The sequence below is a fragment of the Xanthobacter sp. AM11 genome (assembly GCF_047444035.1).
Classification (GTDB): Bacteria; Pseudomonadota; Alphaproteobacteria; order Rhizobiales; family Xanthobacteraceae; genus Xanthobacter.
Window position 1 is genome coordinate 4444014 of sequence record NZ_JBLAOA010000001.1, and the last position, 56773, is coordinate 4500786.

Sequence of the window (56773 nt, forward strand, 5' to 3'; positions counted from 1 at the left end):
TCGCGGTGAAGCCGGAGGAGCGCTCGAAACTGTGGCAGGCCCGGCACGATGCCTATTGGTCGGTGCTGCCGCTGCGACCCGGCGCCAAGGCGGTGGCCACCGACGTGTGCGTGCCCATTTCCCGCCTTGCCGACTGCGTGATGGAAACCAAGCGCGACATCGAGGACATGGGCCTCATCGCCCCCATCGTCGGCCATGTGGGAGACGGAAACTTCCATACCACCCTGATGGTGGACGTGGACGACCCGGAGGACCTCGCCAAGGCCAAGCATTACATGAAGCGCCTCGTGGAGCGGGCGCTGGCCATGGGCGGCACCTGCACCGGCGAGCACGGCATCGGCCAGGGCAAGATGAAATACATGGCCCCCGAGCATGGCGAGGCAACGCTGGACGCCATGCGCGCCATCAAGCAGGCGCTGGACCCGAAAAACATCCTCAATCCGGGAAAGATCGTCGCGATCTGATCGCAATCTCTCCCCATAGGAAGGGATGCCCCCCATATGGGGGGAGCGGTTTGCGGCCGGGTGGGGCAAAGCCGGCCCGGCGCCATGTGGGCAGCGTGTCCGCTGGTTTGAGAGAAGCGGTGGGGAGACGGGCTTGCAGGGCATACTCATCAGCCTCGCCACAGCGGTGATCCTGGCCATCGGCGGGGCCTTCGCCGCCCCGTTCGTGGTGGACTGGAACGCCTGGCGCGGCACCTTCGAGACGGAGATGGGCCGGACCCTGGGCCTGCCCGTGGTCATCCGCGGCCCCATCGACGCCGAGATCCTGCCCGCACCGCGCATCCGCCTGCGCGACGTAACGCTGGGCGACGTGGTGTCCACCGGCGGCACGGTGCGCGAACTGAAGGCCGAGCTTTCCCTCGGCGCCCTGCTGCGGGGCGAGGTGGAGGCCACCGGCGTCACCCTCGACCGTCCGCAGATCCGCCTGGTGCTGGACAGCGCCGGCCGCCTTGCCCTGCCCACCGGCACCGGCCGGGCGGCCGACCTTTCCATCGCCCGCTTCGAGGTGAAGGACGGCGCCATCGACCTCCTGGACCGCGCCTCCGACCACACCTTCTCCTTCACAGACCTGGACCTGAAGGGCGAGGCGCGCTCCCTGTCCGGCCCCTTCCGCCTCGACGGCGAGGTGGAAACCGCCGGCGCCCGCTTTGCCCTGCGCTCCACCCTGGGCAAGATCGGCAGCGACGGCGCAGGCCGCCTGCGCATCGTGCTGGACGGGCGCACCCGCCCCTTCGGCCTCGACCTCGACGGAACCCTCAATGTGGCCGAGGCGAAGCCGCGCTTCGACGGCCGCGCCGCCCTGGCCCGCCACGGCGGCGAGGGGCTTGATGCGTGGCGGCTGTCCGGCACCCTGAAGGCGAGCCCGGACGCGGTGCTGGCGGAAAACCTCGACCTTGCCATCGGCGGCTCGGCCACCCCGGCCCAGCTGTCGGGCTCCGCCCGCCTTTCCCTCGGCCGCGCCATCGGCCTCGATGCGGTGCTGAACGCGCGCAGCCTCGATTTCGACGCCCTGCGCGGCGACCCGGGCAAAGGGGATGCCGACGCCAGCGCCGGCCCCGCCGAGGCCCTGGCGCGCTTTCTCGCGGCGGTGGGGCGGCTGCCGGTGCCGGACATCGCCTCCCGCATCGGTCTGGCCAGCGATCAGCTGATGCTCGGCGGCACCCTGTTGCGCGATGTGCGGGCCGACATCTCCGGCTCCAGCGCCGGCTGGCGGCTGGACAATGCGGAGGCGCAACTGCCGGGCAAGGCATCTCTGCGGCTGTCCGGCGTGCCCACCCGCGCCGCCAAGCAGACCGATGCCAGGCCGACCGATGCCAGGCCGACCGATGCCAGGCCGGCGGACGCAAAAGCCGGCGATGCCCGCACCAGCGACCCCAAGGCAGCCCGCCCGGGCGCCCCGGCGGACGGCTTCGACGGCGCGCTCACTTTCACCGCGGACGACCCCGCCGCCTTCCTGCGCTGGGCTGCGCCTTCGGCGGCACGCGAATATGTGGCGGCGGCCAAGGGCCCGGTTCGCATCACCGGCCGCATCTCCGCCGCGCCCGGCCGCGTTGCGGTGGACGGACTCGACGCCGCCTTCGGCGCCAGCCGCATGAAGGGCACGGCCTCTGTCGGGCTGCCCGCCGGCGCGGCACCGAAGCTGAACGTGCGCCTCTCCCTGGACGGCTTCGACCTCGATCCGCTGGTGGCGGCCATGCAGCAGGCGGCGGCGACGGCCGGCGGCGGGGCGGATGGGATCTTCCTCATCGACGGCCGCAACCTCACGGTGGCTGGGCTGCCCCTGCGGGCGCTCACGCTGGATGCCACCGCAACCGGCGGCAACTGGCGCCTGGCGCGGATGCTTGCGGACGACCTCGGCGGCATCCGCCTGGAAGGCGCGGGACGCATGGAGAATTTCTCCACCACGCCCCGCGGCGAGTTCAATTTCGCCATCTCCGGCCCCCGCGCCGACGGGCTGGTGCCGGTGGCCCGGCTGGTGGCCGGGGACCGGACCGCCGAGGTGCTGACGCGCCTCCTGCCCATCGCCGCCCCGGTCAAGCTCTCCAGCACCGTGGTGTGGGGCGAGGCCGGCGGGCGCAACATCTCGGTCGCCGGCACCCTTGGCCAGATCAGCGGCGACATCGCCTTCACCCGCTCCATCGCCGGCGTGCCCCTGCGCGTCGCCCTGAAGGCCGACCTTTCGGACGGCGCCCGGGCGCTGTCCGCCCTTGGCCTCGAAGGCATCGCCCCGCGTGCCGGCCCGGCGCGGATGGAACTTTCCGTCGAGCCCATGACGCAGGGCGAGGCCCATGTCCGCGGCCGCCTCGCTCTGGCGGACATGAGCGCCCAGGGCGACGGCCGCGTGCGCATCTCCACCGAAGGGCTGGAGCCGGACATCGCCATGCGCCTGGACGGGCCCGACCTCGGCCGCATCCTGCCGCAGGCCGGCGCCGCTGCCGACGGGCCGGTGCCCACAGCCCTCGCCTTCGCTTTGTCGCGCAATGGCCCCGCCTGGCGGCTGGGCGGGCTCAGCGGCTCCCTCGCCGGCGCCCCGGTTTCCGGCACCCTGGACATCGAGCCGGGGTCCGTACCGCGCTTCTCCGGCGCGCTCGCCTTCGACACCCTCTCCGTGCCGCGCCTGATCGGCCTGTTCGGCACCCGCGCCGAGGCCGGCGGGGCGGCGGGGGGCCTGTGGAGCCCCGCGCGCCTCGGCGGTCCGTCCGTGAGCGGCGTCTCGCTGGCGCTCGATCTCACCGCCGCGCGGCTCGCCGTGGTTGGCCCCTATGCCCTCACCGGCGCACGGCTGCGCCTGTCCGGCGACGCCGCCGATCTCGACCTGCGCGACATGTCCGGCGCCATGGGCGGCGGGCGGGCAATGGCAGGCCTGCGGCTGCGCCGCCAGGGCGAGGGCATCGAGGCCTCGGGCCGCCTGGTGCTGGAGCAGGTGGAAGCGGACGCCCTCATCTCCGCCACCGGCGCCCGCACGCCGCCCCGTGGCCGCGTCAACCTCACCCTCGACCTCGGCGGTTCCGGTCGCAGCGTGCTCGGCGTGGTGCAGACCCTGTCCGGCCAGGGCACCCTCGCGGTGCGCAATCTGGTGATCGAGGGCGCGAACCCCGCCGCCCTCGATGCCGTGCTGGCTGAAACCGCCATGCTGCCCGCCCCGCCGGACGAGCGGCGCACCGCCCAGATGCTCGACCGCGCGCTGCAGAAGGGGCCGCTGCGCCTGCCCATGGCGGAATCCACCCTCGGCATCGTCAACGGCGTCGTCCGGCTCTCCCCCGCCCGCACCACGGCGGATGGCGTGCGCGTGGGGCTTTCCGGCAGTCTCGACCTGACCCGCCTGATGATGGATGGCGCTGTGGATCTCGAAGGCGCCGAGGCGTCCGGCGCCGTGCCGGGCGGCAATGTTTCCTGGCGCGGGTCCCTGACGGCGCCCGAACGGCGGGTGGCGGCTCCCGCCCTCACCAGCGTGGTGGCCATGCGCGCCATCGAGCGCGAGACGCGGCGCCTGGAGGAGCGGCAGGCCCGCACCACCCCGGCCGCGACCCCGCCCGCGCCGCCGGCCACGGTGACGCCGCCACCGGCCGTGACGCCAGCCCCTGTCGCTGTGCCGGTGCCCGAATCCCCGCCGCCCGCGCCGCGTGCAAGCGCGCCGCCGGCAGCGCCCCCGTCCGAGCCGGTCGCGACGCCGCAGGCGCCGCCCCCCGCGGTGGCGGCCCCCATCCAGATTGCGCCCGCACCGCCGGTGGCCGCCGCCCCCCCGCCGCCCCAGCCGCAGCCGGTGGAACGGCGCGAGGCGCCGGGCTTCGGGGCGCCGGCCGGCGCCGGCACGCCGGCGGGAACCGGCACGGCCGCGCCCGCGGCTCCGCCCGTCGCCCGCCAGGACAATCACCCGGAGACGCGGCCGGAGGCGGCGCCCCGGCCCGCCGCACAGCGCCCGGCCACGCCCGCCACGCCGCGGCGGACCGAGCGCACCCTGCCCGAACTGCCGCCGCGGATCGTGGTGCCCCTGCCGTCAGAATCCACACTCCCCCCCACCCGCGGCTTCGGCGACCTGCCGCGCCCGCCGGGCCTGGTGGGACAGTGACGCGCCGCAGGACCCGGGCGGCCTGATCAGCCGCGGGCCGGCGCGACGGCTCGGCCGATCCACCACCGGCGCCGCGGGGGCCTTCGGCTTCAGGACGACTTGCGCACCAGCGTCACGACGGTGAAAGCGGCTTCGTCGGCCTCGCCCCGCAACGGGCCTTCGCGCCCCGCCTCGCGCCAGGCGTCCCGATCGAAAGCGGGAAAAACCACGTCGCCGGCGGGCGCTGCATCCACTTCGGTCAGGTGAAGGGTCTGCGCCAGCGGCAGGGTATCGGCGAAGATGCGTGCGCCGCCGATGACCATGATGGCATCCGCACCCATGGCATCGGCCGCCACATCGGCGAGGGCCAGGCCCCCGGCGAGGTCGGTGGCGCGCAGCACCCCTTCCGGCGGCGTGAATTCCGCGTCCGCGCTCACCACCACGGAGGTGCGCCCCGGCAGCGGCCGGCCGATGGACTGGAAGGTGCGCCGCCCCATCAGCAGCGGCTTGCCCCAGGTGAGGGTGCGGAAGCGCTTCAGGTCCGACGGCAGGCGCCACGGCAGGGCGCCGTCGGCGCCGATGACCCCGTTGCGCGACACCGCAACCACAAGGGCGAGGGGATGGCGGGTTGCGCTCATGGCGGCGGCTCCAAGGCGGCAAGGGCGCGGCGCGCGGCGGTGATGCCGGAGCGGTGGGCGCCGTGGCAGGTGGAGAAGGCTTCGCGTCCCAGCGCCTCCCCGGCGAAGAAGATGCGCCCCTCCAGCCCCACATGCAGGCGCTCCCGCATGTGGGCGCGGCCCGGCAGGGCGCAGGAATAGGCGCCGCCGATATAGGGCAACCCGGCCCAGCGGGTCACCCGCGCCCGCCGCACCTTGCCCCGGAGCCCGGCGCCGAAGGCTGAAGCGAGCACGCCCACGGCGAAATCCACCATCGCCGCATCCCCCTGCCCCGCCAGCGCCCCCGCCGCGGGGCCGGCCACGTGCACCACCGCCGCCGGCGCCCCGCCCGGCCGCAGCAGCACGGAGGCGCCGGCCCGGGCGGGGTCGGCCACGTCGATGGCGTCAAGGGCGGTGCGCTCGGCCACGCCGAACACGTCCGCCTCGAACAGCAGCGCCACTTTCTCGGCAATGCCCAGGGGCAGCGCCGCGAAGGCCTCCGCCAGCTCGACCGGCAGGGCGGGCGCGAAGGCGAGCCGGCCGGAGGCCACCACCGCCGTGGACACGGCTACCACCACGGCGCGGCAGGAAAGTGTGCCCCGGGCCGTATCCAGCTTCAGCCGCCGCCCGCTGCGGTCGATGCCACGCACCGGGCAATCCAGGGTGAGGGGAAGAGCACCGCCAGCCGCAACCACCAGCGCGCCATAGCCATCCAGCACCGGCCAATTGTCCGGGCTGTCGCGATAGAGGGCGAAATCGCGGGTGGAAAGGGTGTCGGGCCCCTGGGCCGACATCAGGGCGAGCCAGTGCTCGGCCAGGGGCGTGAACGGCCCGGCGGCCGGCATCACCGCCCGGGCGGCCAGGTCCTTCCCTGCGCGGCCGGCGGCCAGCACCGCTTCGAAGGCCGCGTCCACGGCCGCATCGGCGGCGGCCTTCTCGTCAGCATCGGCAAAGCGCGCGCCCAGATGCAGGCGCCGCTGCGCGCGCGCGCCGGAAGCGCCCACCCGGAAGCCCAGCCGGGCGGCAAGGGCGGTGAAGGGGTTTTCGCGGGCGTCGTGCAGCCAGTGGCAACCGAGGTCGAACGGCACGCCCAGCGTCGCCGTGTCGGTGGCGGCGCGTCCGCCCGGAGCCGATGCCGCCTCCAAGATGCGGAAATCCACCCCCGCCGCGCGCAGGCATGCGCCGGCAGACAGGCCGGCCGCACCCGCCCCGATGACTGCAACGTCGGTCTCGCAGGTCACGCGCTGGGGCTCCCGAAGGGCGAGCGCCGCCTATTTCTTGTTGCGGAAGACGTCGAGCTGCACCACCTGGGCGCCGCCGGATTGGGGGCCACCGGCGGGGTGCTCCGCGCCGTCGTCGCCGTCACGGTCCTGCTCGGCGGCGGCCTCGGCCGGCGGGCTGTTGCCCTGGGCGCTGGACAGGGTGGGCTCGGAGGCGGCCCCGCGGGAGGGGCGCATGGCGACCGGCGCGCCGACGGGGCGCAGCACCTCGACCGGCGCGTCCTCGCCCTCGGCCGCCTCGTCGTCCGGCGCCGCCAGCTCGAACTGGAGCCCGAACTTCACCGAGGGATCGAAGAAGCCCTTGAGGGCGGAGAACGGCACCAGCAGCCGCTCGGGAATGCCGCCGAAGGACAGGCCCACCTCGAACGACACATCGGTGACGATGAGGTCCCAGAACTGGTGCTGGAGGACGATGGTCATCTCCTCCGGGTACTTCTCCCGCATCCGCTGGGAGAGCCGCACGCCGGGGGCCCGGGTGTCGAAGGAGATGTAGAAATGATGATCGCCCGGCAGTCCGCCGCGGGCGACGTCGGACAGGACACGGCGCACCACGGAGCGCAGGGCCTCCTGGGCGAGAAGATCGTAGCGGATGTGATCGACCGACATGAGCCCGCAGCACTTTCCCGTGCGGCCGGGCTGTTGTGCCGCTCCCGCCGGAACCCAGGGAGCCGCGAGGCGGCGCCGTCTGCGCAGGTGGTGGCGTCGGGTGCAAACCTCCCCCCGCGTCCCGGCCGAGGCGCAAGGAAAGTGGAGGCTTCTGTTGCCAGGTGCCTCCGAACCCCGCCTATCCAGTGCTACCCGGTAGGACTTTGATTTCGATCGTCAAACCGCTCACGCGGCCTGAGCAACCGGAGCATAGTTGTCATTCGCAACTATAGGTCGGCCCGATGACGGCGGAACCATGCCGAGCGAAAGAATGCCCTTTACACCCTCGTCGATCCTATTTCGCCCCCGCCGGAACCCGCCCGGCTTTTGCGCCGAACGGGCTTTGGTGGAGGCGCCGGGTACCGCCCCCGGGTCCGAAAGGCTTATTCCGACAACCATTTATCGCCGTAGCCGACTTGCGTCGGCACAGCGAATATAAGCGCCGCGCGGCGGGGATGAAAGGGGCGCGGGGCCACAAAGTCCACGGCGTCCCAAGGTTTGCGCTCCCGACAGGCGGCGCCGGCCTATTCGTCGGTCAGGGGGTGGAGGTCGCGCACCATGCTCTTCAGGCGCTCGTCGAGGATGTGGGTGTAGATCTGCGTCGTGCTCACGTCCGCATGGCCGAGCAGGGTCTGCACCACCCGCAGGTCCGCCCCGTGCGCCAGGAGATGGCTGGCGAAGGCGTGGCGCAGCACGTGGGGGGAGAGCTTGGCGGGGTCCAGCCCGGCCTCCAGCGCCAACGTCTTCAGGTCGCGGGCGGCTTGCTGGCGGGTCACATGGCCGCTCTCGCCGAAGGAGGGAAACAGCCAGCGCGAGGCCGCAAGCCCGGCCGCCGCCCGGGCCTCCAGCCAGGCCGTCATGGCCGCCCGGGCCGGCTGCGACAGGGGCACCAGCCTTTCCTTGCGCCCCTTGCCGGTGACGAGAATGGCATCGGCACGGCTGCGGGCGGCGGTGGCCGGCAGGCCCACCAGCTCCGACACGCGCAGGCCGCTGGCATAAAGCAGCTCCACCATGCAGGCGACCCGCGCCCGCCGCAGCACCTCGCCGCGCCGCGCATGCCCGGCCCCCTCCCCCTCACCGGCCGGGTCGGCGCCGGGGGGCTCGGCCGCGCGGCGGTGGGCGGTCTCGATCAACCGCGTCACCTCGTCCACCGACAGCACCTTGGGCAAAGGCCGGCCGCGCTTGGGCCCCTCCAGCACGGCGGCGGGATCATCCGCCCGGTGCCCTTCGGCATAAAGGAAGCGGTAGAACTGGCGCACGGCGGAGAGCCGCCGGGCCACGGTGGTGGCCTTGTAGCCGCGGGCGCTCAGGTCGGCGAGCCAGTCGCGGATGTCCTGCGTCGCCGCATCATCCAGGCGCCCGGCGCGCGCGGCAGCGAAGCCGGCGAAATCCTCGATGTCCCGGCGGTAGGCATCCAGGGTATTGCGCCCGGCGCCCCGCTCCACCGCCTGCATGTCCAGGAACAGCGCGAGCGGGCCGCAGACGCTCATTTGCCGATCCGCTCCTGCGGAACGGTGAAGGTGATTTCCCGCTCCTGCGGCTCCACCCTGGTGGCCAACGCCCACAAGGCGGCGTAGCCCATGCCCGCCAGCACCGCCAGAACCAGCAACAGTCGGATGAGCGTCGGCATCGCCGCTCCCTTCCCTGCCGCACCGAATCACCTCCGGCGCGCTTTCGCGGGCAGAGGTGCCATGCCTCCATCCCGTATTCAACCGCATTGCCGGCTCGTCTCCCGGGTGCTAGAGCACGCGCCGATCAGCTTGCAAAGCAAGCTGATCGGATAACGCGTTCTCTATCCCTAAGTTAGAGGGCGATTCACCGATCAAATTGAGTCAATTTGATCGGATCGCGCTCTAGAGGCGCTTTTCATCCGGCCGCGGCGGAAGGTCGCCGCCGGTGCTGCAGGGAAGGCGCGGGTGCAGACGCAAAAGACCCCACAGGCCGAGGCGACGATGCGTGAGCCCGTGATGCCGGCGGATGTGCTGCGCCTGCTCTGCCGACGCTCCATCGTTCTGGTGGGCATGCCGGGCGCCGGCAAATCCTCCGTCGGCCGCCGCCTCGCCAAGCGGCTCGGCCTGCCGTTCGTGGATGCGGACGAGGAGATCGAGCGCGCCGCCTCCATGAGCATACCCGAAATCTTCGCCCGCCGCGGCGAGGCGGAGTTCCGCGAGGGCGAGAAGCGCGTCGTGGCCCGCCTGCTGCAATCCGGCCCGCTGGTGCTGGCCACGGGCGGCGGCGCCTTCATGAGCGCAGAGACCCGGGCCGCGGTGGCCGAGGCGGGCGTCTCGGTGTGGCTGCGGGCCGATCTCACCACCCTGCTGCGGCGGGTGAAGAAGCGCACCGACCGCCCCCTGCTCGCCGATGGCGATCCCGCGCAGAAGCTCGCCGCCCTGCTGCGCCTGCGCGGCGACACCTATGCGCTGGCCGACGTGACGGTCGATTCGCGCGACGTGATGCACGAGCTGGTGGTGGAGGAGGTGATCACCGCCATCCACCGCCACCTTGCCCGCGACATGGAAGACACAAGCCCCATGCCCGTTTCGACTGCCGCTCCCGTGCCCACCGCTGCCCCTTCGTCCGCGGCCGGAACCACCGTGCATGTGGACCTGGCCGGCCGCCCCTACGACATCCACATCGGCCCCGGCCTGCTGGCCCACGCCGGCGCCCGCATCGCCGCCCTGCGGCCCGGCGCGCGGGTGGCCATCGTCACCGATCGCAACGTGGCGGCGCGCCATCTCGGCACGGTGGAGGCGTCGCTGGACGCGGCCGGTATCGACAGCACCGCCGTGGTGGTGGAGCCGGGGGAGAAGAGCAAGAGCTGGGCGGGCCTGGAACAGGTGGTGGAAGCCCTCATCTCCGCCCGCATCGAGCGGCGCGACCTGGTGCTTGCCCTCGGCGGCGGCGTGGTGGGCGACCTTGCGGGCTTCGCTGCCTCCGTGCTCCGGCGCGGGGTGGATGTGGTGCAGGCCCCCACCACCCTGCTCGCCCAGGTGGATTCCTCCGTGGGCGGCAAGACCGGCATCAATTCGCCCCAGGGCAAGAACCTGGTTGGCACCTTCCACCAGCCGGTGCTGGTGCTGGCCGACACCGCCGCCCTCGACACCCTGCCCGTGCGCGAGGTGAAGGCCGGCTATGCCGAAGTGGTGAAATACGGGCTGCTGGGCGACCGCGCCCTGTTCGAGACGCTGGAGCGCGACTGGCCGGGCGTCATCGGCGGCGGGCCGGCGCGCATCGCCGCCGTTGCCGCAAGCTGCGCGGCCAAGGCGGCCATCGTCGCCCGCGACGAGAAGGAGACCGGCGACCGCGCCCTGCTCAACCTCGGCCACACCTTCGGCCATGCGCTGGAAGCCGGCGCCGGCTATGGCGAACGGCTGCTGCATGGCGAGGGCGTCGCCATCGGCATGGCCCTGGCCTTCGCCTTCTCGGCGAAGCTCGGCCTGTGCTCCGGGCAGGACGTGACGCGGGTGGTGCACCACCTGCAGGCGGTGGGACTGCCCACGCGCATTGCCGACGTGCCTGGCGAGCTGCCCGACACGGATGGGCTGATGGCGCTGATCGCACAGGACAAGAAGGTGAGCCGCGGCGCCCTCACCTTCATCCTCGTGCGCGGCATCGGCGAGGCGTTCGTGGCCCGGGACGTGAACGCTACGGACGTGCACGCCTTCCTGGCCGAGATGCGCTAGTGGTTCGACCGCGACAGATGGAACCCATCTGTCGCGACTAGGTCGAACCACAACGCCTTGATCTGGTGGATCAACTTTTCGAAACGGATGGGAACCATCCGTTTCGGTTGATCCACTAGGCCGGATCTGGACCTGTAAAATCGCCGAGGCGATTCCGCAGGTCCAGCCAATCCATCTCAGTTCGATAAGTTTGAGGGCGATCGGGCCGCGCCCGGCCGGGAAGGCCCGGCGCGGCGCCGATTCGGCGGCACGCGCGAAATCGCGAAAATGAATGGGCGAACAGGGCCTAGGCCAAGCCCGAATGCACCCCAACGGAGCAGCGGCCTCCTCCCGCCGCCGGGAAGGGGGCCGCGTGCTCCAACTTTGAGTTGGGGGGCAATTCACCGAGCAAATTGACTCAATTTGATCGGATCGCGCTCCAGTCCCTCAGGCCCAGCGCACCGCAACGATCTCGAAGGAGCGGGCGCCCTTGGGGGTCACGACCTCCACCGACGCGCCCTTCTTCTTGCCGATGAGCGCGCGGGCCACGGGCGAGGAGATGGAGATGCGGCCGGCCTTGGCGTCGGCTTCGCTGTCGCCGACGATCTGCCAGACCTTCTCCTCCTCCGTGTCCTCGTCCACGAGGGTCACGGTGGCACCGAATTTCACCACGTCGCCGGACAGCTTGGAGACGTCGATCACCTCGGCGCGCGAGAGCTTGTCCTCGAGCTCGGCGATGCGGCCCTCGTTCAGCGATTGCTGCTCCTTGGCCGCGTGATATTCGGCGTTCTCGGAGAGGTCGCCATGGGCGCGGGCCTCCGAAATGGCACTGATGATGCGCGGACGCTCCACCTGCTGACGCTGCTTCAACTCTTGCTCAAGGGCGACATACCCTGCCGGCGTCATCGGAATTTTTTCCATGGGTCCTTCTTCAGACCTCCCGAAATCATCGACGCGCCATGCGCTCACCGGAAGGCGCGCCGATGCCTGAAATGAATGCCACCCGGCAAAGCAGGACTTTGCGGCGGCCCCCGCCTCCGGCGGAAGGGGTTCCGCAACGAAAGCTCCACCCGCCCGGTGCCCGAGGCACAAGGCGGCCATGATAATCACGCCCGCGAGGCAATCGCGCCCGCCGGGAACGAGGGCCCTCGCGCGCCGCGATCACCGGGACGCAGAATCAGGCGACGGAGGCCTTGCCCCGCGCCTCATGCCCGCCGGCATCGAAATAGCCCTGCAACGGACGCACGGTAAGATCGCCGCCCACATAGGCCTTGATCCCCTGCGCCGCAGCGATGGCTCCGGACAGCGTGGTGTAATACGGCACTTTCTGCAAGAGGGCGGCGCGCCGGAGCGAGCGGCTGTCCGCAAGCGCCTGCGCGCCCTCGGTCGTGTTGAACACGAGCTGCACCTCGCCGTTCTTGATGGCGTCCACGATGTGCGGGCGGCCTTCGAGCACCTTGTTGATCTTGGCGGCGGCCACCCCCTGCTCCTCCAGGAAGCGCTGGGTCCCGGAGGTGGCGATCACCTTGAACCCAAGCTCCACCAGCATCTTCATGGTGGGCAGCACGCGGATCTTGTCGCCGTCCTTCAGCGACACGAACACCGTGCCGGATTTGGGCACCTTGGTGCCGCCACCCAGCTGGCTCTTGGCGAAGGCGACGCCGAAATCGGTGTCGAGCCCCATCACCTCGCCGGTGGAGCGCATCTCCGGGCCGAGCACCGTATCCACGCCCGGGAAGCGGGCGAAGGGGAACACCGCCTCCTTGATGGCGATGTGGCCGATCTTCGGCTGCGCCAGATGGAAGGACGCCAGCTTCTCCCCGGCCATCACCCGCGCCGCGATCTTGGCAATGGGCAGGCCGATGACCTTGGCGACGAACGGCACCGTGCGCGAGGCGCGGGGGTTCACCTCCAGCACATAGATTTCGTCGCCCTTGATGGCGTACTGCACGTTCATCAGGCCGCCGACGCCCAGCGCCAGCGCCATGGCGGCGGTCTGCTTCTCCAGCGCGGCCAGCATGTCCGGCGAGAGCGAATAGGGCGGCAGCGAGCAGGCGCTGTCACCCGAATGGATGCCCGCCTCCTCGATATGCTCCATGATGCCGGCGATGAACACGTCGGTGCCGTCGCACAAAGCGTCCACGTCCACTTCGATGGCGTCGGACAGATAGCGGTCGAACAGCAGCGGGTTCTTGCCCAGGACGGTGTTGATCTGGCCCGTCTTGTCGTTGGGATAGCGGGCCTTCACCTCCTGCGGCACGAGGCCGGGCAGGGTCTCCAGCAGATAGTCGCCGAGCTGGCTCTCCTCGCGGATGATCTGCATGGCCCGGCCGCCCAGCACGTAGGAGGGGCGCACCACCATGGGATAGCCCAGCTCCCCGGCCACCAGCCGCGCCTGCTCCACGCTGTAGGCGATGCCGTTGGCCGGCTGCAGGATCTTCAGGCGGTCCAGCAGGGTCTTGAAGCGGTCGCGGTCCTCGGCGAGGTCGATGGCGTCGGGCGAGGTGCCGAGGATGGGCACGTCGGCATCCTCCAGCGCCTTGGCCAGCTTCAGCGGCGTCTGCCCGCCGAACTGCACGATGACGCCCTTCAGCGTGCCGCAGGTCTTCTCCCGGGCGATCAGCTCCAGCACGTCCTCGGCGGTGAGCGGCTCGAAATAGAGCCGGTCCGAGGTGTCGTAGTCGGTGGAGACGGTTTCCGGGTTGCAGTTGACCATGATGGCTTCATAGCCCGCATCCTTCAGCGCGAAGGCCGCGTGGCAGCAGCAATAGTCGAACTCGATGCCCTGGCCGATGCGGTTCGGCCCGCCACCCAGGATGATCACCTTCTCCCGGCCGGAGGGCTGCGCCTCGTCGGCGAGCACGCCCGCGAATGGCGTCTCATAGGTGGAATACATATAGGCCGTGGGCGAGGCGAACTCGGCCGCGCAGGTGTCGATGCGCTTGTACACCGGCTTGACATCGAGACCATAGCGGCGCGCCCGCACCTGCGCTTCCGTGAGGCCCGCGAGGGTGGCGAGGCGGGCGTCGGAAAAGCCCATGGCCTTCAGCCGGCGCAACGCGCCCTGCGTCTGCGGCAGGCCGAGGCGGCGGACCTTCGCCTCCGTATCCACGATGCCGCGGATCTCGGCGAGGAACCAGGGGTCGATCTTGCAGGCGGAATGGATCTGCTCGTCGGTGAGGCCGAGGCGCATGGCCTGCGCCACATAGAGCAGCCGGTCCGGCGTGGGGGTGCCCAGGGCGGCGCGGATGGCGTTCTTGTCGTCGCCCTGGCCCAGGCCCTCGATCTCGATGTCGTCGAGGCCGGTGAGGCCGGTCTCCAGCGAGCGCAGGGCCTTCTGCAGCGATTCCTGGAAGGTGCGGCCGATGGCCATGGCCTCGCCCACAGACTTCATGGCGGTGGTGAGCACCGGGTCGGCGCCCGGGAATTTCTCGAAGGCGAAGCGCGGCACCTTCGTCACCACATAGTCGATGGTGGGCTCGAAGGAGGCCGGGGTCGCCCCGCCGGTGATGTCGTTCTCGATCTCGTCCAGCGTGTAGCCCACCGCCAGGCGCGCCGCGACCTTGGCGATGGGGAAGCCGGTGGCCTTGGAGGCCAGCGCCGAGGAGCGCGACACCCGCGGGTTCATCTCGATGACGATGAGCCGGCCGTCCTCGGGGTTCACCGCGAACTGCACGTTGGAGCCGCCGGTCTCCACCCCGATCTCGCGCAGCACCGCCAGCGAGGCGTCGCGCATGATCTGGTATTCCTTGTCGGTGAGCGTCAGCGCCGGCGCCACCGTGATGGAATCGCCGGTGTGCACCCCCATGGGGTCGATGTTCTCGATGGAGCAGATGATGATGCAATTGTCCGCCTTGTCGCGGACCACCTCCATCTCATACTCTTTCCAGCCCAGCACGCTCTCTTCGATGAGCACTTCCGAGGTGGGCGAGGCATCGATGCCGCGTTCCACGATCTCGATGAACTCGGCCTTGTTGTAGGCGATGCCGCCGCCGGTGCCGCCCATGGTGAAGGACGGGCGGATGATGGCGGGCAGGCCCACCTCCTCCAGCGCATCCAGTGCCTGGGACAGGGTCTTGATCTGGCGCGACTTGGGCGTGGAGAGGCCGATCTTGGTCATGGCCTCGCGGAAGCGCTCGCGGTCCTCGGCCTTGTCGATGGCCTCGGCGGTGGCGCCGATCATCTCCACGTCGTATTTTTCCAGCGTGCCCATCTTCTTGAGCGACAGCGCGCAATTGAGCGCGGTCTGGCCGCCCATGGTCGGCAGCAGGGCAAAGCCCCGGGAGCGGTCGCCGCGCTCCTTCTCGATGATCTTGGTGACGATCTCCGCGGTGATGGGCTCGATATAGGTCGCATCCGCCATGTCCGGGTCGGTCATGATGGTGGCGGGGTTCGAGTTGACGAGGACGACCCGGTATCCCTCCTCCTTCAGCGCCTTGACCGCCTGCGTGCCGGAATAGTCGAACTCGCAGGCCTGCCCGATCACGATGGGACCGGCGCCGATGATGAGGATGGTTTCGATATCGGTGCGTTTCGGCATATCCGTCTTGAGCCCTCGACCGCCGCCGTCGGACCCCCGGAAGAGGAGGCCGGATGCCCGCAAGCGGGGGTCAGTTTCGTTAGCCCCTCGGGCCACCCGGCCGGCGCGGCGCGCGTGATCCTTCCCGTATCGCGCTGCGGGCGCAAAAAAAGGGCCGCGGGTCACGCGCCCCCGAAAAGGATTCGAACACCGCCCGTCCTGGTCGTCCGGGGCGGGCGCGCGACGCGGGCACCAAGACGGGCGCGAGAGACATGGACAGGAGGCCACACCCTCGAGAAATCTCTTTACCCGGCGCGCTGATGGGCTTCCTTAGACCATAATTTACGGCGACGGAAGTCGCCTCCCGTTGGTTCCTCCGCCGGAGTTCCGCCCGTTGCCGCCTGCCCTGCGTGACCTGGTCCTGAAATACCGCGACATCCTTCGCCAGTTCTCCACCTTCGTCGGGGTCGGGGTCACTGCGGCGGCCGCGCATTTCTCCACCCTCGCCCTGCTGGTGGAAACCGACGCCCTCGGCCCGGTGGCGTCCTCCGCCGTGGGCTTCGTGGTGGGCGGCATCGTCTCTTATGTGCTGAACCGGCGCTTCACCTTCGAATCAACCCGCTCCCACGCCGGCGCGGTGCCGCGCTTCATCATGGTTGCCGGTGTCGCCTTCCTGCTGAACGGGGCCCTGATGGCCGTCCTCGTCCATGACCTGGGGCTGTTCTACCTCTTCGCCCAGGTCATCACGACAGGGATCATCATGATGTGGACCTTCACCGGCTACCGCGTGTGGGCCTTCGCCCACCGTCCCGGCGCGCGACGGGCCTGACCCGCGGGCTACCGGATCGCCAGGAAGGCCAAGCGCTGCTGGTTGTAGCCCACATTGGGCCGGGTGCGGCGCGCCTGGAAGCCGGCGGCCTGCAGCAGGGCCAGCATCTGCGGCTCTTCATAGGTGGTGAGCCCTACCTCGTGCCGCAGCTTGCGGTAGGAGGAGAAATAGGTCCGCACGAGCCCCGTCACGGCGCCTAACAGGAAGCCCTCCCGCACGGCGAGGGCGAGCAGGACCCGCGCATCCACCACGGCGTTCACCTGCGGGGGGATCACATCCGCCACCAGCAGGGTCCCGCCCGGCGCCAGCAGCCGGTGCCAGAGCTGCAGCAGGCCGGCGAGGGTTTCGCGAGAAAGGTATTGCGACACGGAATTGCAGACGATGAGATCGAAGCTGCCGTCGGGCAGCGCCTCCACCTCCTCCGGCGACAGGACGGCGACCTTCGCCTCCCCCGCGAGGCGTGCGACAAGGCGCGCGCGCACCGCGGGCGCCGCATCGGCAAGCACAAGGTGCCCGCACCGCGCCGCAAGGTCGGCCGCGCCGAGGGTGTCGCCGCAGCCGTAATCCAGCACTCGCGCCTGCGGCCCCGGCAGCAGGCGGGCGATATCCGCGCTGATGCGGGCATAATGCACGGCCTTGTGGCGCGCATTCACATAGATCGGGTGATCACCGTTCCAGAACGAAATCCAGTCGGCCATCTACCAGTCTCCGCAGGACCTGCCTGCCGCCCCGGCGCGGCTCATGGATACGTCACCCAGAAGACGCCCACGGTGGGTGCGGCGGCGCGGATGCCCGGATCATTGGAGGGATAGATCTTCGGCCCGGCAATCCGCGCCTGCGCTGAATCCGGCGCCGTGGCCGAGAGCGCAAGCTGAACGCCCAGCTCGCATCCCGCACCGATATTGGCGAGCTTGCCGCCGCGCCAGTCCGCCACCACGCCCCCGCCATTGCCGCCGAAGCCCTGGATGCGGAAGGGGCGGCCGTTCGCCCGTTCGAGCTCCGCCACGGTGGAGCCTATGGAAATGCCGTTCACGCTCCAGGCCGATGTTTCGGTGAACGCCACCCGCCGGGGCGCCGCCATGGCGGCCGGGTCCTTCCAGGCCACTTCGAGGCTCAGGGCGGGGTCGTTCGGCAAAAGCACGATGCCCGGGGACCGGCTGCCATCGGGCGAAATGATGTTGCCGGTCACCACGTTGGCCTGACCGAAGTCGGCGGCGATGTTCACCGCGGTGGTGTTGGGGGCGAACGGGCCGGCGCACTGGAACTGCCGCGGGCCGGCGGTGGGCTTGGGGATCGAGACGAAGGTTTCCGAATAGTCGCCGAAATCGTCGGATTGCTTCACCACGCCGGTCCCCCAGCTGTCCGGGTTCCCCTGGCAGGCGCCGAGCGCAAGGCCAAGCAGGAGGGCACAGGATGCGATGGGGCGACGCAGGGCCATGGCAGCTTTCTTCAGGACACGACAGGAGCCGGCGCGGAGCGGGCCACGGCCCCCTCCCGGCACGGTCTGCTGTCTTAGCGCCTCGATCCTTGACCCGCCAGTGGTCTGCGCCGGACGCGACCGCCCGGCACGGGGACGGCGCGTCACGCGCCTTTCATCATGAACGGCTTTTCTGCTTCACGCAGCGCGCCTGTTGCAAGGCATGGCCACGCCACGGGAAGAATGGACGGGGCGCGAACCGCCGGGCGGATGATCCACGCCCCGGCGGCGCGACGCGATGGACCGTTTCCGGCTCTCGGGGTGGAGCCAAGGGGGTGCAAATGAACCAGTCTCGCCCGATACCCGCCGAGAACCTCGGCCGGTCAGTCCAGGACTATATCGACGAAACCCCCATCTGGCTGGACGGGACCCCCGTGCCGGCCACCCCCATGACGGCCATGCAATGGCGCATCTGGTGGCTGGCGGCGGCGGGCAAGTTCTTCGAAGGCCTGGTGGTCTTCATGACCGGCGTGGCCCTGCCCCTCATGGCGAAGGAATTCGGCATGAGCGCCTTCCAGCACGGCATGGTCAGCGCCGCGAGCCTCGCCGGAATCCTCATCGGCGCCCTGCTCCTGGGCGGCCTCGCCGACCGCTTCGGCCGCAAGGTGATGTTCATCGCCGAGATGATGATCTTCATCCTGTTCCTGGCGCTGCTGGCGATCAGTCCCAACTATGCCTTCACGGTGGCCTTCCTGTTCGGCATGGGCGTTGCCCTGGGCTGCGACTATCCCACGGCCCACCTCGTGATCTCGGAAAACATCCCGAGCGTGGCGCGCGGGCGCCTTGTGCTGAGCGCGTTCGGCTTCCAGGCGGTGGGCGCGCTCGTCGGCACGCTGGTGGGCTATGTGGTGCTTTCCAACCTCTCCGACGTCACCGCCTGGCGCCTGATGTATGCGGTGGCCATCCTGCCGGCCGTGGCGGTGGTGGCCGGCCGCTTCTTCGTTCCCGAAAGCGCGAGCTGGCTGCTGGCCCGCGGGCGACTGGACGAAGCCCGCGTTCATGCGGAACGGCTGCTGCGGCGCACGCCGCAATATCCCAAGTCCATCCAGCTCGCGCGCCGTCACGCGCACCATCACCATCCGGCCGATGCGCACCCCGCCGCCCTGTTCCAGGGCCGCAACCGGCGCGCCACCATCCTTGCAAGCGTGCCCTGGTTTCTCCAGGACCTGTCCACCTATGGCATCGGCATCTTCACCCCCACCATCCTCGCCGCGGCGCTCGGCCACAGCGCCACCCACGCTCTCGACCTCACGGACATCGTGGCTGACGACATGCTGGCGGCGGAAGGCGCGGCCCTCATCGACCTGCTGCTCATCGCCGGCATCGGCGCGGCGGTGGCGCTCGCCGACAAGGTGGGGCGCATCCCGCTGCAGATCTTCGGCTTCATCGGCTGCGCCGCCGGGCTTTTGATCGCGTCCCTGTCCGCTTATTATGACGGGTCGGTCAGGATCACACTCATCTTCGCCGGCTTCATGCTGTTCAACTTCATGACCAACCTCGGCCCCAACGCGCAGACCTACCTCATCGCCGGCGAGGTGTTCCCCACCCATATCCGCGGCATGGGGGCCGGCTTTGCCGCGGCCTTCGCCAAGATCGGCGCGGTGATGACGGCCTTCATGTTCCCCATCCTGCTGGCGGACCTGGGCACGCAGTTCCTGCTTTACGTGCTGGTCGGCGCATCCCTCGTCGGGGCGGTGGTCACCTATGCGTTTCGCATCGAGACCACGGGCAGGAACCTCGACGACATCGGCCTTTAAGGCCCAGCCGGCCGACCGGAGGGCGAGGCCCCCCGGCCGGTCCAGGCCTCATCCCCAGCGCTCGGAGACGAAGGCCCAGTTCATGCGGTCGTCCAGCACCGCCTTCACATGGGCGGTGCGGCGGTTCTCCCAGTCGAGATAATAAGCGTGCTCCCACACGTCGATGCCGGCGAGCACCGTCTTGCCGTCGGGAAGCGGGTTGATGGCGTCCTTAAGGCCCACCACCTCCAGCTTGTCGCCGCTGCGCACCAGCCAGACCCAGCCGGTGCCGAACACCCCGTCCCCCGCATCCGTCATGGCCTTCTTCAGGCCGGCGAGGTCGCCGAAGCCGGCCTTCACCGCATCGGCGAAGGCGCCGGTGGGCGGATTGGGGCCGCCCTTGAACTCGGCCCAGTACAGATCGTGGTTCCAGGCCTGCGCCGCATTGTTGAAGACGGCGGCATCGCCGGCCTTGCGCGAGGCCACCACCACCTCTTCCAGCGTCATGTCCGCATAGGGCTTGCCCTGCACGAGGGTGTTCAGCTTGTCGTAATAGCCCTTGTGATGCTTGCCATAGTGCAGGCCCACCGTGCGGGCCGAGATGGTGGGTGCGAGGGCGCCGTCCTCATACGGCAGCGGCGGCTGCTGGAAGGGGGCCGCCGCCCGGGCGACGCGCGGCATGGCGAGGCTTGCGAGCCCCGCCCCGGCAAGGGCGAGGGCGGCGCGCCGGCTCATGGCAGGAGCGGCGGGCGCGATGGGGTGGGCCAGGCACCGGGACAGGGGGGTCGTTGCAGTCATGGGTAAAGCCTCCCTTGGAAAGCCCTGCCGGCCACGGCCTGGGGCAGCCGGACGGACGGGCGACTTCTTCTGCCTGAACAAGCCGCAGGTGCGCTCCCCCGTTCCGCGCGACACGAGACGATGCGCGGAAGCCGCCCCGCGGGGCAACCCGAGCGCCACGCCAGGGCGTGATCCGCACATAGGGAGCAGCGCCGCAGCTTCCTATGCGTGGTGAAACGCCTTCGCGCGCCAAAATAGAGCAGGCAGGCCCGCATGCGAAAGCACGACCGCGGGAGGAGGCGGGAAACGGCACGGCGCGGGCACCGGCGGAGCGCTTCAGCCCGGCATGGCCTCGGCCAGGGTGCACCACCAGGCGTCCACCTCGTCGAGCGTGGCGGGGGCGACCCCGGCGAGGTCGCCGGCAAATCCGTCCCATTGGCCGCGCACCGTGGGCGAGACCGAGGTGAGCACCGCAATTTCCGCCGCAACGGCCGCATGGAAGGCGCTGGTGAGCCCCCGGCCCTCCGCTTCCTGGCGGCCGAACTTGGACAGGATCACCACCGTATCGGAGAGGTTGCCGCCCTCGGCGAGGCGGGCGGCGATGGCCCGCTCCACGCCCGCCGCGGCGGCAGCAAGGCCGGCGGGATCGAGGCTGCAGCCGGCAGCGCCCGGCCCCAGAGACTGGTGCAGGCGGTTGGCCTCCCCCGATACGAGATCCAGCAACAGCACGTCCTCGTGATCACAGCCCGGCGGCATGTGCTCCACCACGCCCAGCACGCGGACACCGGCCGCCCGCAGGCGCTGCGCCGCCTGCGCCAGCAGGGACTGGATCACCTCACGGTCCCCCCCTTGCAGGGCCAGGATCAAGGGCCGCTCACCCGCCATCACGCCATTCACCCCATCCCGTCGCGCCCCTGCCGGGCGTGCCGGCGGACAGCTATATTCAATTCAGCATAACACGGGAGCCATCGCCCGAAACAGGCGCGCGCTGCCGTCCCATCTGTGCCACACACGCGCATTATGCGCGACTGCAAGCCTGTGTCAGCCTCGGATGGGATTATCTTGTCGTTTCACGCCCCCCTCGCCTGCCGTGCCGCCGTCCGGCCCCTTGCTCCGACGCAGGGTGTCCTCATCATCGCCGCCTGTCTCGCCACCCTTTCCGCGTTTCCCGCAGCCGCCGCCGGCGCAACCGGTCGCGACGCGGTGATGCTGCACGTGGACCCGGCGGCGCGGGTGGAACAGCGTTGCAACGCCCGCGCCATGGGCGAGGTGAGCCGCGCGGACAAGGACATGCGCCCGGAGGAGGTGGTGGCCTACGCCTTCGCCGAACCGCAGCAGGCCCCCGCCGCCATCACCGCGCCCGGGGCCGCCATCCGCAGCCATGGACGCTGGTATCACCTCGCCTACCAATGCCGCACCAGCACCGACGGCATGGACGTGGTGACGTTCAGCTATAAGCTGGGCGCCGAGGTGCCGCGCGCAGAGTGGGCCGAGCACAGCCTCGTGCCGTGACCGTTGCCCAGAACCGGCGCCGGATGCCGCACCAACACACGGGGCCGCGCCATGAAACAGCACCTGCCGAGGGATGAAGCCACCGGACCCGGCGATGCGCCCGCCCACCCCGCCGGGGCGCGACCTGTGGCGATGCGGCGCGTGGCGGCGCGCAAGGGTGCCGTCGGCGCTGGCGCCGTGGGCGCCGGGGCCATCGGCACGCTGGCCCTGGGGGCCCTGGTGTTCGGGGCCGTGGCGGTGGGTGCGGTGGCCGTGGGGGCCTTGGCGGTGGGTCGCCTCTCCGTCGGCCGGGCCCGCATCAGGCGGCTGGAGATCGACGAACTGGTGGTGGGGGAGATCACCCGCCGCCGCAGCCGCTAGCGCGTTTTCAGCAAAAGTAAATTCCGGTTTTGCGTTAAGAAAACGCGTTAAAACAAAAGCCTAGGCACGTTCGGCGAACCGATGTTTACCGAACATGTCCTGGTGGATCAACCGAAACGGATAGTCCCCATCCGTTTCGAAAAGTTGATCCAGTAGATCAAAGGCATGTGGTTCGACCCGCCGGCGGCAGATGGGTTCCATCTGTCGCGGTCGAACCACTAGCGCGGTCCGCCTCACCCCTTGCGCCGCCCGCCCTTGCGGTGGCCCTTGGTGCCCGGGTCCGGCCGCGGGCCGGGGCGGAAGGTTTCGTCGGACAGGGGCACCACCCGATCGGAACCGGGACCCATGTCGTCGAGGGACGGCTTGTGGGCACGGGTGGGCACAGGCGAAGCCAGCGGCGTCTCGGCCGGGGTGCGCGCCGCCTTTGGCGTGGCCGCGCCCGGCGGGGTGTAGGGCGTCTGTGCCTCGCCCATGCCCGCGTCGTCCGCGGCCGCCGCACGCGACTTGCCCGAAGACTTCGCGCCGGCCCGTCCGCGCGGCAGCAGGCGGCCGGCCTGCTCCTTCGACGGCAGGTTTGCGGCCTTGCCGTATTTGCGTGCGCCCTTGTAGCCGCCGGTGCGGTCGTCCACCGCCTCCTGCCGGGCGAGGGGATCGTCGGAGATGGCGAGCTCGGTGGCCTCCAGCCGGCGGATCTCGTCGCGCAGCCGGGCGGCGGTCTCGAAATCGAGGTCGGCGGCGGCGGCGCGCATGCGCTTTTCCAGGTCCGCCATCACCGTCTTCAGATTGTGCCCGAACGCCGCCCCCTCCTCGGCAAGGCCGGCATCCACCTGCACGTGGTCGCGCTCGTAGACGGAATTGAGGATGTCGCCGATGGCCTTCTTCACGCTCTCGGGCGTGATGCCGTGCTCGGTATTGTAGGCCACCTGCTTCTCGCGGCGGCGGGAAGTCTCCGCCATGGCGCGGTCCATGGAGCCGGTGACGTGGTCGGCATAGAGGATCACCCGCCCGTCCACATTACGGGCGGCGCGGCCGATGGTCTGCACCAGCGAGGTTTCCGAGCGCAGGAAGCCTTCCTTGTCGGCGTCCAGAATGGCCACCAGCCCGCATTCGGGAATGTCGAGGCCCTCGCGCAGCAGGTTGATGCCGATGAGCGCGTCGAAGGCGCCGAGGCGCAGATCGCGGATGATCTCGATGCGCTCGATGGTGTCGATGTCCGAATGCATGTAGCGCACGCGGATGCCGTTCTCGTGCAGATATTCGGTGAGGTCCTCGGCCATGCGCTTGGTGAGCACGGTGACCAGCGTCCGGTAGCCCTTGGCGGCCACCGCGCGCACCTCGCCCAGCAGATCATCCACCTGGGTGCGGGCCGGGCGCACCTCCACCGGCGGGTCGATGAGGCCGGTGGGGCGGATCACCTGCTCCACGAACACGCCGCCGGTCTTGTCCATCTCCCACGGGCCGGGGGTGGCGGAGACGTGCACCGTCTGCGGCCGCATGGCCTCCCATTCCTCGAAGCGGAGCGGGCGGTTGTCCATGCAGCTGGGCAGGCGGAAGCCGTATTCGGCCAGCGTCGCCTTGCGGCGGAAGTCGCCGCGATACATGGCGCCGATCTGCGGCACGGTGACGTGGCTCTCGTCGATGAAGACGAGGGCGTTGTCGGGCACATATTCGAACAGGGTCGGCGGCGGCTCGCCCGGCTTGCGCCCGGTGAGCCAGCGCGAATAATTCTCGATGCCGGCGCAGCTTCCCGTCGCCTCCATCATCTCCAGATCGTAGCGGGTGCGCTGCTCCAGCCGCTGTGCCTCCAAAAGGCGCCCCATCTTGTAGAGCTCGTCGAGGCGCATCTTCAGCTCGGCCTTGATGCCCTGCACCGCCTGGATGAGGGTCGGGCGGGGCGTCACATAATGGGAGGCGGCGTAGACGCGCACGCTCTTCATGTCGCCGCTCTTGTGGCCGGTGAGGGGGTCGAACTCGGAGATGCTCTCCACCTCGTCGCCGAACAGCGACACCCGCCAGGCGCGGTCCTCATAATGCGCCGGGAAGATCTCCACCACGTCGCCGCGCACCCGGAAGGTGCCGCGGGCGAAGTCCGACTGGATGCGCTTGTACTGGAGCGCCACCAGATCGGCGATCAGGCCGCGCTGGTCGATGCGCTCGCCCACCTTGATGTCGAAGGTCATGGCCGAATAGGTCTCGACCGAGCCGATGCCGTAGATGCAGGAAACCGAGGCGACGATGATCACATCGTCCCGCTCCAGCAGCGCGCGGGTCGCCGCATGACGCATGCGGTCGATCTGCTCATTGATGGACGATTCCTTCTCGATGAAGGTATCCGTGCGCGGCACATAGGCTTCCGGCTGGTAGTAATCGTAATAGGAAACGAAATACTCCACCGCATTGTCGGGAAAAAAGCTCTTGAACTCGCCATAAAGCTGCGCCGCCAATGTCTTGTTTGGCGCCAGCACGATGGCCGGGCGCTGGAGCCCCTCGATCACCTTGGCCATGGTGAAGGTCTTGCCGGAGCCGGTGACGCCGAGCAGCACCTGGTCGCGCTCCCCCGCCTGCGCCTGCGCGCACAGCTCGGCAATGGCCTGGGGCTGGTCGCCGGCGGGCGAAAAATCGCTCTTCATCACGAACGAGACGCCGCCTTCGGACTTGGCGGGCCGCGGTGGGCGATGGGGCGTCCAGGTCTGGCCGCTGATCTCCGCCCGCCCCTGCTCGATCAGCCGGGACAGCGCCTGAACCGTGGCGGAGGCGCCGGCGCTCTCGAAATCGAGCGAGAGGTCCCCGGGCGCGAGCCCGAGGGACTGGGCGAGAACGGGGTCGAGCGCCTGCTGGGGCGCCGGCTCGAAATGGCGCTGGGAGCGCTCACCGAGCTTTCCGGGACGGGATGCTTTGGCCATGGCGGGAATATGGGCTGCAGCGCCGCCGCCCGCAACGGCCCGCCACCCCAAACCGACGGGGACCGGGGCGGGGGGACGGCGCGGGGTGGCGAACGAACGGCCTCTGCTCCATTGTGGCCGCTCCTGCCTCCTTGTGAAAATCCACGATGCCCGCGCTGTCCACCCTCCTGCCGCCCCACCTCGCTCCCATCGTCCTGCTGTTCGCCTCGAACGTCTTCATGACGTTCGCCTGGTATGGCCACCTCAAGCACAAGTCGGCGCCGCTGGTGGTCGCCATCCTCGCCAGCTGGGGCATCGCCTTCTTTGAATATTGCCTCGCGGTCCCGGCCAACCGCCTCGGATCGGCGGTGTATTCCACCGCGGAGCTGAAGACCATGCAGGAGGTCATCACCCTCGTGGTCTTCGCCGGCTTCTCGGTGCTCTACCTGAAGGAGCCGCTGGGCTGGAACCACCTGGTGGGCTTCAGCTTCATCGCCGCCGGGGCCTTCTTCGTGTTTCAGAAGTTCTGACGCCCCGCCGTCAGCCCCGCGCATCAGCCGGCCAGCGCCCGCCGCACCAGCGCTTCCACCTGCGCCACGGGCGCCTTGAGCCAGTCGTAGGCGGGCGGAATCGGCGCCTGCGCCAGCTGGTCGGCGAAGCGTTCCACATGGCGGCGCGGGTCGGCGCGGAATTGCGGCTGCGCCATGAAGAACTGCACCGACACCGTGGAGCAGGGATGCTTGGACGTGGCCGAGAGATACTTCGCCACCGTCTTCGGCGGCCACAGGAATTTCCCGAACCGCCGGTCGGCGTGATAGTGCTCGAACAGGCGATTGTAGCCATGCCAGTTCAGGGCGCGGCCGGTCACGGCATAATTGTTGGTGTAGATGACCCGCTTCAGCGGCCGCAACTCGATGATCGGCGCGCTCTGGGAGGCCTCGTAGGAGGAATGCTGCGGCCCCACCATGATGGAGCCCCACCAGATGCCGCTTACCGGACGCGGACAGGCCGCCTCCAGCTCCTCGAACAGGCCGGGGGAGAGCCAGTCGTCATCATCCACGAACACCACGAGGTCGTCCCCCGCGCGCCGGGTCGCGCGCAGGCTCTCGTGGGGGATCACCTGCGCACCGCGCACGGCGGCGAAGCTCTGGCGCGAGAGCTTTGCGATCTCGTGGCGGAAGCTGCGGTAGTCCACCTTCATCGCCTTGTCCCACAAGGCCATGAAGTCCACCAGCAGGTTCTCGTCGATGCCGTGGCGCCGCAGGAAACGCCGGGTGTCGTCGTCGGTGAGGCCGAGCCAGTCGGGACTGTAGCGCACCGCGACGATGCGGTTCCCCATTCTCAACTCCGTTCCGCCCGCGCGGCGCCTGCCGCGCGCTCCTCATATCAAGCGGGGGCGAGACACGCCAGTTCGGCCGCCATGGCGTTGTGCCGCGCCGTGACTGATGGCAGGTCCACGGTGAGCAGATGCCCGTCGCGCACCACCACCCGCCCGTTGATGATGTTCAGCGCCACCTGCTGCGGCGCGCAGAACACCAGCGCGGCCACGGGATCATGCAGCGCGCCGGCAAAGGCGGGGGCGCTCGTGTCGAAGGCCACGAGGTCCGCCGCCATGCCGGGGGCCAGCACGCCGATATCGTCCCGGCCCAGCACCGCGGCACCACCGCGGGTGGCGATTTCCAGCGCCGCGCGCGCCGTCATGGCGTCCGGCCCGAAGGCGACGCGCTGCAGCAGCATGGCTTGGCGCGCCTCCCCCAGCATGTGCCCGCCGTCATTGGAGGCGGAGCCATCCACCCCGAGGCCGACGCGGATGCCCTCCGCCCGGAACCGCTTCACCGGGGCGATGCCGGAGGCGAGGCGCATGTTGGAGCAGGGGCAATGGGCAATGCCGGTGGAGGTGCGTGCAAACAGGGCGATGCCGGGCGCATCGAGCTTCACGCAGTGGGCGTGCCACACATCCGGCCCCACCCAGTCCAGTTCGCGCACATAGTCCGTGGGGCTCATGCCGAAGGTCTTGTGCGAGAAGGCGATGTCCGAATCGTTCTCGGCCAGGTGGGTGTGCAGCGTCAGCCCGTGCCGGCGCGCGAGGCGGGCGGTCTCCCGCATGAGGTCCTGGCTCACCGTGAAGGGCGAGCACGGCGCCAGCACCACCCGCAGCATGGAGAAGCGGGCGGGGTCGTGATAGGCCGCGATGAGGCGCTCGGCGTCCTTCATCACGAAGCCCTCGTCCTCCACCACCCGGTCCGGCGGCAGGCCGCCCTTGCTCTCGCCCACGCTCATGGAGCCCCGGGCGGCGTGGAAGCGCATGCCGATCTGCCGCGCGGCGCGGATGGAATCATCGAGGCGCACGCCGTTGGGATAGATGTAGAGATGGTCCGACGAGGTGGTGCAGCCGGAGAGCATCAATTCCGCCATGGCGGTGAGCGTCGCCGTTTCCACCATGTCCGGCGTCAGCCCGGCCCAGAGCGGGTAGAGGGCGCGCAGCCAGTCGAACAATTCCGCATCCTGCGCCGCCGGCACCGCCCGCGTCAGGCTCTGGACCATATGGTGGTGGGTATTGACGAGCCCGGGCAGCACCACGTGGCCGCCGGCGTCGATCACCTCGTCGGCGCTTTCCGGCAGGTCCGCTGCGCCCCCCACGGCGACGATGCGCCCGCCTTCCGCATAAAGCCCCCCGCCGGCGATCTCGCGCCGCGCATCATCCATGGTGACGAGGACGCGGGCATTCTTCACGAGCAGGGTCTGGGCGGGGTCACTTGCGGGCATGGGCGCTCCGGGCGGGCGGACCGCAGCGCATCTGCGGCGGGCGCGCGATCTTAGAGCGCGATCTGCTCTTATGGAACTGCGGCCCCGCTTCAAACGCGCGGGGAACCGGCCTCCAACTCATTGAATGGAAGAAGATTTACTGCCCTCACCGAATCGCCTCGGCATTGCGGTGGGGGCAGATCCGGCTCCCGGCGGCCGCCCGGCGACGGCAAGCACGGGGCATCAGTCCGCCGCCGGCACCACCCGCAGGATCTCGCCCGTATCCTCGGCGATGAGCCACAGGGCCCCGTCGGGACCCTGGCGCACATCGCGGATGCGCTTGTCCAGGGGCAGGCGCTCCTCGCCCAGGACGGCACCGTCGCGCACCTTCACCGCCACGAGGGACTGGCCGGCAAGGGCGCCCACGAACAGGTTGCCCCGGAACGCCGGCAACAGGCCGGCCGAATAGAAGGACGCGCCGGAAGGGGCGATGGACGGGTCCCAGTAGAACAGCGGCTGCTCCATCCCTGCCTTGCGGGTGCCCTCGCCGATCTGCGCCCCGGAATAGTGCCGGCCGTAGCTGATGACCGGCCAGCCGTAATTCCTGCCTACTTCCGGCCGGTTCACCTCGTCGCCGCCGCGCGCGCCGTGCTCCACGGTCCACAGCCGGCCGGTGGCCGGCTCGATGGCGGCGGCCTGGATGTTGCGATGGCCGTAGCTGTAGATTTCCGGCCGCGCGCCGGCCCGGTCGCGGAACGGATTGTCCTTCGGGATGGCCCCGTCCGGGGCGATGCGCACCACCTTGCCGAGGGTGGTGGACAGGTCCTGCGCCTTGTCCCTGAGGTCGAACCGGTCCCCCAGGGTGATGAACAAGCTGCCGTCCGGCGCAAACACCAGCCGCGAGCCGAAATGGCTGTTGCCGGAATGGGCCGGCTGCTGGCGGAAGATGACCTCAAGCCCGGCCAGCCCCGACAGGTCCTCGGCGAGGCGGGCGCGGGCGACGGTGGTTGCAGCGCCATCCGGCCGCGGCTCGGCATAGCTTAGATACACCAAGCGGCTGGCGGCGAAATCCGGGTCCAGCGCCACGTCCAGCAGCCCGCCCTGGCCCCGTGCCGCCACCTGCGGCACGCCGGACAAGGCCGGCCCGATGCGGCCCGATGCATCCACCACGCGCAGGCGCCCGTCCCGCTCCGTCACCAGCAGGCGATGATCGGGCAGGAAGACAAGGCTCCACGGATGATCGAGGCCTGAGGCGAAGCGGACCACGCGCACCCGCTCGCCGAGAAGCGTCCCCACGGACTGCGCCGCCGTGGGGACGGCGGCTGCGACGAGAAGAAGGCCGGCGAGCAGGGCGGGCCACGCCCGGAAAGGCTTCGACATGGGGTCATTCCGTCGCACATTTCGCGCCTGCAGGGGCCGGGGAAACCCGGCTGATGGCCCCATCGGCATGCGCGCTCAGCGGCGCGACCGCTGCCCGGCACGCACCCGCGCGAGGCGCAGCACGGCGCGGCGGGCGAGCAGGAATGCGGTTCCCGCAAATGCCACCGCCGCGGCCACGGCGGAATGGTCGATCACACCGTCCACGATGATCTGGCTGGCGGCGGCCGCATGTTCCGCGCTCAGCACGAAGGCCACGGCGCCGATGGCCAGCATGAGGGCAAGGGTGAGCCCCGCCTGGGCGATCGCATCCCCGAGCTTGTGGTCCCGCACGGCGCGGGCCAGCATCTCGGGATCAGCCGACGAAATGCCCGCCTCCGCGCGAACCTGCCGCCCGAAGGAAAAATGCCCTGCTTCCATGTCAACGCGTCCGGACATGATGATCTCGCTTCAGTGGAACGCATCACACCTGTGCCGACGACTTCGAATCAGTTGCGCCGGCACAAACGAGGGTGGAAAGGAATCGTGGCACGACCGCGACCTCGCCCCTGCATATCATGGCAACAAGATGGCCACTCCTCACAGAAGCGCGATCCATCCCCGCTATGCCGCCGCGACAGACGGCCGCCATTCCATGTCCACATGGCCGGGCTCTGCGGCCACCCGCGCCAGCCAGCTGCGCACCGCGGGGAATGCGGCGAGGGAGAAATCCCCCTCCTCCGCCACATGGGTGTGGGCATAGAGCGCGACGTCGGCGATGGTCGGCACCTCCCCCACGAAGAAGCGCCGGCCTTCCAGGTGGCGTTCCATCACCCTGAGCGCGCCATAGCCTTCCTCCTGCCACCGGTCCACGTCATGGGTGCGCAGGTCTCGGCCGCCGCGCACCTGCCGCAGCCAGAAGCGGGCCGTGGCGATGCCCGGCTCGTGGCTGTTCTGCTCGAAGAACATCCAGCGCAGGGTCTCCGCCCGGGCGAAGGGATCGGCGGGAAGGAAGCGGGTGCCCTCGGCCAGATAGAAGAGGATGGCGTTGGATTCCGCCAGCATGCGCCCGCCGATGTCCAGAAGCGGCACCCGGCCTTCCGGGTTCAGGGCGAGGAATTCCGGCGTGCGGTTCTCGCCGGCGAAGATGTCCACCTCCATCAGGCGGAACGGGCGGGCGAGCTTCGCCAGCATCAGCCGCACCTTGTAGGAATTGCCCGAGGATTGCGTGGAATAGAGCGTCAGCACCGGCCCCCCTTCCTTCCGCCGGCCGGATGCGCCGCCGCGGACACGCCCCGCATGTGGCTGCCGGCACCCCCCTGCGCAAGGGGCGGCCGGGGCGGCACGGGCCCGGCGCATTCATCACGCGGGCGTGCCGGCGCATTCACGATCCTTGCTTGTCCGCCGGGGGAGGCTGAACTAGTGTCCGCGCGCGCCGGCACCTTGCCGGCCGTGTCCCGCCCGTCTTCGCGTCCAACCCTGTAAGGCCCTGCTCCGCCGGCATGTCCGTGCGGCAGGGCACGTCCGGAGCCCCAAGGCCATGAGCCTCATCTCGTCCGCATTGAAGCGCATCAAGCCCTCCCAGACCATCGCCATTTCCAACAAGGCGCGGGAGCTGAAGGCGGCGGGGCGGGACATCATCGCGCTGTCGGCCGGCGAGCCGGACTTCGACACGCCGGAGAACATCAAGGAAGCCGCCATTGCCGCCATCCGCCGCGGCGAAACCAAGTATACCGCCGTGGACGGCATTCCCGAGCTGAAGGCCGCCATCTGCCGCAAGTTCAAGCGCGACAACGGCCTCGACTACAAGCCCTCGCAGGTGTCCGTGGGCACCGGCGGCAAGCAGGTGCTGTTCAATGCGCTGGTGGCCACGGTGGATGCCGGCGACGAGGTGATCATCCCCGCGCCCTACTGGGTGAGCTATCCCGATATCGTCGAATTCTGCGGCGGCAAGCCCGTGCCGGCGATGACCCGCATCGAGGACAATTTCAAGCTCCGCCCCGAGGTGCTGGAAGCGGCGATCACGCCGAAGACCAAGTGGCTTATCTTCAACTCGCCCTCCAACCCTTCGGGCGCGGCCTATACCTTCGACGAACTGAAGGCGCTCACCGATGTGCTGGTGAAGCATCCCCATGTGTGGGTCCTCACCGACGACATGTACGAACACCTCGTCTATGACGACTTCAAGTTCGTCACCCCGGCGCAGGTGGAGCCTGCCCTCTACGACCGCACCCTCACCATGAACGGCGTGTCGAAGACCTATTGCATGACCGGCTGGCGCATCGGCTACGCGGCCGGTCCGGAGGCCCTCATCAAGGCCATGGGGACCCTGCAGTCGCAGTCCACCTCCAACCCCTCCTCCATCGCCCAGTGGGCGGCGCTGGAAGCCCTCGACGGACCGCAGGACTTCATTGCCCGCAACAATGCGGTGTTCAAGGAGCGGCGGGACCTCGTGGTGTCCATGCTCAACCAGGCGAACGGCCTCACCTGCCCGAAGCCCGAAGGCGCCTTCTATGTGTTCCCGTCCTGCGCCGGCACCATCGGCAAGACCACGGCCTCGGGCGTGAAGATCGAGACCGACGAGGACTTCGCCACTCAGCTGCTGGAGGCGGAAGGCGTTGCCGTGGTGCATGGTTCCGCCTTCGGCCTCGGCCCGGCATTCCGCATTTCCTATGCCACGGCCACCTCGGATCTTGAGGAAGCCTGCCGGCGCATTCAGCGCTTCTGCGGCTCCCTGAGCTGAAACGGGCACAGTCCTTCGAAAAAAGGAACTTGTACCCCTTTGAAGCGTTGGCGCAGCGGTGAAGTCTGGGCTAAGGCTTCGCAGTCGTCGGGTGCAGGGATAAACCCGCCCGCTTCCTACAGGAGGAACGACATCATGAAGACTCTTCTCAAGGCCGGTCTTGCGGCCGTTGCCCTGCTCGCCGCCGGTTCGCTGCCCGCTTCCGCGCAGTCGCGCGTTCAGGTCGGCACGCTGGTCTGCAACCTCGCGCCGAACATCAGCTTCGTCATCGGCTCCGTGCGCGAGATGAGCTGCGCCTTCCGTCCGTCCGCTCGCGGCGTCAAGGGCGGGTCCTACCAGGGCACCGTCACCCGCGTCGGCCTCGACATCGGCTTCAGCGGCGCCGGCGAGCTGGTGTGGGCCGTGTTCGCGCCGTCCGCGAGCGTGGCCAAGGGCGCTCTGCGTGGCACCTATGTGGGTGCTTCCAGCAATGCTTCCATCGGCGTGGGCCTCGGCGCCAACGTGCTGGTGGGCGGCTCGCAGAACACCTTCGCGCTGCAGCCCCTCTCCGTGCAGGGCCAGACCGGCCTCAATCTCGCCCTCGGCGTTTCCGGCCTGACGCTGCGCTGATTCGGTCGGCGTGCCCGCGCGGGAGCCGGCCCGAAGGGCCGCTTCCGTCACGGCAGGCCATCGGGTCCAGCCAATTCTGCCGCGCCCCCGCATCGCCGGGGGCGCAAGCATTTCCGGGGCGCCGCGCAGCATCGGCGCCCATCCCCGCCGGGGCACGGCCCACCCCCCTGTTGCTTCCGCCCGGACCGCGAAGTAGGTCTCGGGGGACCTAACCTGGGGACCCTCCATGCGCGCTTCGCCCGTCGCCATCGCCGCACTTGCCATGTCCGTGCTCGCCGGTGCCGCCAGCCCGGCGGCGGCCCAGTCCGCCGCCAAGGTCCAGTCGGGCATGCTGGTGTGCAAGGTTGCCCCGTCCGTGGGCTTCGTGCTCGGCTCCATGCGCGAGATGATGTGCGAGTTCCGCAACACCAGCGTGCAGCCTTATGTGGTGAAGTCGCGCTACAAAGGCACCATTGCCCGCTTTGGTATCGACATCGGCGTCCTCGCCGCCGACACCCTCGCCTGGGCGGTGTTCGCCCCCACGGCGAATCCGGTGCCGAGCGACATCGCCGGCACCTATGTGGGCGTCTCGGCGGATGCCGCCTGGACCATCGGCGGCGGCACCAATGTCCTGCTCGGCGGCTCCAACAACCAGATCGCCCTGCAGACCGTCTCCCTGGAGGGGATGATCGGCGCCGACGTGGCGGTCGGCGTCGCCGACCTCACGCTGGTTCTGCTGCCGAACTGAAGCGCCTGCCCCGGTTTTCCGGCAGCTTGCGCTTGCATTGAGGCGGATGCGGGCGCAACCCTCGCGACGGGCGCGGGTCCGGTGGTTCGCGTGCAAGGGTGCGTGCCGCGGGGTGCGCGGCCTTCTGGGGGCGCAGACATGCACCGTTTTCTTCCGATCCTGGCGGCGGGAGCAGCGCTTGCGGGCGTTGCTCATGCGGCCGGCACATCTGACATGCCGCAGGTTTCGGCCGGCCTGCTGGAATGCCGGGGCGAGTTCGCCACCGGCTACGGTTTCGGCTCCAGCCGGAAGGTGCGGTGCGAGTTCCGCCCCTCCCTGGGCACCAACCATTATTACGCCGGCACGCTCGACCGCGTGGGGCTCGATTTCGGCATCTCGGACCAGGGCAGCATGCTCTGGGCGGTCCTCGCCACCTCGGCGCAGGTGGACCCCGGGGCGCTGGCCGGAAAGTATGTGGGTCTTTCCACCGGCTTCGCGCTGGGTCCCGGCTTTTCCGCCAACATGCTGGCCTCGCAGGACGCGACCCGGCAGGTGACGCTGCAGCCGCTCAGCATCTCCGCCGACAGTGGCCTCAGCCTCTCCATTGCCGGGGCCACGCTCACCCTGGAACCTTCGGTGCCGCACCACCAATAGGGCGCTCACGCGCCGGTGAGCGGCTACACGCCCGTTTGACTTGCTCCTCCCCCACCCTGCCGGGATCTTACCGCCCGAACGGAGGACGAGGGATGCATATTCGGCGCAGGCGTGGCTGGGAAATTCCGGAGGCACTGGCAACCCCCGAGGCGGTCTATCTTTCGCGGCGGGGCGTGCTGGGGGCTGGCGCCGCCATGCTTGCGGGCGGGGTGATGGCGGGACCCGCCGCAGCCCAAAGGGTCGGCGATGCGGCGGACCCTTCCGCCGGCCTCTATCCGGCGGCGCAGAACCCGCGCTACACCCTCGACCGCCCGGTCACGCCGGAGGCGAAAGCCAGCGTGGTCAACAATTACTACGAGTTCAGCTACGGCAAGAACGTTGCCCCCTCCATGACCCGCTTCCAGCGCCGCCCCTGGCTGGTGAAGATCGACGGACTCGTTGAAAAACCTCAGGAACTCGGCATAGACGACCTGCTGAAGAAGGTGCAGCTGGAAGAGCGGCTCTACCGCCACCGCTGCGTGGAGGCGTGGTCCATGGCGGTGCCCTGGACCGGCTTTGCCATGAAGGACCTGGTGGCCCTGGCCAACCCCGCCTCGGGGGCGAAATATGTGCGGATGGAAACCTTCCTCGATCCGAAAATAGCGCCCAATCAGAAGGACTTCCGCTATCCTTGGCCGTATGTGGAAGGCCTCACCCTGGAGGAGGCGACCAACGAGCTCGCCTTCCTCGTCACCGGGGTCTACGGCAAGCCCGCCCCGAATCAGTTCGGCGCTCCCCTACGTCTGGTAACCCCTTGGAAATATGGCTTCAAATCCATCAAGGGCATCGTCCGCTTCACCTTCACGGACAAGCAGCCGCTCAGCTATTGGGAGGAGGTCCAGGGGGCGGAATACGGCTTCTGGGCGAACGTGAATCCCAAGGTGCCCCATCCCCGCTGGAGCCAGGCGAGCGAGGAGGACATCACCACCGGCGAGCGCCGGCCCACCTTGATCTTCAACGGCTACGGCGCGTTCGTCGCCGATCTCTACAAGGGCCGCGAGAACGCGAAGATCTGGTTCTGAGCCGCCTTGCCGGGGCCGCGGCGGGGCGCGGCTCCAGAGGTTCGACGGCTTCGCCGCCTTCGCCGCGGTGCGCCCGCGCGGACCGGCCGCCGGCGCCCCTCCTCACGCCTCCACCACCCCCCGCCGCTCCGGCTCGGCGAAGCCCTCCGGGGCGTCGCCGGCCTCGAACGGGGTGGCCACCTCCACGAAGGTATCCGGGTAAAATCCGTTGAAGCGGGTGCGCAGGGCGAGGGAATAGGCGCCGATGTGGCCGATCTCGATCCAGTCGCCGGTGTCCACGCTCTCCGGCAGGTAGAAGGGGCGGGAGAGCACGTCCACGCTGTCGCAGGTGGCGCCGTAGATGCGGAAGGGCTCCATGCGCCCGGCCCGGCCGGGCCGGCGGCGGCGGGCGGGATCGGGAATGTGGCGCACGGGAAGCAGGATCTTGCCGGTCCACGAATCGGACAAAGAGGACCACACCCCGTCGTTGATATAAAGCCGCTGCCCCTTCTTCAGCAGCACCCGCACGATGACCGAGAAGGCGCGGGCGACGATGACGCGCCCCGGCTCCGCCACCAGCGGCGTTGCGCCGAAGCCCCTCGCCTCCACCGCGGCCATGAGGCCGGCGATGATGTCGGCCAGCGGCGGCATGAGGGGGGCGGGCCGGCGCGGGTCGCGGGCATAGGTGGCGGGAAAGCCGCCGCCCACGTCGAGGGCCACCACCGGCACGCCGGCGGCGTCGCGCACCTCGGCTGCCACCGCCACGGCGCGGGAATAGGTGTCGGCATCCTCCACCTGGCTGCCCACATGGAAGGCGATGCCGCAGCGGATGCCGAGGGCGTCGATGCGCTGCAGCAGCTCGGCCGCATGGCCCGGCGCCGCACCGAACTTCTTGGACAATTCATAGGCCGCCTCCCCCCGCGAGGCGATGCGCACGAACAAGGTGAGGTCCTGCGGATCAAGATCGAGCGCCCGCACGATGCGCAGGATCTTGGCCACCTCGTCCTCATGGTCGAGCACGGTGGTGCGGATGGCGTAGCGCTCCAGCGCCAGGCGGATGTCCGACTGGGCCTTCACCGGATGCATGTAGAGCAGCTCCGCCCCGGGCGCGGCGGCGCGGGCGGCGGCGAATTCCGCCGGGCTCGCCACGTCGAAGGCGCCGATGCCCGCGCGCGCCAGCACGTCGAGGACCATGGGCTCGCCATTGGTCTTCACCGCATAGGCGGTCTTGCCGGGGAAGGCGGAAAGGAAGGCGGCGGCATCCGCCGCCAGCACCTGCGGACGGAAGCAATAGACCGGAGAATCGGGGCGCAGCTCCAGCGCCGCCTCCCGCCCGCTGGAAAAGCACGGCAGGGCCGCCCGCCCGCCGCCGCCCGGCGAAGGGGCGGCGCCGCCGGGGACGGCAGGGATCGACTGCGGCATGGGGCCTCCCGATCATCGTGAAGGAGAGCGTGGTCCGGCTCTCCCATCCACACCAGCGGCTCACCGGCGGGGCGGCAAGCCCCTCCCGCCTGATGCCGGACGAGTCCGGCCCGCGCCCGCCCGGCGTGAACAGAGCCACAGTCGCGGCGGAGCGCGGCAAGGGCAAGGCGAATGGCCCCACGCCACGGTGGCTGCCCCCACCTCGGCTGGAAACGCGGCACCGCCCCAAAGCCCTCTCCCGCCTGCGGGGGAGGGTTGGGATGGGGCAGACCTTTTGGGAGGGGGCAGACCTTTTGGGAAGGGGGCAGACCTTGCGGCCCGACACCGCCGCGCCTTGGGGAAGCGCCCCTCTCCTTCTCCTTCTCCTTCTCCTTCTCCTTCTCCTTCTCCTTCTCCTTCTCCTTCCCCTTCCCCTTCCCCTTCCCCTTCCCCTTCCCGGCCCTCCCCCACCCCGGCGTGACCGCGGCACCGCCCACAGCCCTCTCCCGCCTGCGGGGGAGGGTTGGGAGGGGGCAGACCTTTTGGGAAGGGGGCAGACCTTGCGGCCCGACACCGCCGCGCCTTGGGGAAGCGCCCCCTCCCCTTCCCCTTCCCCTTCCCCCTCCCCGGCCATCCCCCGCCCGAAGCCGGATGTTTCCGGCTTCGGTGCCTCCCCTGCCCGAAGCCGGATGTTTCCGGCTTCGGTGCCTCCCCTGCCCGAAGCCGGATGTTTCCGGCTTCGGTGCCTCCCCTGCCCGAAGCCGGATGTTTCCGGCTTCGGTTGCTCGATCCGAACGCCGCTTCCGCGCAGTTCGTCCGGGAGAGGGGGTTGCGCCGGTGCCCGGACGAACCGCTGGTCTCAAAGGCTCAAAGCGGGGGCGATTGACAGGAGGCGGCCGGCAGCGGAGGAGTGGCGTTTTGCGCCCGGGCGTTCGCGCCGCCGGGCCCCATGGACCACGGACCCAATGGACGACCCAGCCCGCCACCTTCTGCCCGTCGGCGGCCATTCCGTTCTGTTCGTCATGGCGACGAGCCAGGAATACGGGCCCCACCTGAAGCGCCGCATCGACCCGCTCATCACCGGCGTCGGGCCGGTGGAGGCGGCGGTGGAGACCGCCCGCGCCCTCGCCACCCTCGCCCAGTGCGGCCGCCTGCCCGATCTCGTCATCACCCTCGGCTCAGCCGGATCGCGCCGGCTGGACCATGCGGAAGTCTACCAGGTGGCGCGCGTCGCCTATCGCGACATGGACGCCTCCGCCCTCGGCTTCGAGCGGGGCCGCACCCCCTTCCTGGACGAGCCGGCGGTCGTCGAGCTGCCCCACCGCATCGCCGGCGTGCCGGAGGCGTCCCTGTCCACCGGCGGGGCCATCATCTCCGGCGCGGCCTATGACGCCATCGCCGAGGACATGGTGGACATGGAGAGCTTCGCCGTGCTGCGCGCCGCCCGCCGCTTCGGCCTGCCGCTGCTGGGGCTGCGCGGCATCAGCGACGGCAAGGCCGAGCTTTCGGGCTTCGGGGACTGGACGCAATACCTTCACATCATCGACGAGAAGCTCGCCGCCGCCCTGGACCTGTTCGCCAGCCAGGTGGAAGCCGGCACGCTCGCCCCCCGGGACCCGAAATGACGCCAGCCGCACGCCTTTCCGCCGCCATCGAGATTCTCGCCGACGTTGCCGCGCGCCGCCGCCCGGTTTCCGATGCGCTGAAGGACTGGGGCCTCGCCCACCGCTTCGCCGGCTCCGGCGACCGGGCCGCCATCGCCGGCCTCATCTACGACACCCTGCGGCGGCGCGCCTCGGCGGCGCATGTCATGGGGTCGGAGGAGCCGCGCGCGCTGGTGTTGGGCATGCTGGTGCTCATGCGCGGCCTCGACGCCGCCGCCATCGGGCTTCTGGCGGACGGCGGCCGCTTCGCCCCCGCCCCCCTGACCGCGGACGAGCAGGCGCGCCTTGCCGCGCCGGACCTTGCCGGCGCCCCCCCCTTCGTGCGCGGCGACTATCCCCAGTGGCTGCATGCCTCCCTGCGCCACGTCTTCGGCGAGGATGCGGTGGCGGAGGGCCAGGCGCTGGCCGCCCGCGCCCCCCTCGACCTGCGGGTGAACACGCTGAAGGGCGACCCGGAGGCGGCGCGCGCCGCCCTCGCCCATCTCCATCCCGGCCCCGGCCGCTTCTCCCCCCTCGCCCTGCGCATCGTGCTGGACGCCGAGGGCAAGGCGCCGCCGGTGACCTCCGAGCCCGCCTTCCTGAAGGGCGAGGTGGAGGTCCAGGACGAGGGCTCCCAGCTCGCCGCCATCATCGCCCAGCCCCTGCCGGGCACGCAGGTGCTGGACCTGTGCGCGGGCGCCGGGGGCAAGACGCTGGAATTCGCCGCCCTCATGGACAACAAGGGCCAGCTCTACGCCCACGATTCCGACATCCGCCGGCTCAAGCCCATGCACGAGCGGCTGGCCCGCGCCGGCGTGCGCAACGTGCAGGTGCGCAGCCCGCGCGGCGCCGAGGACGTGCTGGCGGACCTGGAAGGCCACATGGACCTGGTGCTGGTGGATGCCCCCTGCACCGGCACCGGCACCTGGCGGCGCAATCCCGACGCCAAATGGCGCGTGCGCCCCGGCGCGCTGGCCCAGCGCGTGGCCGAGCAGGCGAAGATCCTGGAGGACGCCGCCCGCTACGTGCGGCCGGGCGGGCGGCTGGCTTATGTCACCTGCTCCCTGCTGGACGAGGAGAACGGCGCCCAGGTCCGCGCCCTCCTCGCCAAGCGCGAGGCCTTCCATGCCGTGCCACCGGCCGAGACGGTGCTGGCGCTGGGCAGCCGGGGGCAGGCCCTGCGCGAGGCCGCCCTCGTCACCCGCGAGGGCCTGCTGATGACGCCGCGGCGCACCGGCACGGACGGCTTCTTCGTCAGCGTGATGAAGCGGGCGGGGTAGCGCGCGAGCCGCCCCACCGGCGGCAAGGGCCCGGCGAGGCGGGGCGGCGCCCTCCGGCCACGGCCGGCGTCAGTGGCTTGAATCGAGATCCGACGGCGAGGGCGGCGGGCGGCGCGGGGTGACGATGCGCGGCGAGGGGGCATTTGCCGCGCCCGGCCGGGCCGCCGCGAACGGACCCTCCGCCCCGCGCCCCGGCGCCGCGGCCGGTCCCGGGGCATTGCGCGGCGGCAAGGCGAGCACCACGCTGCCGGCGCCGCCGCTGAATTCCACCGAGCGCAGGTTGACCGTGCGCAGCGTCCAGCCCTCGTGCACCTCGCCGACCCTCAGGCGCACCACCGCATTGCTGGACGGGTCGGTGAAGATGCCGAAGCCCCCGGCGGGGCTCACCACCGTGCCCATCAGCGAAAGCCGCGGACGCGCCGGCGGCGCCGGCGGGGCGGGGGCCGCGGGCGGTGGCGGCGGCGCGGTGCCCACCGTGGGCGGCGCGCGGCGGGAGGGCGTGAACAGCGGGCGCTCGCGCGTTTCGGAAAGCGCCTCCACCGGCACCGCCCACAGGGGATTGCCGCGCAGCTCGCCCGCGCCGCGTGCCGATGGCCCGGCCCCGTCGCGCATCTCCACCCGGGGCGGGGGCGGCAGGCCGGCATCATCCGCCGCCCGGGCGGCGCCCGCGGCGCACAGGGCCGGCAAGAGGGCCAGCACGAGGGCCAGTACGAGGGCCAGGAGCGCAGCCCGCACCCGGGCCGCCGCGTCGGCGCGGGGCCGTCCCGCGTGCAGCATCCCGGGCGTCATCGCGCGCCCTGCCATCGGCCGTATACGGTCAGCGTCGCCTGCATGCGCGCCTCATCCTCTTCGCCGGCCTCCTGCTGCCCCTGCACCAGCAGCGGGTCCACGAACAGGAACGGCTGGCCGGCCTCGATATCATACAGCAGGATCTGCAGATCGGGCGGGGCGATCTCCACGCTCACCGCCACCGCGACGAAACCCGGCCCGAAGGCCGCGGGGGCCAGGTCCACCCGCGCGGAGGTGATGCGCCCGCCGGCCCGGTCCACGGCGGCGGTCACCCGCTCCACCAGCGCGGCGCCCGCCACCGTCACGCTCTCGCCCTCCAGCATCGGCGCCGCCGATGCCGCCTCGCTGCCCGGGCCGGAGTGCGCCTTGCGCCCGTCCAGGCGGTCCAGCAGTTCCTGCGCCTCGGCCAGAGCGGCGCGGCGGGCGAGCAGGTCGGTCACCGCGCCGACGGCGAGGCTGCACAGGCCGGCGACCAGCACGCCATAGCCCAGCGCCGCCAGGGTCATGGCGCGGGCGGAACGGGGAGCGGACATCATCGCGGAACCTCGAACGGCAGGGTGATGCGCGCCTCGATCTGGAACCGCTCGCCGCGGTCGCCGGGCTGGCGCGTGGTGGGCGCGATGAAGGTGGCGGCGGAGAACCGCCGCGACTGCTCCAGCAGGCGCACGAGGGAGGGCGCGTCCAGGGAGACGCCGGTGAGCTCCACCTTGTCGCCGGCCATCTGCAGCGCGGTGAGGTGGGTGTGATCGGGCAGCATCTGCGACAGCGCCTCCAGCACCAGCACCGCGGGCGCCCGCTCGCGCTTCAGCTGCTCCAGCAGCCGCAGCCCCGCCCCGTCGGCGCCCTGCCCGTCGCGGGCGGCGGCGATGGCGCGGCGGTGGGCGGCGATGCGCTGGTTCACCCCCTCCAGCTCGGCATCGAGGCCCGCCCCGGCGAATTTGGCGCCCACGCTGACGAGGCCCGCCCCCACCGCCGCCACGCCGAGCACCGCCAGCAGCACCTGCCGCACGCGGCCGACCGCGGGCACGCCCTTGCCCGGCCCGGCGAGGAGGGGGAGCAGCGCGCCGTCCGCCTCGTCCCGGGTGCACAGCTCCACATGGGCGACGCCCAGCGCGCGCAGCGCATCCAGGCAGGGGGCGAGGCGCGCGCGCGCCGTCGCCGCCACCATGACGCGGATGCGCTCGTCCCCGGTGGCGGCGGGGGCGGTCCAGCCATAGGCGGCTTCGCCTGCGGACCAGGGGGTCAGGCGGTCGATCTGCGAGCGGACGATGCCGTCGAGGAAGGCCGTCGCCCCCTGCGGCAGGTCGAGGGGGCGGAACAGGAAGCGGGCGGGATCGAGCACCAGCTCCACGTCGCGCCCCTTCAACGCGGCGGAGAGCGCGGCGGGCGCCGGCCCCGCGCCGAGGGGAAACGGCGCGCCGGCCGCCCCCGCCAGCCGGAAGGCGCCGGCGCCGTCCTCCTCGATGCGCAGGGCGCGCACGCGCCCGATGCGCGCCTGCAGCGCCAGCACCGCCGCGGCGGCAAGGTCGATGAAGACGGAGAAGCCGTCGACGAGGCGGGTCAGGGGGTTGGCGGCCGAAGTCATGGTGTCACCGAAGCGGAGAGCGTCGCGGAAGGCGTGCGGGGCGGCGCCGTCATGGCCCTGCCCCCCGTGCCGGGGCCGGGGGCGGGTCGCCATCCTCGCGCCAGGTGAGGACGCGGTAGGGGTCCGCGCCGAAATCGCGCAGCAGGATCACCGCCTCCGCGCCGCGGCGGCGGCCGCCGTCGAAGGCGATCCGAACCTTGATGCGCGCGGTGTCGCCGGCCTTTGTGGTGGTGCCGGCGGCGCTGGCCACCACCTCCCCGTCGCCGCCCTCGGCGCCGGGAGTGGCCTTTTCCAGCGCCAGGCGCACCGGCGCTTCGGCGATCTTCCCGTTCACCTGCCCCCGCCCGCTATAGACCGTGAGATAGGGCAGCGCCGCCGCCACCAGGGCCGGCGGCAGTCCGGCCACGCGCCAGATCTCCTCCACATGCACGAACGGGCCGCCGCGCGGCCGCTGGCCTTCCCCGGCCGGCGCGTCGCCGAGGGTGGGGGCCTCGCCGAGGATGGGGGCGCCCTGGGGCGAGCGCCAGGCGGCGATCCGCTCCGCATGCTGGCTTGCGGCCTCCGGCGCGGCGCCGAGGGCGGTGAACAGGCCGGCCATCAGCTCGCGGGAGGCGGCGTTGATGTCGATGCGCGCGGCCTCGTCGGTGAAGGCGGCGGAAATATTGGCCCCGCCCATGCGGAAGCGCACCTCGCCGCGGGTGGGGCGCTGCTCCTTCGGGGTGGCCACGAGGCGCAGCGCGGCCAGCTCCACCGCCGCCGAGGCAAGGCCGTGGGCGGCCAGCGCCTCGGTGCGCACCGCGGCGGCCGAGGCGGTGTCGGAGACATAGACCGCATAGATGGAGACGAAGGTGGCGAGCGCGGCGAGAATCCACAGCACCACCACCAGCACGAAGCCATCCTCGGCGGTGCGCGCCCGGCGGGGGCGGGGCACCGGGCGGGAGGGGGCGGCAGGGCGGGTCATTCCTCGTCCTCCCCCGCGCCGTCCGCCGGGCCATCCGCCGGGCCGTCGTCCTCCGCCTCGGCCTCGGCCTCCTTGCCGTGGGCCATGGGCTTGCCGCACAGGCGGGCATCGGTCTGCGCCAGAACGCAGGCGGCGGGAACCTCGGCGCGGATCTGCACCGCGGTGGAGGCCTCCAGCGCCCGTCCCGACGCGGCATCGCGCACCACCAGGCGGACCGCCCGCGGCAGGGTGTCGGCGTCCATCCAGTCGTCCTGCCACAGGCCGTCGCGCCCGGCATAGGAGAAGCTGATGCGGAACGGCCAGCGCAGCAGCGCCACCGGCGGGCCGAGGGCCGGGGCCTCCTGCGCCTGCGCCACCGGCCCGTAGGGCGACGCCCGCCGCGCCAAAGCGGCCGCGCGCCCCGCGCCGGCCGGCGCCAGCTCCACCACCTCCAGCCCCGGCATCGCATTGGGCCCAAGGGCGCTGCGCACGAAGGTGACGGCGCCCGCCGTGCCCATGAACAGCGGCTTGCCGGTCTTCACGGTGGCCGGCACGAATTCGGCGGCGGACAGGTCGGCGGCCATGCGGTCCAGGGCGAGGCCGAGCAGCTCGCTCTGCTGCACGCGGTCCAGCCCCCGGCGCCAGGCGGGCAGCCATTTGGCCGTCACCATGCCGATGGCGGCGAGCACCAGGCCGGTGAGGGTCATGGCCACCAGCACCTCGATGAGGCTGAAGCCGGCGGCGGCGCGGCGCGCGGAAGGGCTCATTCGGCCGCGCTCCGCACCAGGCGGACGGTTTGCAGAACCACCATCTCGCCCCCCGGCGAGCGCACGCGGATCAGCACGTCCCGCGGCACCCAGCGCCCGCCGCGCGGCATCCCGTCCACCGCCAGGCCGCGCACGTCCATGCGCCAGCGATAGCCGGCGAGATCACCGTCGGTGCGGCCCGGCGCCAGCCGGTCGCGGCCGGGAATGCCGGTCTCCACCGCCTGGGCCGTGGCCAGCAGCGCCACCCGGCGCTCCAGCACGCGGGAGGCGCGGGCATTGCTGCCGGCGAGGGCGGCGATGCTGCCGAGGGCGGCGGCGGCCACCGCCAGCGCCACCAGCACCTCCACCAAAGTGAAGCCGGATTGCCCGCACCGGGCCGGCTCAGGACTGGCCACGGGGCACAATCTCCACTCCTCCGGTCAGCCAGTTCACCCGCACCTCGTAGCCCTGGCCGCCGCGCAGCACCGCCACGGTGCCGCCGCAGGACATGCCCGAAGGCAGGAAGCTGACCGCAGCGCGCACCGGCACGCCGTTGCAGGCGCGCGGCAGCACCGCCTCCATGCGCACGTCGGCCGGCAGCCGCACCACCCGCCGCCCGGCGCCGGAGGCGATGCGCCGGGTGGCCGTATCCACGGTGGTGGACACCGGCACGCCCCGGCGCAGGGCGGCGGTACGGTCGGCCTTGAAGATGGAGGCGGCTTCCACCGCATAGGCTTCCAGGCGCGGGCGCGAGGTGCCCGGCGCCAGCCGCGGCAAGGCGAGGCCGGCGATGGCGGCGACGATGGCGAGGGCGCAGACGATCTCCAGCAGGGTGAAGCCCGCCTCCCCCGGTTCGCGCCCCTCGCCTTGCCCGTCCGGCGCCCGCCCGCCGGTCATTTCGCCCAGCTTGTGATGTCGGCGGCGTTGCCGGTGCCCCCCTCCTGGCCGTCGGCGCCGAGGGAAACGATGTCAAAGGGGCCGTGCTCGCCGGGGGCGCGATAGAGATAGGCCTTGCCCCAGGGGTCGTTGGGCAGCGTGCCGCCCTTCAGATAGGGGCCGTTCCAGGTGGCCACCCCGCCGGGCCGCTGCACCAGCGCGCCGAGGCCCTCGGCGCTGGAGGGATAGCGGCCGGCATCGAGGTAATAGAGGTCGAGGGCGCTGGAGAAGCCCTGGATCTGGATCTTGGCGGTCTTCACCTTGGAATCGCCGAGATAGTTCAGCACCCGCGGCCCCACCAAAGCGACGATGAGGCCGATGATGGTGATGACCACCAGCAGTTCCACCAGCGTATAGCCGGCCTGCGCGGCGCGGCGCCGGCGGCGCGGGCGGGACCGGACGGGGCCGGGGGAAGGGGCAGTCATGGCAGGAGCTGTGTTCACGCTGTTCACCCGATGCTTTGGCTGACCGACAGGAGCGCGGTCATGACCGAGACGATGAGCCCGCCCACCACCACCGAGATGGTGACGATGGCGAGGGGGCCGATGACCGCGACCACCTTGGACAGGGCGCGCTGGAGCTTTTCCTCGTAGAAATCGGCGATGCGGCCCGACAGCAGGGCCAGTTGCCCGGTCTCCTCGCCCAGCCGCAGCATGCGGATGGCCATGGGCGGCAGCACGTCGCCTTCGGCGAAGGCATCGGACAGGCGCCCGCCGTGGCGCACCCGGTCGGATGCCCTGGACCAGACCGAGGCCTCGTCGCCCGCCGACATGACATCGACGATGATGCGCAGCGCCGCCGTCAGCGTCACGCCGTTGCCCAGCAGGATGCCGAGGTTGCGGCAGAACACGGCGGAACGGCGGAACAGCAGCACCGTGCGCACCAGCGGCAGGCGGGCCAGCCCGCCCATGGCCGCGGCCCGCACCCCCGGCCGGCTCAGCGCCAGCGCCAGCGCCAGCGGCAGCAGCACGGCGCCCGCCGCCACCTCGGCGGTGTGGGCCTGCAGCATGTCCGAGAGGTCGAGCAGCATCTCCACGGCGGGATCGAGCTTGGCGCCCATGTCCCGCAGCACGGAGGAGAATTGCGGCATCACGAACAGCAGGAAGAACACCAGAACGCCCCCCGCCGCCACCAGCACGAAGGCGGGATATTGCAGCGCCTCCATCACCTTGCGGCGCAGCGCCTCGGCCCGCGCCCGCTCGGCGGCCAGAAGCTCCAGCATGCGGTCCACCGCGCCGGAGGCCTCGCCCACCCGCACCAGCGCCACATAGACCGGCGGAAACAGCTTCGGCTGGGCGGCGATGGCCTCGGCCAGGCTCTGGCCGCCCAGCACGTCGGCGCGGATCTTCTTCACCACCGGCCGCATGCGCCCGAGGTCGGTGTCGTCGGAGAGCAGCTCCAGCGCCTCGTCGAGCCGCGCGCCGGCCCGCAGCAGCAAGGCGAGATCGCGGGTGAAGAGCGTCACGTCCTCCACCCGCGGCGCGCCGAAGGAGAAGCCGAGGCCGCCCGCCGAGGCCTTCGGCCGCACCGGCGCCGTCTCCACCGGCACCAGGCCGAGGAACTCGATGCGCCGGCGCACCTCCGCTTCGGTGGCGGCGGCGATCTCGCCGCTCACCAATTGGCCGGACTGGGTGAGCGCCCTGTAGCTGAAGGTGGCCATGCGCTCAGCGCACCGTGGTCACGCGCAGCACCTCGGCGGCCGAGGTGAGGCCGGCGCGGCACTTGGCGACGCCGTCGTCCAGCATGGTGGTCATGCCCGAGGCGATGGCCGCGCGGTCGAGGGCGGTGGCGCCCGCATGGCGGTCCATCATCTCGCGGATCTCGTCGGAGAGGGTGAGGATCTCGAACACCCCGATGCGCCCGCGATAGCCCGCGCCGTTGCAGCGCTCGCAGCCCACCGGCTCATGCACCGTCTCACCCGCAGCAAGGCCGAGGGCGGCATAGCGCGGATCATCGCGCACGTCGGCGGCGGAAAGGGTGTGCGGCCGCTTGCAGCGGTCGCAGAGCTGGCGGACCAGGCGCTGGGCGATCACCGCCCGCAGGGTGGACTTCAGGAGGAAGCCCTCCACCCCGAGGTCCAGGAGGCGCGGCACCGAGGCGGCGGCGGTGTCGGTGTGCAGGGTGGTGAGCACCAGATGGCCGGTGAGGGCGGCATGCACGGCGATATGCGCGGTTTCCGGGTCGCGCACCTCGCCCACCATGATCACGTCCGGGTCCTGCCGCAGGAAGGAGCGCAGGGCGGTGGCGAAGGTGAGCCCGATCTGCGGGCGCACCTGCGACTGGAACACGCCGCGGATCTCGTATTCCACCGGGTCCTCGATGGTGAGGATCTTGCGGCTCGGCTCGTTGAGGATGGACAGGAGCGTGGCCAGCGTCGTGGTCTTGCCGGAGCCGGTGGGGCCGGTGACCACCACCATGCCGTGGGGCAGGGCCAGGAGCCGCGTCAGCGTCTCCCGGTCGTGGGGGGCAAGGCCGAGCCGGTCGATGGTGAGCACGCCGCGATCGCGCGCCAGCAGGCGGATGACGGCGGATTCCCCATGCTGGGTGGGCATGATGGCCACGCGCACGTCGAGTTCCGAGCGGCCGAGCTTCAGGCGCGCCGCCCCGTCCTGCGGCAGGCGCCGCTCGGCGATGTCGAGGCCGGCGATGATCTTGATGCGCGAGATCACCGCCTGCGGCAGCACGTCGGCGAGGGCCGCCACCGGCCGCAGCAGGCCGTCGATCCGCAGGCGCACCTCAAGGCCGGTGCGGAAGGGGCCGATGTGGATGTCGCTGGCCCTAAGCTCCAGCGCCTTTTCGAACAGGTCGTTCACCGCGCGCACCACCGGCGCGCCGCTGGCGAGGTCGCGCAGGCTGTCGATGTCCTCGTCCGCCCGCGCCGATCCGGCCGCCGGCGCCCCGGTCCCGCCGGCCTCGCCCGCGGCCGCCTCGTCCTGGCCGAGGCGCTCGGCCAGCGCGGTGGCGATGTCCTCGAACGAGGCCACCGCGAGGCTCACGCCCTCGCCCAGCACGATCTCGGCGGCGCGCACCACCGTGGCGTCGGTCGGGTCGCCCACGGCGAGGCGCGGCCTGCCGTCGGCGGCGCGGAACGGCAGCATCGTCACTTCGCGCAGGAAGCGGGGGGAGAAATGCGACACCAGCGGCGGCGCCGCCATCAGCTCGGGCAGCGCCACCCGCGGCAGGCGATAGAAGTGCGCCACCTGGTCGGCGAAGTCGCCGGCGGTCAGCTCGCTGCCCTCCCACACCTTCCGCAACGGGACAGGCTGGAGGGGGACCTGCTGCGGACGCGCTTGCGTCTCCACCCCGCCGTCCCGCCGGCCCGGCGCGGCCTCTCCCGCCATGCGCCAGTGGCCCGCCGCGGCCAGAAAGCTCAGGAAGTCGCCGGCGGGCTCGCCGTTCATCCCCACATCCCTGTCATTGGCCGGCCTGCTCGCGGCCCGCTCCGGTCGTTGCCCGGCATGCGACCGTGCGCGCTTGGCCCGCACCCCCGCATCCCGGCGCGGCGGGCGGTCCGGGGAGAAAGCCGGCCGCCCGGCCGCGATGCGTCGCAGATCCCGGTGGACTCACGGCGTCACGCCGCCCGGGCGGCGCAAGGAGCCGGCATATTCTTCACGCCTCATGAAGGTTTCGCGGCAGCTGGATGACAAAGCCGCAACAGGCCCTACGGCGGGGTGGCGCCGGCGCACAAAATATTTCTGTCATATGCCGCCGCTACTAATGGCCTACCGTCGGACCTCGGGGTTCTCCACCTCACCCGGCGCCTTGTGCGTTTTTCAAGCTTCGGGTGGGGCGTGTGCTGAGATCGGCGCGACCGGTTGGACCTGCGACCGGGCAATTCCGTTTGGCCTGCGCGATGCTCGTCGCCGCGGCGCTGTGCGGCTGCTCCAACATCCTTGAGGATTCCCGTCCTCCGGGCGTGTTCGACCAGGTGCGCAACATCGACCTTCTGCCCCGCCAGACCCAGCCGGTGGCCCAGCAGACGCCCATCGCCGACGACCGCAAGGCGGTGGAATATTTCGCCTCCAGCACCACCCCGCCGCTGAGCGATCCCAACGCCGTCGGCGCCGTGGGCAGCGGAACCGGCGTGACCCGCGCCGGCAGCGACGGCTTCGACCTGAATTTCGAGAACACCCCGGTGACCACCGTGGCCAAGGTGATGCTCGGCGACATCCTCGGCACCGGCTATGTCATCGACCCGCGGGTGCAGGGCTCCATCAGCCTGTCCTCGGCCCGGCCGGTGCCCAGGGGCGATCTCATCTACGTGCTGGAAAGCGCTTTGCGGTCCAACAACATCGCCCTGGTGCGCGATCCCGCCGGCTACCGGCTGGTGCCGCTGGCGGAGGCCGCCGGCGCCGGCGGCATGGACGTGAGCGGGCGGCCGGAGCCGGGCTTCGGCGTCTCGGTGGTGCCGCTGCGCTTCGTCTCGGCGGAAGCGCTGATGCCGCTCATCGACAGCTTCGCCACCAAGGGCGGGTCGGTGCGCGCCGATCCCGGCCGCAACCTGCTGCTGATCCAGGGCACGGCGCCCGAGCGGCAGACCGCCATCAACACCGCCCTCTCCTTCGATGCCGACTGGATGCGCGGCCAGTCCGTGGGCATCTACCCGGTGCGCAACGGCACCCCCGAGCCGCTGATCTCCGAGCTGGAGACGCTGATGGACACGGGCGAATCCGGCCTCAGCCACAAGCTGGTGAAGTTCCAGTCCATCGCCCGGCTCAACGCCATCATGGTGGTGGCCAAGAAGCCCGAGCTGCTGCAGACCGCCGCCACCTGGATCGGCCGGCTCGACCGCTCCGACAGCTCGGTGGGGGTGCGTGTCTATCGCCTGCGCTACGGCGACGCGCGCCAGACCGCGAAGGTGCTCAACGAGCTGTTCATGGGTGCCGGTGCGTCCGGCCTCGACCAGGCGGCGAGCCAGATCGCGCCCGGCTCCGGTGCCTCGGTCTCGGCCGGGGGCGGCGGCGGGGATGAAAACGGCGGACAGGGCCAGGGCTCAAGCCCGGGCCTCACCGTGCAGCAGCGCCTCGGCGCCGCGCCGCCCTCCCAGAACCAGAACCAGGGGCTCGGCAGCCGCAGCGCCGATGGCGAGGGGGCAACCGGCGGCGCGCCTTCGGGCGGCGGTGGCGGCGCCATCCTGCCGGGGGTGCGGATCACCGCCGATGCGGTGAACAACTCCCTGCTCATCTATGCCAATCCCGAGAATTACCGCATCATCGAGCGCACGCTGATGCAGCTGGACCAGCCGCAATTGCAGGTGGCCATCGAGGCCACGGTGGCGGAGGTGACCCTCAACGACAAGCTCGCCTACGGCGTGCAATTCTATCTCACCTCCAACAATCTCGGCCTCGGCAGCAACAACGGCTCGGTGCTGAACACTTTGTCCAGCGACATCACCGACCAGGCCATCAACCGCGTCTTGCCGGGCTTCAACCTGCTGGTGGGCCGCGAGAACCAGCCGCGCGCCATCCTCGACGCCCTGCACACGGTGACCGACGTGAAGGTGCTGTCCAACCCCTCCGTGGTGGTGGTGGACAACCAGAAGGCGACGCTGCAGGTGGGCGACGAGGTGCCGGTCTCCACCGGCAGCGCCACGGTGCTCTCCTCCTCCAACACGGTGGTCAACACCATCGAATACAAGAACACCGGCATCATCCTGCATGTCATCCCGCGGGTGAACGTGAACGGCCAGGTGCGCCTGGACGTGGAGCAGGAGATCAGCAACGTCACCGAGACCAGCACCACCAGCGGCAGCAGCAGCACCACCAGTTCCAGCGGGACGCTGACGCCCACCGTGTCCCAGCGCAAGGTGAAGAGCACCATCGCCGTCACCAGCGGGCAGACGGTGCTGCTCGCCGGCCTCATCAACGAGCGGCACGAGGGCGTGCGCCAGGGCGTGCCCATCCTCGACCAGATCCCCGGCGTCGGCGATGCCTTCTCCCACCGCAGCACGCAGGTGCGGCGCACCGAGCTGATCATCTTCATCCGCCCGCAGATCATCCGCGACAATGTGGATGCCCACACGGTGGCCGAGGAATTGCGCGCCAAGCTGAAGGGCACCGTCGGCGTGATGCCCGGCGGGCCGCAGCCGCTCATCAACCGGTAGCCCCATGCCCGCCACCGATGCCCGGCCCCTGCGCACCCGCCCCACGGCCGCCCGCCCGCCGCTAGAGCACGCGCCGACAGGCCTGCGCCCCGTGCGCGCCCCCCTGAACCAGCGCGCCCGGCGCGCCGTGTCCCGCCTGCGCGGCGCGGCGCCGGTGGCGGGCCTGAGCGCCCTCGCCATGGCCGCCAGCCTTGCCGTCGCGCCCGGCCCGGCCGGGCTGGCGGCGGCGGCGCTGGTGCCGGTGCTCGCCGCCATCGCCATGGTCGATGCCCACCGCTTCATCATTCCCGACGGGCTCACCGCCGCCGGCATCGGCCTCGGCCTTCTGCATGCCGCCCTCGCGGCCCCCGAAGCCCTGGCCGAAAGCCTTGCCGCCGCGGGCGCGCGGGGGGCGGCGCTGGCGGCGCTGTTCCTCGCCATCCGCATCGGCTACCGGGCGCTGCGCGGGCGCGACGGGCTGGGGCTCGGCGACGTGAAGCTGGCGGCCCTTGCCGGCATCTGGCTCCCGGTCCTGGCCATGCCGGTCGCCATCGAGATCGCCGCCCTCTCGGCGCTCGCCGCCTATGCGCTGCGGCAGCGGACGTTCGGGCGCGCGCTGCGGGCGGACGGGCGGCTGCCCTTCGGCCTGTTCTTCGCCCCGGCGATCTGGATCGCCTGGATGCTCGATCACGCGCTGGCGGGGATGGCGTGACCCATGGGGCACGAAGACGCAAGGAGGAGACGGCCATGAGGCGCATGCGCCCCCGTTCGGCCCGCCGCGCCGGCGCCGCCCCGGCCCTGGCCCTGATGCTGGCCCTGGCGACCCCGCTGGCCCTGGCCGGCGGACCGGCAGCGGCCGGCCCGCGCACGCCCGGCGATGCCTACGCCGCCTATGCGCGGGGCGACTACATGGCCGCCGGCGCCCTGCTCGCCCCCCTCGCCTGGCAGGGGGACGCCCGGGCCCAGGCACTGCTGGGCTTCCTCTACGAATATGGCAAGGGGGTGCCGCAGAACGTGGCGGTGGCCGCCCAATGGTACATTACCGCCGCCGAGCAGGGGGAACCTTCGGCGCAATATCTGCTGGGCCTGCTCTACGACAAGGGCCACGGCGTGCCGCGCGACGTGGTGCTGGCGCAGAAATGGCTCATCCTGGCCGCCGCCGGCGCCTCGCGCCGCGAGCGCAACACCTACACCCGCATCCGCGACGCCATCGCCTCCAAGATGAGCGTGGCCCAGCTCGCCCTCGCCCAGCAGATGGCCATCGCCTTCGTGCCGGTGCCCCGGCTGGTGCCGCAATAGGGGCAGCCCGGCCCGCCACCAAGACCCGCCCCCAAGCCCCGCCCCCAAGACCCGCCCCGCAGCTTGCCGACAGTCGCTCCCCCGCAAGCGGGAGAGGGGAAGGGGCGCTTCCCCACGCCGGCGGCAGGGGAAGCGTCGGCGGCCTCCCCATTGCCTTCAAATTCAGCATGCGCCCGTCAATAAATCAGCATCAGGGCATATTTTATTCAGTTCTACCTGCCGAAGATCGTGAAGATCAAGGATCACCCTTGAAATCGAAAGGTTGAACGCAAGTTTGAATTGACCACCCTTATGCCCTATCGAATATTTCTATTATGACGAGCGACCCGGTTTGGGTCCCTGCCTGGGGAGACGCCTATGGGCATCCAGTCGATGGTCGATTTCAAGTGGCCGGGCCTGACGCAGCCGGACGGCGCGCGCATCGCCATGAACCGCGGCGCCTTCGTCGCCGTCGATCGCCACCGGGACATCACCTACGATCCCATCTACCGGCCGCAGGCCCTTTACCACCGTGCGCTGGAGGGCCTGCACGCCAACAACGACGCCTTCCTGCTGCAGGAGGTGGCCACCAACCTGCCCATCTACCGGGAAGACACCGGGCCGACGGACTTTCATCTTCACCTGCCGCCCGGCGGCTTCCAGCTGGTGCTCGTCACCTCGGGCCTGTTCACCTTCGACTATGACGGCAAGGTGCATTATGTCGGCCCCGGCGCGGTGATGCTGCAGAGCGCCATCGTGCACCGCCAGCTGTTCTACACCTGGTCCGGCCTGGCCACGGAAGACAACCTGAAGACGCCGCAATCGGTGGTGCCCGAGCCCCTGTGCATGGGCTATTCGGGCAAGTTCCTCGAAGCCTTCATCACCGATCCCTCCACCTTCCCCAATCCCACCGTCGTCGGCGCGCAGCACATCCGCGAAGACGAGACCCCCCGCGCGGCCTGGAAGCACCCCCTGCACAACCGCCCGGCCGGCGCCGGATTCTGGGTGCAGGACCCGCTGGAGCTTGAGGCCCTGTTCCGCCCCTATCCGGCCGACGCGGCCGACGGCCCGCTGAAGTCGGCGACGCCGGTGCATGTGCGCGACCTGGGCATCGCGGCGCCCAGCGGCAATCTCGTCACCGGCCACATCATCGCCACCGACCCGCGCGGCGGATCGCTGCTGCCGAAGGCCGCCGCCCGGGCGGATGCCGAGGGCCTCGCCAAGGGCGAGGTGGTGGTCTTCCGCATCATCCGCGGCACCGCCGCCTTCGCGGACGGCTCGGGCAAGCCGCTGGAACTTGCCACCGGCGACACCGTAACCGCCGGCAGGGGCGCCATCCGGCTCACCGACGTGGGCGAGGACACGCAGATCCTGCGGCTCGGCCTTCTCAAGGGGATCGACGACCTGCGCATGTGGACCCCCACCCAGCGCGACGAGATCGACGCCCTGGCCGGCCAGATCATCACCCGCACCGACCTGCGCAGCGACCGGGTGGCCGGCCAGCCTGTGGGCTATCTCTACGAATAGGCCGGGCCCATCGACTTTTCCGCCGGAGCCGGACCCGCCCGGATGGCATCGCCCCGGGCGGTTGCCTATGATCGGGGCGCGTCCAGTGGATCAACCGAAACGGATGGCTCCCATCCGTTTCGAAAAGTTGATCCACCAGGTCGAACCACCAGGACGGTGCCCGCGCGGCATCGACGTGGAAGGTGCCGTCACGGCATAAGGTGTGAAGGCGAGGCCGCCGCCGGTGCAGACGCCGGCATCTCCTCAGGGGAGGCTCTCGCCGCGGGACAAGACGATACGGAGTGCACATGGCAAGTGGGACCAAGGCCCGGGTGGAACGCGCCGGGCTGCAAATCGCGGGCGCCCTTCACGATTTCCTGGAGACGGAGGCCCTGCCCGGCAGCGGCATTGCACCCGACACCTTCTGGGCCGGCTTTTCCGCCATCGCCCACGAGCTGGCACCGCGCAACCGCGCGCTCCTGGCGCGCCGCGAGGCGCTGCAGAAGTCCCTCGACCAGTGGTATCGCGACAATGGCGCCCCGCTCGACCTGGAGGCCTACAAGGCCTTCCTGGCGCAGATCGGCTATCTGGTGCCCGAAGGCCCCGCCTTCAGCGTGACCACGGCCAACGTGGACCCCGAGATCGCCCAGGTGGCCGGGCCGCAGCTGGTGGTGCCGGTGATGAATGCGCGCTATGCGCTGAACGCCGCCAATGCCCGCTGGGGCTCGCTCTATGATGCGCTCTACGGCACCGACGCCATTCCCGAGACCGACGGCGCGGAGAAGGGCACGGGCTACAATCCCGTGCGCGGCGCCCGGGTCATCGCCTGGGCCCGCGCCTTCCTCGATGAAAGCGCGCCCCTGAAGGACGGCTCCTGGGCGGATGCCGGCCCGCTGTCGGTCCAGGACGGCGCGCTCGTGGTGGGCGCCACCGGCCTTGCCGACCCCTCCCAGTTCGCCGGCTATCGCGGCGAAGCATCCGCGCCCTCCGCGGTGCTGCTGAAGAAGAACGGCCTCCATGTGGAGATCGTGGTGGACCGCGCCAGCGTCATCGGCAAGGACGACGCCGCCGGCATCGCCGACATGGTGCTGGAAGCCGCCCTCACCACCATCCAGGACTGCGAGGATTCCGTCGCCGCCGTGGATGCGGAAGACAAGGTGGCGGTCTATCGCAACTGGCTGGGCCTGATGACCGGCGCGCTGAAGGAGGAGATCGCCAAGGGCGCGCGCACCTTCACCCGCAGCCTCAATGCCGACCGCACCTATACCGCCCCCGGCGGCGGCGAGCTGGTGCTGCCCGGCCGCGCGCTCATGCTGGTGCGCAACGTGGGCCACCTCATGACCAATCCCGCCATCCTGCTGGAGGATGGATCGGAAATTCCCGAGGGCCTCATGGATGCGGCCATCACCGCGCTCATCGCCCTTCGCGACATCGGCCCCGCCGGCCGCCGCGCCAACAGCCGCGCCGGCTCCATGTATGTGGTGAAGCCCAAGATGCACGGGCCGGAGGAAGTGGCCTTCGCGGTGGAGATCTTCGACCGGGTGGAAGACCTTCTCGGCCTTCCCCTCGACACCATCAAGATGGGCATCATGGACGAGGAGCGCCGCACCACGGTGAACCTCAAGGAATGCATCCGCGCGGCCGCCACCCGTGTGGCCTTCATCAACACCGGCTTCCTCGACCGCACCGGCGACGAGATCCACACCTCCATGGAAGCCGGCCCCATGGTGCGCAAGGGCGACATGAAGCAGGCCGCCTGGATCGGCGCCTACGAGGCCTGGAACGTGGACACGGGGCTCGCCTGCGGCCTCGCCGGCCATGCGCAGATCGGCAAGGGCATGTGGGCCATGCCGGACCTGATGGCCGCCATGCTGGAGCAGAAGATCGCCCACCCCAAGGCCGGCGCCAACACCGCCTGGGTGCCCTCTCCCACCGCCGCCACCCTGCACGCCACCCACTATCACAAGGTGGATGTGCATCAGGTGCAGGAGGCCCTGCGCAGCCGGGCCAAGGCGAAGCTGGCCGACCTGCTCACCATTCCGGTGGCGGTGCGGCCGAACTGGACGCCCGAGGCCATCCAGCAGGAGCTGGACAACAACGCCCAGGGCATCCTCGGCTATGTGGTGCGCTGGATCGACCAGGGGGTGGGCTGCTCCAAGGTGCCGGACATCCATGATGTCGGCCTGATGGAGGACCGCGCGACCCTGCGCATCTCCTCCCAGCACATCGCCAACTGGCTGCGCCACGGCGTGTGCAGCGAGGCGCAGGTGATGGAGACGCTGAAGCGCATGGCCGCGGTGGTGGACCGGCAGAATGCGGGGGACCCGCTCTACCGCCCCATGGCGCCGGATTTCGACGCCTCCATCGCCTTCAAGGCCGCCTGCGACCTTGTTTTCAAGGGCGCAGCCCAGCCCAGCGGCTACACCGAGCCGCTGCTCCACCAGCGCCGGCTGGAACTCAAAGCGCAGCTCGCCGCCCAGGGCTGACGGCGGCCTGCCGGCCCGAAGCGGGGGGTGCGGCGGCAACGCCGCGTCCCCGCCCCTCCCCTGCGCCCGGGCGTTCCATTCAGACATGCGCGCGGGTGGAAAAGCCCCACCCGTGGCCCGCGCCCGGCTAGAGCACGCTCCGCTCAGCTTGCATCGCAAGCTGGGCGGTAAAACGTTCTCTATCAATAATTTAGAGACTGATTCACCGATCAGGTTGATTCAACCTGATCGGATCAGGCTCTAGTCGATGCGCGCCACCTTCCGCAGCAGCGCCACCAGCGTGTCGCGTCCCCCGGGGCCCAGGAGCGTGGCGAAGTCCTCTTCCTGCGCCGACTGGATTTTGCGCGCGTTCTTGAGGAGCGTCTTTCCCGCCTTGGTCAGGAACACCGCGTGCGATCGTGCATCGGTGGCCGATCGGGTGCGCTCGGCAAGCCCGCGCTTTTCCAGCTGGTCGAGCATGACGACGAAATTGGTGCGCTGGATGCCAAGCACCCGCGCGATCTCCGACTGCTTGCGGCCCGGATTGTCGGCGATCACCAGCAGCACGGAATATTGCGCGGGCGTCAGATCGAGGGTCGCGAACCGGGCGCTGAAGTCCTCGAACACCGCCATCTGCGCCCGCCGCAGGGTGTAGCCGACGACGCTCGTCAGGCCCGTGAGGTCGAGGTCGGAGGCTTCGGCCACATCGTCCACATCGTCCGGCTCCTCCGCGCGCATCGGCTTGCGCCCACGCCGGACCGGCGCAGCGCCGGCGGACGCGGCGTTCTGCGCCGGTGCCTTCTGGGCCCGCATCTTGCGGGCCTGTGTCAGGCTGTCTTCAGCACCCATTGTTCGCCCTTCGCACTCACCTTGCGCCCCCGAACGCGGAAGCCGTGACGGCTATCCTCAAGTTAGAGGGCGATTCACCGATCAAATGGAGGCCATTTGATCGGATCGCGCTCTAAGGCCGTCCTGTCCATTTTGCAGGTTTCGGCCGTCTTGCCGACCCCAGCAAATATTGTTATGCTACATATCAATTAAACAAGAACCAACCGGGAGGGACGTCCGCGTCCCGCACATTCGCCGCCAGATCCGACGCCCTTGGGGGGCGAATGTATCCGCGCGGCGGAATGCAGGAGCACGCGCCAATCGGATTGCCCCGCAATGTGATCGGCAAAGCGTTCTCTTTTCATAACGTCGGAGCCGGATTTCCCGTTCAGGCCGAAAACCCTGAACGCAGCCGGCCGGAGGGGGAGACACGCATCCGTGGACGGCACGATTCTGCTTTTCCTGTTGCAGGACGGTATCACGAACGGAGCGGTCTACGCTTTGCTCGGCATTGCCATCGTCCTCATCTTCGCGGTCACCCGCGTCATCTTCATT

The 56773-nt window shown here is 70.6% G+C and carries 50 protein-coding genes and 1 other RNA gene (2 of these 51 only partly in view); 21 read left to right on the top strand and 30 right to left on the bottom strand.

The window, feature by feature from the left end; translation table 11 throughout:
- Both ACI7BZ_RS20385 and ACI7BZ_RS20390 read left to right on the top strand, forming a co-directional pair.
- On the top strand, positions 1-464 hold the final stretch of the coding sequence (locus ACI7BZ_RS20385; RefSeq protein ID WP_414118954.1) for an FAD-binding oxidoreductase. The gene continues 949 nt to the left of window position 1, outside the view; 464 of the gene's 1413 nt are visible here — the last part of the coding sequence; its start codon lies beyond the left edge, outside the window; the stop codon is at positions 462-464.
- A 133-nt stretch (positions 465-597) separates the two neighbouring features.
- Complete coding sequence (locus ACI7BZ_RS20390; RefSeq protein WP_414118955.1) at positions 598-4572, top strand: AsmA family protein; 3975 nt, start codon at positions 598-600, stop codon at positions 4570-4572.
- An 89-nt stretch (positions 4573-4661) separates the two neighbouring features.
- Here the strand turns inward: ACI7BZ_RS20390 and ACI7BZ_RS20395 are convergent, their stop codons facing one another.
- From ACI7BZ_RS20395 to ACI7BZ_RS20420, 6 genes are all read right to left on the bottom strand, one after another.
- A complete protein-coding gene (locus ACI7BZ_RS20395; protein ID WP_414118956.1) occupies positions 4662-5189 on the bottom strand; it encodes a dihydrofolate reductase in 528 nt (175 codons plus the stop codon).
- Entirely contained in the window at positions 5186-6448 is a 1263-nt protein-coding gene (locus ACI7BZ_RS20400) for a flavin monoamine oxidase family protein (protein ID WP_414118957.1), read from the bottom strand. Before ACI7BZ_RS20400 ends, ACI7BZ_RS20395 begins: the two co-directional genes overlap by 4 nt.
- A 30-nt stretch (positions 6449-6478) precedes the next feature.
- Positions 6479-7093 carry an SspB family protein gene (locus ACI7BZ_RS20405; RefSeq protein WP_414118958.1) on the bottom strand — a complete coding sequence of 205 codons (615 nt, stop codon included), beginning with the start codon at positions 7091-7093 and terminating at the stop codon, positions 6479-6481.
- 140 nt (positions 7094-7233) lie between these two features.
- Positions 7234-7597: a transfer-messenger RNA gene (ssrA, locus tag ACI7BZ_RS20410) on the bottom strand.
- Positions 7598-7656: 59 nt separating this feature from the next.
- Positions 7657-8622 (bottom strand): site-specific tyrosine recombinase XerD, encoded by a 966-nt coding sequence (locus ACI7BZ_RS20415; RefSeq protein ID WP_414118959.1) that lies wholly within the window; start codon positions 8620-8622, stop codon positions 7657-7659.
- Positions 8619-8762 (bottom strand): hypothetical protein, encoded by a 144-nt coding sequence (locus ACI7BZ_RS20420; RefSeq protein WP_414118960.1) that lies wholly within the window; start codon positions 8760-8762, stop codon positions 8619-8621. The genes ACI7BZ_RS20415 and ACI7BZ_RS20420 overlap by 4 nt, the downstream gene beginning before the upstream one ends.
- Before the next feature lie 322 nt (positions 8763-9084).
- Between ACI7BZ_RS20420 and aroB the strand changes: the two genes are divergently transcribed.
- Positions 9085-10815 carry a 3-dehydroquinate synthase gene (aroB, locus tag ACI7BZ_RS20425; RefSeq protein ID WP_414118961.1) on the top strand — a complete coding sequence of 577 codons (1731 nt, stop codon included), beginning with the start codon at positions 9085-9087 and terminating at the stop codon, positions 10813-10815.
- Positions 10816-11241: 426 nt separating this feature from the next.
- Here the strand turns inward: aroB and greA are convergent, their stop codons facing one another.
- Both greA and carB read right to left on the bottom strand, forming a co-directional pair.
- Positions 11242-11715: a transcription elongation factor GreA gene (gene greA, locus ACI7BZ_RS20430; protein ID WP_414118962.1), complete on the bottom strand. Its 474-nt coding sequence runs from the start codon at positions 11713-11715 to the stop codon at positions 11242-11244.
- 256 nt (positions 11716-11971) lie between these two features.
- Positions 11972-15334 carry a carbamoyl-phosphate synthase large subunit gene (gene carB, locus ACI7BZ_RS20435; RefSeq protein WP_414118963.1) on the bottom strand — a complete coding sequence of 1121 codons (3363 nt, stop codon included), beginning with the start codon at positions 15332-15334 and terminating at the stop codon, positions 11972-11974.
- A gap of 373 nt (positions 15335-15707) precedes the next feature.
- Between carB and ACI7BZ_RS20440 the strand changes: the two genes are divergently transcribed.
- On the top strand, positions 15708-16142 hold the full coding sequence (locus tag ACI7BZ_RS20440; protein ID WP_414118964.1) for a GtrA family protein: 435 nt from the start codon (positions 15708-15710) through the stop codon (positions 16140-16142).
- Positions 16143-16150: 8 nt separating this feature from the next.
- Here ACI7BZ_RS20440 and ACI7BZ_RS20445 read toward each other — a convergent pair whose 3' ends face one another.
- A complete protein-coding gene (locus ACI7BZ_RS20445; RefSeq protein ID WP_414118965.1) occupies positions 16151-16840 on the bottom strand; it encodes a class I SAM-dependent methyltransferase in 690 nt (229 codons plus the stop codon).
- 41 nt (positions 16841-16881) lie between these two features.
- Positions 16882-17580 carry a hypothetical protein gene (locus ACI7BZ_RS20450; RefSeq protein ID WP_414118966.1) on the bottom strand — a complete coding sequence of 233 codons (699 nt, stop codon included), beginning with the start codon at positions 17578-17580 and terminating at the stop codon, positions 16882-16884.
- Between the two features lie 320 nt (positions 17581-17900).
- Here ACI7BZ_RS20450 and ACI7BZ_RS20455 point away from each other — a divergent pair, with 320 nt between their 5' ends.
- Complete coding sequence (locus ACI7BZ_RS20455) at positions 17901-19376, top strand: MFS transporter (RefSeq protein WP_414118967.1); 1476 nt, start codon at positions 17901-17903, stop codon at positions 19374-19376.
- Between the two features lie 48 nt (positions 19377-19424).
- Here ACI7BZ_RS20455 and ACI7BZ_RS20460 read toward each other — a convergent pair whose 3' ends face one another.
- Positions 19425-20090: a superoxide dismutase gene (locus ACI7BZ_RS20460; RefSeq protein WP_414119226.1), complete on the bottom strand. Its 666-nt coding sequence runs from the start codon at positions 20088-20090 to the stop codon at positions 19425-19427.
- A gap of 378 nt (positions 20091-20468) precedes the next feature.
- Entirely contained in the window at positions 20469-21017 is a 549-nt protein-coding gene (locus ACI7BZ_RS20465; RefSeq protein ID WP_414118968.1) for a DUF2478 domain-containing protein, read from the bottom strand.
- A gap of 177 nt (positions 21018-21194) precedes the next feature.
- Here ACI7BZ_RS20465 and ACI7BZ_RS20470 point away from each other — a divergent pair, with 177 nt between their 5' ends.
- Complete coding sequence (locus ACI7BZ_RS20470) at positions 21195-21644, top strand: DUF930 domain-containing protein (protein WP_414118969.1); 450 nt, start codon at positions 21195-21197, stop codon at positions 21642-21644.
- 51 nt (positions 21645-21695) lie between these two features.
- Positions 21696-22004 carry a hypothetical protein gene (locus tag ACI7BZ_RS20475; RefSeq protein ID WP_414118970.1) on the top strand — a complete coding sequence of 103 codons (309 nt, stop codon included), beginning with the start codon at positions 21696-21698 and terminating at the stop codon, positions 22002-22004.
- Positions 22005-22237: 233 nt separating this feature from the next.
- On the opposite strand, the gene uvrB is transcribed toward ACI7BZ_RS20475, so the two are convergent.
- Positions 22238-24907 carry an excinuclease ABC subunit UvrB gene (uvrB, locus tag ACI7BZ_RS20480; RefSeq protein ID WP_414118971.1) on the bottom strand — a complete coding sequence of 890 codons (2670 nt, stop codon included), beginning with the start codon at positions 24905-24907 and terminating at the stop codon, positions 22238-22240.
- Positions 24908-25053: 146 nt separating this feature from the next.
- Between uvrB and ACI7BZ_RS20485 the strand changes: the two genes are divergently transcribed.
- Complete coding sequence (locus ACI7BZ_RS20485) at positions 25054-25416, top strand: DMT family protein (protein WP_414118972.1); 363 nt, start codon at positions 25054-25056, stop codon at positions 25414-25416.
- Between the two features lie 23 nt (positions 25417-25439).
- On the opposite strand, the gene ACI7BZ_RS20490 is transcribed toward ACI7BZ_RS20485, so the two are convergent.
- From ACI7BZ_RS20490 to ACI7BZ_RS20510, 5 genes are all read right to left on the bottom strand, one after another.
- A complete protein-coding gene (locus ACI7BZ_RS20490; RefSeq protein ID WP_414118973.1) occupies positions 25440-26225 on the bottom strand; it encodes a hypothetical protein in 786 nt (261 codons plus the stop codon).
- Between the two features lie 47 nt (positions 26226-26272).
- Complete coding sequence (locus ACI7BZ_RS20495) at positions 26273-27652, bottom strand: 8-oxoguanine deaminase (protein ID WP_414118974.1); 1380 nt, start codon at positions 27650-27652, stop codon at positions 26273-26275.
- Positions 27653-27874: 222 nt separating this feature from the next.
- Entirely contained in the window at positions 27875-29011 is a 1137-nt protein-coding gene (locus ACI7BZ_RS20500) for a PQQ-dependent sugar dehydrogenase (protein ID WP_414118975.1), read from the bottom strand.
- Positions 29012-29086: 75 nt separating this feature from the next.
- Positions 29087-29446: a hypothetical protein gene (locus tag ACI7BZ_RS20505; protein ID WP_414118976.1), complete on the bottom strand. Its 360-nt coding sequence runs from the start codon at positions 29444-29446 to the stop codon at positions 29087-29089.
- A gap of 165 nt (positions 29447-29611) precedes the next feature.
- Positions 29612-30235: a glutathione S-transferase family protein gene (locus ACI7BZ_RS20510; protein WP_414118977.1), complete on the bottom strand. Its 624-nt coding sequence runs from the start codon at positions 30233-30235 to the stop codon at positions 29612-29614.
- A 292-nt stretch (positions 30236-30527) separates the two neighbouring features.
- On the opposite strand from ACI7BZ_RS20510, the gene ACI7BZ_RS20515 reads away from it, so the two are divergent.
- The 5 genes from ACI7BZ_RS20515 to msrP all read left to right on the top strand — a co-directional run bounded on the left by ACI7BZ_RS20515 (position 30528) and on the right by msrP (position 34760).
- Positions 30528-31730: a pyridoxal phosphate-dependent aminotransferase gene (locus ACI7BZ_RS20515; RefSeq protein ID WP_414118978.1), complete on the top strand. Its 1203-nt coding sequence runs from the start codon at positions 30528-30530 to the stop codon at positions 31728-31730.
- Positions 31731-31865: 135 nt separating this feature from the next.
- Positions 31866-32339: a DUF992 domain-containing protein gene (locus ACI7BZ_RS20520; protein ID WP_414118979.1), complete on the top strand. Its 474-nt coding sequence runs from the start codon at positions 31866-31868 to the stop codon at positions 32337-32339.
- Positions 32340-32565: 226 nt separating this feature from the next.
- Complete coding sequence (locus ACI7BZ_RS20525) at positions 32566-33066, top strand: DUF992 domain-containing protein (protein ID WP_414118980.1); 501 nt, start codon at positions 32566-32568, stop codon at positions 33064-33066.
- A gap of 138 nt (positions 33067-33204) precedes the next feature.
- Complete coding sequence (locus ACI7BZ_RS20530) at positions 33205-33699, top strand: DUF992 domain-containing protein (protein WP_414118981.1); 495 nt, start codon at positions 33205-33207, stop codon at positions 33697-33699.
- Between the two features lie 92 nt (positions 33700-33791).
- Positions 33792-34760 (top strand): protein-methionine-sulfoxide reductase catalytic subunit MsrP, encoded by a 969-nt coding sequence (gene msrP, locus ACI7BZ_RS20535; protein ID WP_414118982.1) that lies wholly within the window; start codon positions 33792-33794, stop codon positions 34758-34760.
- A 102-nt stretch (positions 34761-34862) separates the two neighbouring features.
- Here the strand turns inward: msrP and ACI7BZ_RS20540 are convergent, their stop codons facing one another.
- Complete coding sequence (locus ACI7BZ_RS20540; protein WP_414119227.1) at positions 34863-36092, bottom strand: type III PLP-dependent enzyme domain-containing protein; 1230 nt, start codon at positions 36090-36092, stop codon at positions 34863-34865.
- Between the two features lie 1013 nt (positions 36093-37105).
- On the opposite strand from ACI7BZ_RS20540, the gene ACI7BZ_RS20545 reads away from it, so the two are divergent.
- Both ACI7BZ_RS20545 and ACI7BZ_RS20550 read left to right on the top strand, forming a co-directional pair.
- Positions 37106-37765, top strand: a complete 660-nt coding sequence (locus ACI7BZ_RS20545) for a 5'-methylthioadenosine/S-adenosylhomocysteine nucleosidase (protein WP_414118983.1) — start codon at positions 37106-37108, stop codon at positions 37763-37765.
- Positions 37762-39063, top strand: coding sequence for an RsmB/NOP family class I SAM-dependent RNA methyltransferase (locus ACI7BZ_RS20550; RefSeq protein WP_414118984.1), 1302 nt, complete (start codon positions 37762-37764; stop codon positions 39061-39063). The genes ACI7BZ_RS20545 and ACI7BZ_RS20550 overlap by 4 nt, the downstream gene beginning before the upstream one ends.
- Before the next feature lie 69 nt (positions 39064-39132).
- Here the strand turns inward: ACI7BZ_RS20550 and ACI7BZ_RS20555 are convergent, their stop codons facing one another.
- The 10 genes from ACI7BZ_RS20555 to ACI7BZ_RS20600 are packed head-to-tail and all read right to left on the bottom strand — an operon-like array spanning position 39133 to position 47460.
- The gene (locus tag ACI7BZ_RS20555) at positions 39133-39852 is read right to left on the bottom strand and encodes a hypothetical protein (protein WP_414118985.1); all 720 of its coding nucleotides are present in this window, start codon (positions 39850-39852) and stop codon (positions 39133-39135) included.
- Entirely contained in the window at positions 39849-40388 is a 540-nt protein-coding gene (gspM, locus tag ACI7BZ_RS20560) for a type II secretion system protein GspM (protein WP_414118986.1), read from the bottom strand. Before gspM ends, ACI7BZ_RS20555 begins: the two co-directional genes overlap by 4 nt.
- Positions 40385-41437: a PilN domain-containing protein gene (locus ACI7BZ_RS20565; RefSeq protein WP_414118987.1), complete on the bottom strand. Its 1053-nt coding sequence runs from the start codon at positions 41435-41437 to the stop codon at positions 40385-40387. Before ACI7BZ_RS20565 ends, gspM begins: the two co-directional genes overlap by 4 nt.
- A 49-nt stretch (positions 41438-41486) precedes the next feature.
- Entirely contained in the window at positions 41487-42398 is a 912-nt protein-coding gene (locus tag ACI7BZ_RS20570) for a type II secretion system minor pseudopilin (protein WP_414118988.1), read from the bottom strand.
- Entirely contained in the window at positions 42395-43144 is a 750-nt protein-coding gene (locus ACI7BZ_RS20575; RefSeq protein ID WP_414118989.1) for a PulJ/GspJ family protein, read from the bottom strand. Before ACI7BZ_RS20575 ends, ACI7BZ_RS20570 begins: the two co-directional genes overlap by 4 nt.
- Positions 43141-43539, bottom strand: coding sequence for a prepilin-type N-terminal cleavage/methylation domain-containing protein (locus ACI7BZ_RS20580; RefSeq protein WP_414118990.1), 399 nt, complete (start codon positions 43537-43539; stop codon positions 43141-43143). The genes ACI7BZ_RS20575 and ACI7BZ_RS20580 overlap by 4 nt, the downstream gene beginning before the upstream one ends.
- A complete protein-coding gene (locus ACI7BZ_RS20585) occupies positions 43526-44020 on the bottom strand; it encodes a prepilin-type N-terminal cleavage/methylation domain-containing protein (protein WP_414118991.1) in 495 nt (164 codons plus the stop codon). Before ACI7BZ_RS20585 ends, ACI7BZ_RS20580 begins: the two co-directional genes overlap by 14 nt.
- Positions 44017-44484 (bottom strand): type II secretion system major pseudopilin GspG, encoded by a 468-nt coding sequence (gspG, locus tag ACI7BZ_RS20590; RefSeq protein ID WP_414118992.1) that lies wholly within the window; start codon positions 44482-44484, stop codon positions 44017-44019. Before gspG ends, ACI7BZ_RS20585 begins: the two co-directional genes overlap by 4 nt.
- 23 nt (positions 44485-44507) lie before the next feature.
- Positions 44508-45719 (bottom strand): type II secretion system F family protein, encoded by a 1212-nt coding sequence (locus tag ACI7BZ_RS20595; protein WP_414118993.1) that lies wholly within the window; start codon positions 45717-45719, stop codon positions 44508-44510.
- A gap of 4 nt (positions 45720-45723) precedes the next feature.
- A complete protein-coding gene (locus tag ACI7BZ_RS20600; protein WP_414118994.1) occupies positions 45724-47460 on the bottom strand; it encodes a GspE/PulE family protein in 1737 nt (578 codons plus the stop codon).
- 452 nt (positions 47461-47912) lie between these two features.
- Between ACI7BZ_RS20600 and gspD the strand changes: the two genes are divergently transcribed.
- From gspD to ACI7BZ_RS20625, 5 genes are all read left to right on the top strand, one after another.
- On the top strand, positions 47913-50162 hold the full coding sequence (gene gspD, locus ACI7BZ_RS20605) for a type II secretion system secretin GspD (protein WP_414119228.1): 2250 nt from the start codon (positions 47913-47915) through the stop codon (positions 50160-50162).
- A gap of 4 nt (positions 50163-50166) precedes the next feature.
- The gene (locus tag ACI7BZ_RS20610; protein WP_414118995.1) at positions 50167-50853 is read left to right on the top strand and encodes a prepilin peptidase; all 687 of its coding nucleotides are present in this window, start codon (positions 50167-50169) and stop codon (positions 50851-50853) included.
- Positions 50854-50888: 35 nt separating this feature from the next.
- On the top strand, positions 50889-51440 hold the full coding sequence (locus tag ACI7BZ_RS20615) for a tetratricopeptide repeat protein (RefSeq protein ID WP_414118996.1): 552 nt from the start codon (positions 50889-50891) through the stop codon (positions 51438-51440).
- 357 nt (positions 51441-51797) lie between these two features.
- On the top strand, positions 51798-52946 hold the full coding sequence (locus tag ACI7BZ_RS20620) for a hypothetical protein (protein ID WP_414118997.1): 1149 nt from the start codon (positions 51798-51800) through the stop codon (positions 52944-52946).
- A 287-nt stretch (positions 52947-53233) separates the two neighbouring features.
- On the top strand, positions 53234-55411 hold the full coding sequence (locus ACI7BZ_RS20625; RefSeq protein WP_414118998.1) for a malate synthase G: 2178 nt from the start codon (positions 53234-53236) through the stop codon (positions 55409-55411).
- 240 nt (positions 55412-55651) lie between these two features.
- Here the strand turns inward: ACI7BZ_RS20625 and ACI7BZ_RS20630 are convergent, their stop codons facing one another.
- Entirely contained in the window at positions 55652-56239 is a 588-nt protein-coding gene (locus ACI7BZ_RS20630; protein WP_414118999.1) for a MarR family winged helix-turn-helix transcriptional regulator, read from the bottom strand.
- 417 nt (positions 56240-56656) lie between these two features.
- Here ACI7BZ_RS20630 and ACI7BZ_RS20635 point away from each other — a divergent pair, with 417 nt between their 5' ends.
- Positions 56657-56773 carry the start of a branched-chain amino acid ABC transporter permease gene (locus tag ACI7BZ_RS20635; RefSeq protein ID WP_414119000.1) on the top strand. Its footprint extends 924 nt past the window's final position, so the window shows 117 of its 1041 coding nt (coding positions 1-117); it begins with the start codon at positions 56657-56659; the stop codon falls past the right edge of the window.

Coding starts and splice junctions, on each gene's coding strand:
- ACI7BZ_RS20565 (WP_414118987.1), bottom strand. CDS start 41,437: ATGACTTCGGCCGCCAACCCCCTGACCCGCCTCGTCGACGGCTTCTCC.
- ACI7BZ_RS20550 (WP_414118984.1), top strand. CDS start 37,762: ATGACGCCAGCCGCACGCCTTTCCGCCGCCATCGAGATTCTCGCCGAC.
- ACI7BZ_RS20395 (WP_414118956.1), bottom strand. CDS start 5,189: ATGAGCGCAACCCGCCATCCCCTCGCCCTTGTGGTTGCGGTGTCGCGC.
- uvrB (WP_414118971.1), bottom strand. CDS start 24,907: ATGGCCAAAGCATCCCGTCCCGGAAAGCTCGGTGAGCGCTCCCAGCGC.
- gspM (WP_414118986.1), bottom strand. CDS start 40,388: ATGATGTCCGCTCCCCGTTCCGCCCGCGCCATGACCCTGGCGGCGCTG.
- ACI7BZ_RS20585 (WP_414118991.1), bottom strand. CDS start 44,020: ATGACCGGCGGGCGGGCGCCGGACGGGCAAGGCGAGGGGCGCGAACCG.
- ACI7BZ_RS20525 (WP_414118980.1), top strand. CDS start 32,566: ATGCGCGCTTCGCCCGTCGCCATCGCCGCACTTGCCATGTCCGTGCTC.
- ACI7BZ_RS20455 (WP_414118967.1), top strand. CDS start 17,901: ATGAACCAGTCTCGCCCGATACCCGCCGAGAACCTCGGCCGGTCAGTC.
- ACI7BZ_RS20500 (WP_414118975.1), bottom strand. CDS start 29,011: ATGTCGAAGCCTTTCCGGGCGTGGCCCGCCCTGCTCGCCGGCCTTCTT.
- ACI7BZ_RS20460 (WP_414119226.1), bottom strand. CDS start 20,090: ATGAGCCGGCGCGCCGCCCTCGCCCTTGCCGGGGCGGGGCTCGCAAGC.
- ACI7BZ_RS20545 (WP_414118983.1), top strand. CDS start 37,106: ATGGACGACCCAGCCCGCCACCTTCTGCCCGTCGGCGGCCATTCCGTT.
- aroB (WP_414118961.1), top strand. CDS start 9,085: ATGCGTGAGCCCGTGATGCCGGCGGATGTGCTGCGCCTGCTCTGCCGA.
- ACI7BZ_RS20420 (WP_414118960.1), bottom strand. CDS start 8,762: ATGCCGACGCTCATCCGACTGTTGCTGGTTCTGGCGGTGCTGGCGGGC.
- ACI7BZ_RS20450 (WP_414118966.1), bottom strand. CDS start 17,580: ATGGCCCTGCGTCGCCCCATCGCATCCTGTGCCCTCCTGCTTGGCCTT.
- ACI7BZ_RS20570 (WP_414118988.1), bottom strand. CDS start 42,398: ATGACCCGCCCTGCCGCCCCCTCCCGCCCGGTGCCCCGCCCCCGCCGG.
- ACI7BZ_RS20465 (WP_414118968.1), bottom strand. CDS start 21,017: ATGGCGGGTGAGCGGCCCTTGATCCTGGCCCTGCAAGGGGGGGACCGT.
- gspD (WP_414119228.1), top strand. CDS start 47,913: ATGCTCGTCGCCGCGGCGCTGTGCGGCTGCTCCAACATCCTTGAGGAT.
- ACI7BZ_RS20620 (WP_414118997.1), top strand. CDS start 51,798: ATGGGCATCCAGTCGATGGTCGATTTCAAGTGGCCGGGCCTGACGCAG.
- ACI7BZ_RS20515 (WP_414118978.1), top strand. CDS start 30,528: ATGAGCCTCATCTCGTCCGCATTGAAGCGCATCAAGCCCTCCCAGACC.
- ACI7BZ_RS20530 (WP_414118981.1), top strand. CDS start 33,205: ATGCACCGTTTTCTTCCGATCCTGGCGGCGGGAGCAGCGCTTGCGGGC.
- carB (WP_414118963.1), bottom strand. CDS start 15,334: ATGCCGAAACGCACCGATATCGAAACCATCCTCATCATCGGCGCCGGT.
- ACI7BZ_RS20610 (WP_414118995.1), top strand. CDS start 50,167: ATGCCCGCCACCGATGCCCGGCCCCTGCGCACCCGCCCCACGGCCGCC.
- ACI7BZ_RS20630 (WP_414118999.1), bottom strand. CDS start 56,239: ATGGGTGCTGAAGACAGCCTGACACAGGCCCGCAAGATGCGGGCCCAG.
- ACI7BZ_RS20405 (WP_414118958.1), bottom strand. CDS start 7,093: ATGTCGGTCGATCACATCCGCTACGATCTTCTCGCCCAGGAGGCCCTG.
- ACI7BZ_RS20595 (WP_414118993.1), bottom strand. CDS start 45,719: ATGGCCACCTTCAGCTACAGGGCGCTCACCCAGTCCGGCCAATTGGTG.
- ACI7BZ_RS20600 (WP_414118994.1), bottom strand. CDS start 47,460: ATGAACGGCGAGCCCGCCGGCGACTTCCTGAGCTTTCTGGCCGCGGCG.
- ACI7BZ_RS20475 (WP_414118970.1), top strand. CDS start 21,696: ATGAAACAGCACCTGCCGAGGGATGAAGCCACCGGACCCGGCGATGCG.
- ACI7BZ_RS20415 (WP_414118959.1), bottom strand. CDS start 8,622: ATGAGCGTCTGCGGCCCGCTCGCGCTGTTCCTGGACATGCAGGCGGTG.
- ACI7BZ_RS20555 (WP_414118985.1), bottom strand. CDS start 39,852: ATGACGCCCGGGATGCTGCACGCGGGACGGCCCCGCGCCGACGCGGCG.
- ACI7BZ_RS20625 (WP_414118998.1), top strand. CDS start 53,234: ATGGCAAGTGGGACCAAGGCCCGGGTGGAACGCGCCGGGCTGCAAATC.
- ACI7BZ_RS20520 (WP_414118979.1), top strand. CDS start 31,866: ATGAAGACTCTTCTCAAGGCCGGTCTTGCGGCCGTTGCCCTGCTCGCC.
- msrP (WP_414118982.1), top strand. CDS start 33,792: ATGCATATTCGGCGCAGGCGTGGCTGGGAAATTCCGGAGGCACTGGCA.
- ACI7BZ_RS20575 (WP_414118989.1), bottom strand. CDS start 43,144: ATGAGCCCTTCCGCGCGCCGCGCCGCCGCCGGCTTCAGCCTCATCGAG.
- ACI7BZ_RS20495 (WP_414118974.1), bottom strand. CDS start 27,652: ATGCCCGCAAGTGACCCCGCCCAGACCCTGCTCGTGAAGAATGCCCGC.
- ACI7BZ_RS20505 (WP_414118976.1), bottom strand. CDS start 29,446: ATGTCCGGACGCGTTGACATGGAAGCAGGGCATTTTTCCTTCGGGCGG.
- gspG (WP_414118992.1), bottom strand. CDS start 44,484: ATGACTGCCCCTTCCCCCGGCCCCGTCCGGTCCCGCCCGCGCCGCCGG.
- ACI7BZ_RS20615 (WP_414118996.1), top strand. CDS start 50,889: ATGAGGCGCATGCGCCCCCGTTCGGCCCGCCGCGCCGGCGCCGCCCCG.
- greA (WP_414118962.1), bottom strand. CDS start 11,715: ATGGAAAAAATTCCGATGACGCCGGCAGGGTATGTCGCCCTTGAGCAA.
- ACI7BZ_RS20490 (WP_414118973.1), bottom strand. CDS start 26,225: ATGGGGAACCGCATCGTCGCGGTGCGCTACAGTCCCGACTGGCTCGGC.
- ACI7BZ_RS20445 (WP_414118965.1), bottom strand. CDS start 16,840: ATGGCCGACTGGATTTCGTTCTGGAACGGTGATCACCCGATCTATGTG.
- ACI7BZ_RS20485 (WP_414118972.1), top strand. CDS start 25,054: ATGCCCGCGCTGTCCACCCTCCTGCCGCCCCACCTCGCTCCCATCGTC.